This window comes from Allostigmatella hybrida, assembly GCF_020103775.1.
GTDB classification, from domain to species: domain Bacteria; phylum Myxococcota; class Myxococcia; order Myxococcales; family Myxococcaceae; genus Hyalangium; species Hyalangium aurantiaca.
On the sequence record NZ_JAHXBH010000009.1, the window covers coordinates 57502 to 115172 of the forward strand.

The window sequence follows — 57671 nt, forward strand, 5'->3', positions numbered from 1 at the left end:
TTCCTTGCCCAGCTCGTACTCGGCGATCTCGCCGCCCTGGCCCGTGTTGAGGCTGTAGGCCCGGACACGCGAGTCCTGCCGCCGCCGCAGCTCGACGTGGGTCTGCTGCGGGATGGCCATCGGCAGCACGAAGCCGCCGTTGTAGTCGGTGTGTTCGCCGATGAGATTCACCCGGCCCGGAGCGTGAACAACGGCCTCCGGGGGGTGGCCATAGAGAGCTTGGAAGGAAGAGTTCACGGCGGGTTCATCCCCTATTCGGGGGTGATTCGCAACGAATCGAACCGGGCGGATGCTCCCGGAACCCCGCCCACCGTGAGCGCCACTCGCACACCCCGGTCCCAGGGGGGAAGGTAGTCGCCCTCCAGTTCGCCGCCCACGTTCGTCCAGGTGGCGCCATCCCCGCTCACAGCGAACCGGTAGCGGTGGCCCTCCTGGGCCGTCATGCGCAGGCGGAGCTTCCCACCGGCCACGGGCGCGGTCACGGCGGTGCTGGCGTCCACCTCGTGCTTGTTGCCCTGGCGCTTCCACAACGCCACCTGGCCCGCGTGGAGCGCGATGCCCAGGGCGTTCTCCGGATCACCCGAGGCCGCCAGGCCCGCGGAGGCCTCCTGCGGCAGCCCCGTCACGTCGAGCACCGCCTCGGCCGTGTAGTGGCCGCTGTTGGTGGAGCGGGCCAGCGTCGCCCCGAGGACGTCCCCCGCCTGAGCGGCGGGAGGCGAGAGCGTCAGCACGCCTCCGGAGAGCGCGATGCCCGGAGCGCGGCTCTTCGGCCACTGCCAGCCCTGGGCGAGGGTCTCGGTGGTGAAGTCATCGAAGAAGGCGACGGGCTTGCTCAGCACCTTGCCCCCCACGCCCCGGCGCGAGTTGATGGTGGGCCACTCGTTCTCTCCCCACTCGATGACGTCCAGCACGCCCTGACGGCCGACGTAGACGGAATCCTTGGTGCTGTAAGCATGGTAGAGCAGGTAGTCGCGGCCCTCGGGCCCCGTCACCACGCTGCCGTGCCCCGGGCACTTCCAGGACTCGTTGTTCTTCACGATGGGGTTGAGGGGATCCTTCTCCCAGCCGGACAGCAGGTTCTTCGAGCGGGCCACGCCCACCCCGTAGTTGCAGGCCTTCCCGCAGCACCCGGCGCCGGCGTAGAAGAGGTAGAACCAGCCATTGCGCTTGATGAAGTGGGGACCCTCGACGAGCTGGCCCTCCCACGGCACGTCATTGAGCAGGATCTGCTTCTTCTCCCCAATGAGCTGGGTGCCATCCTCGGACAGGGGCTGGGCCCAGAACGGGGTGGGCAGGCCCTGGCTGTTACCGTCCTCCTTCCACACCAGGTAGAGCGCGTTGTTCTCGTCGCGGATCAGCGCCCCATCGATGGACCCCAGCTCCTGGCAGACGAGCGGGCCGCGATCGGTGTACGGCCCGGAGACCTGCGTGGCGGTGGCGACCGCGACACACAGGGGGCCGCCCTTCTTGCGGGCCGTGTAGAAGACGAAGTAGCGGCCGTTGTCCGTGGCGAGCTCCGGCGCCCAGTAGTTGCCCTCGGCCCAGGTGGGCTCGCTCTCGAAGAGGGGGCCTACCAGCTCCCAGTGAAGCAGGTCCGTCGAGCGCAGCAGCGGGAAGTGGGGCGCCCACTCGGAGGACGTCGTGGAGGCCCAGTACGTATCCCCCACGCGCAGGATCGAAGGATCCGCGTAATCACCGGACAGGACCGGGTTGACGATGTCCAACGCGGGCGGCGCGGGGGGCGGCGGATTCTCCGGTGGGTTCTGCGGCGGCTTGGGCTCGTCCGAGGAGCAGCTCGGGGTTGCCAGCGCGGCCAGGACGGTCAGGGAGAGCAGGGCTGCGGAAAGAAATACACCGCGAGAACGCATGAGCAGGACCAAAACCTTGCGTGAGGGAAGGGGGGCGGCAGGCTACGCAGGGCGGATCCACCGGTCAATCGAAGCGAGATGTGTCATTGATTCAACACATGCTCTGACTTGTTGCGTTAAACATTGCGCCGCAGGCCGTCATGAACGCCGTCCTTGACACGTTGCAGACGTCTGTCATGAGATGCCCGGCCACTTGCAGGGCGCCTGGTGCGGGGGAAAACCCGGGTGCCGCAAGCCGTTTCATCTCTCAAAGGGGAAGTGGAAAATGTGGAGACGTCCGTCCTCATCACGAGGCTGGAGCCGGATGGGACTGTGGCTGACGGTGTTCGCGGTGCTGAGCGCCACGGCCTGCTCGGAGGATGAAACGCCTCCCACGCAACCGCCTCCGCCGCCGCCTCCCACCGAGAACACCAAGAGTTACACCAATCCCTTACGGGCCGTGATTCCCGGCGGGGGCACGGTCGACAATTGCCCGGATCCCACCATCATCCGCGGCCAGCAAGAGGGCGACACCGCCTGGTACGTCTACTGCACCATGGACCCGCTGAACGCGCAGGACACGGACAGCGCGGGCAAACTCAAACACCACCTGATTCCCATGCTGAAGTCCACGGACCTCGTGGAGTGGACTTACGCCGGGGATGCCTTCACGGCCCCGCCGGACTGGGCTCAGCCCACCACGGATCTCTGGGCCCCTGAAGTCGAATACTTCGGAGGAAAGTATCACCTGTATTATTCGGTGACCGACTCGAAGACGGGAGGCAACGCCATCGGCGTGGCCACCAGTGACGGCCCCCTGGGCCCCTGGACCCATACGGCCCAGCCCGTCGTCGAGCCGCACGAGGCGCCCTGCTGTGGTGACGAGCGCCGCCGGTGGACCATCGATCCCGAGGTCATCACCACCGAGGACGGCGCCCGGTACATCTACTACGGCAGCTACTTCGGCGGCATCTCCGTGCGGCGGCTGTCCGAGGATGGCCTGACGTCGGATCCGTACACCCAGGTGGAAGTCACCGTCGCCAACCGCTACGAGGCCGCCACCATCATTCCCCGCGACGGGTATTACTACCTGCTGGCCTCGGCCACGGACTGCTGCGTGGGCCCGCTCACGGGCTACAGCGTCTTCGCCGGGCGCTCCCGCAGCCCCTATGGCCCCTTCGTGGACCGCGAGGGCATCCGCCTCACCGAGGCCCGCGTGGGCGGCACGCCCGTGCTGGGGCTCAATGGCAACCGCTGGGTGGGCACCGGCCACACCACCGTCCTGACGGACACGGGCGGCCAGCAGTGGATGCTGTACCACGCCGTGGACCGGGATCACCCCTACCTGGGCACGGAGCCCGGACAGGCTCGCTTCACCCAGCGCTTCCTGCTGATGGATGCGCTGGACTGGGTGGAGGGATGGCCCACCGTGCGCGGGGGCCAGTGGGCCTCCGACACGGAGCAGCCCGCGCCCGCCACCCAGGCCAACGAGGTCAGCCGCTACACGAGGGTGCCCGCGAAGGAGGCCGAGCCCGGGGCGCTCATCGCCTCGGACGAGTTCGACGCGCCCGCGTTGAGCGGCCAGTGGACCTGGATCCGCCCGCCCGCGGCGGACAGCTTCGGGTTGGAGCAGGGCAGCTTCTGGATGAACACCCAGGCCGCGGACCTCCATGGCGGCAGCAACTCGGCCGCGGTGCTCACCCAGCCCGTGCCCAGCGGGGACTACCTCGTCGAGACGAAGATGACGCTGAACCTGCCCCCGGCGAGCTGCTGCCACAACTTCGTCCAGGCGGGCCTCGTCATCCACGGGGATGACGACCACTACGTGAAGCTGGTCCACGTCTCGTTCTGGGAGACCCGGCAGATCGCCTTCGCCAAGGAGTACCCGTCCCCGGGCCCGGACCTGCCCTTCTACGGGGAGACCTCGGGCGGGCCCGCCGCCGAGACCGTCTGGTTCAGAATCGTCCGGCGCTCCCAGGGCAGCCAGGAATTGTACACCGCCTATTCCAGCATCAATGGTACGGCCTGGACCCGGGCGGGGACGTGGGCGCACCAGCTGGGGCCCAATGCCCGAATCGGGCTGGTGTCGATGTCGAATCCGGGCTTTACCGCCCGCTTTGATTACGTCCGTGTCTACGGACTGAAGGAATAAGGAGACCAACGCATGAGATGGATGATCGCGATTGCCCTCATGGCCCTGGTGGGCTGCAAGCAGCAGTCCCAGGAGACGGCCACGCCGGCCCCCGGCGGTGCCACCCCTCCCGCCGCGCAGAAGAAGCTCTCCGTGGGCTTCTCGCAGGTGGGCGCCGAGAGCGCCTGGCGCACGGCGGAGACGAAGTCCATCCGCGGCGAGGCCGAGAAGCGCGGCGTGGACCTCAAGTTCGCGGACGCCCAGGGCAAGCAGGCCAGCCAGATCCAGGCGCTCACGTCCTTCATCGCCCAGAAGGTGGACGTCATCGTCCTGGCCCCCGTCGTGGAAACGGGCTGGGAAGTGGTCCTCACCCAGGCCAAGGAGGCCAAGATTCCGGTCATCCTGGTCGACCGTGGCATCAAGGTGAGCGACGAGAGCCTCTACACCACGCTCATCGCCAGCGACTTCGTGGAGGAGGGCCGCATGGCGGCCGAGTGGCTCGCCAAGCAGACCAACGGCAAGGCCAACATCTATGAGCTCCAGGGCTCCACGGGCGCCGCCCCGGCCATCGACCGGAAGAAGGGCTTCGAGGAGGCCCTCCAGAAGTTCCCGGACATGAAGATCGTCAAGAGCCAGAGCGCTGACTTCACCCGCGCCAAGGGCAAGGAAGTCATGGAGGCCTTCATCAAGTCCGACCGCGACCAGATCCAGGCCGTCTACGCCCACAACGACGACATGGCCCTGGGCGCCATCCAGGCGCTGGACGAGGCCGGCATGAACCCGGGCAAGAACGTCACCCTCATCTCCATCGACGGGGTGAAGGGCGCCTTCGAGGCCATGGTGGCCGGCAAGCTCAACGCCACCGTGGAGTGCAACCCGCTGCTCGGGCCCCTGGTGTTCGACACCATCAACAAGGTGCGCGCGGGCGAGTCCGTGCCGAAGTTCATCAAGAGCCAGGACCAGCTCTTCGAGCAGGCGACCGCCGCGCAGGTCATCAGCACCCGTGAGTACTGAGCCCATTCTCGCCGCCAAGGATGTCGAGAAGCGCTTCCCCGGAGTTCACGCCCTCGCGGGCGTGAACTTCGAGGTGAGGGCGGGCGAGGTGCACGCCCTCATGGGGCAGAATGGCGCCGGCAAGTCGACGCTCATCAAGATCCTCACCGGAGTCTATGCCCGCGACGGTGGCACCATCACCTTCGAGGGCCGCGACTTCCGTCCCACCTCGCCGGGAGATGCCCAGCGGCAGGGCATCAGCACTACCTATCAGGAACTCAGCCTCATCCCGACGCTGACGGTCGCCGAGAACCTCTGTCTGGGCCGGGCGCCGCGCCGCTGGTACGGCATCGACTGGCGCGCCATGCGGCGCAAGGCCGAGGAGACGCTGGCGACCTTCGACCTGAAGATCGACGTCACCCAGCCGCTGGGGACGCTGTCGGCCGCCGTGCAACAGCTCGTGGCCATCGCCCGCGCGGTTCAGACGGAGGCCCGGGTCATCATCCTGGACGAGCCGACCTCGAGCCTCGACAGCCACGAGACGGAGCTGCTGCTGGGCATCATCGGCCGGCTCAAGGCCCGGGGGCTGGGCATCGTCTTCGTCACGCACTTTCTCGACCAGGTCTACCGCGTCAGCGACCGCATTACCGTGCTGCGCAACGGCACGTTCGTGGGCACGTACGAGGCCTCGCATCTCTCGCGCCTGGACCTGGTCTCCCACATGCTGGGCAAGGTCCCCGAGGAGCTGGAGCCCGCGCTTCACGAGCACCCGGAGCACCAGGGCACCCCGGTCATCACCGCCCAGGGGCTGGAGCGCCGGGGGTTCGAGGCGTTCGATCTGACGATTCACGAGGGTGAGGTGCTCGGCTTCGCGGGCCTGCTCGGCTCGGGCCGGACCGAGGCGGCCCGGCTGCTGTTCGGGGCCGACCACGCCCGGAGCGGCACGGTCAATGGCTCGGTGCCCAAGAGCCCGCGTCATGCCATCGCGCAGGGCATGGCGTTCCTGCCCGAGGACCGCAAGGCCGAGGGCATCTTCCCCGACCTGTCGGTGCGCGAGAACATCGCCATCGTCGTGCAGCGCAAGCTGGGCTTCACCGTGTCGCGCGCCCAGCAGGACGCGCTGGCCCAGGAGTTCGTGACCAAGCTGGGCATCAAGACGCCACACATCGAACAGCCCATCCGGCTGCTCAGCGGCGGCAACCAGCAGAAGGTCATCCTCGCCCGGTGGCTCGCGTACGAGCCGCGGCTGTTCATCCTGGATGAGCCCACCCGCGGCATCGACGTGGGGGCCAAGGGGGAGATCGAACGCCTCATCCACCAGCTCTCCCAGAAGGGGCTCTCGGTCCTCTTCATCTCGGCCGCGCTGGAGGAGGTGCTCCGGCTGTCGCACCGCATCGCCGTGTTCCGGGACCGGAAGAAGGTCCGGGAGCTGACGCGGACGACGCTGCCCGAGGTCATGGAAGTCATCGCCGGAGAGGAGCCCCCTCATGCGCCATAGGAACTTCTGGCCGCTGGTGGCACTGGCGGCGCTGCTGGTCTTCAACCTGATCTTCACCACGGGCTTTGCCCGCGTCGAGTTCCGGGACGGGCGGCTGTTCGGCACGCTCGTGGACATCTTCCAGAACGGTGCCCCCGTCATGCTCCTGGCCGTGGGGATGACGCTGGTCATCGCCCTGGGGGGCATCGACCTGTCCGTGGGCTCGGTGATGGCGCTGTCCGGCGCGGTCGCCGCGCTGCTGATGACCGAGCATGGGCAGTCCGTGCCGGTGGGCGTGCTCGCCGCGCTGGGCGTGGCCCTGCTCGTGGGGGCCATCAATGGCGCCCTCGTCAGCTATGCCAGCGTCCAGCCCATCATCGTCACCCTCGTCACCCTGGTGATGGGGCGGGGGCTGGCCCAGGCGCTCACCCAGGACCAGAAGATCCGCTTCGAGATTCCGGCCTTCGAGTTCATCGGCAACGGGACGGTGCTGGGCCTGCCGTTCCCGGTCCTCCTGGTGGCCGCGGTGGCCGTGGCGGTCAGCGTGCTGCTGCGGCGGACCGCCACGGGCCTCTACATCGAGGCCATGGGCGGCAACCCGCAGGCGGCGCGGCTGTGCGGCCTGCGCGTGCACGTCATCCGGCTGATGGCGTTCATGGCGTGCGCGCTGTGCGCGGGGCTCGCGGGGCTCATCGCCGCCGCGGACATCAAGGAAGCGGACGTCGCCAACGCCGGGCTCTACCTGGAGCTGGATGCCATCCTGGCCGTCGTGCTCGGGGGCACCAGCCTGACGGGAGGCCGGGCCAACCTCGTGGGCTCGCTCATCGGGGCCACCTTCATCCAGACGCTCACCATCATGCTCCAGATGCGTGGGGTCATCACCGAGCACACGCTCATCATCAAGGCCATCGTGGCGCTGACCGTGTGCTTCATGCAGACCCCCTCGTTCGAGCGCATGGTGCGGCGCTTGCGTCCCGCGGAGGGCGCGTGAGCTTCCTGCGCAAGCACATCACCGTCCTGGCGGGGCTGCTGGCCTACCTCGTGCTCTACGCCATCGCGGCGGCACGGTACGACGGCTTCCTGTCGCTGCCCGTCTTCATCAACTTCCTGTCCAACAACGCGGTGCTCGGCATCGTCGCGGTGGGCATGACGTTCGTCATCCTCTCCGGCGGAATCGATCTGTCCGTTGGGGCGGTGATGTCCTTCTCCAGCGTGCTCATTGGCGTCCTCATCATGGACCACCAGTGGAACGTGTACGCCGCGGTGGGCGCCTCGCTCGTCTGCGGTACCACGCTGGGGGCGGTGATGGGGGCCATCATCCACAGGACGGGCATCAAGCCCTTCATCGTCACGCTCGCGGGCATGTTCTTCGTGCGCGGGCTGGCGTTCATCATCCACCTGGAGTCGATCGCCATCGCGGCGCCCCAGCACACCTCCATCGCCATCATGCGTGTGGGCCCGCTGCCGGTGACGGCGGTGCTGTTCCTCACGTTCGTGGCCGTGGCCTGGTACGTCGCGGTGCTCACCCCCTTTGGCCGCAACGTCTACGCGCTGGGAGGAGGGGAGGAGGCCGCGATGCTCATGGGGCTTCCCGTGCAGCGCACCCGGATCGCCGTGTACGCGGTGAGCGGGTTCTGCGCTTCCTTCGCCGGGGCCGCGCTCACGTTCTATCTCTCCAGCGGCAGCCACCTGGAGGGCGTCGGCATGGAGCTGGATGCGATCGCCACCGTGGTCATCGGCGGCACGCTGCTGGCCGGTGGGGTGGGCTCGGTGTTTGGCACGCTCGTGGGCGTGCTGATGCTGGGCCTCATCCTCACGTCCATCACCACGTACGAGGGCATGATGAGCTCGGGGCTCACGCGCGTGGCCATCGGCGCGCTCCTGCTCTCCTTCGTGATGCTGCAGAAGCTGCTGACGCGGCGGATCGCGGGCGCGGGCCGGGCCACCTGAGCCGGACGGCGCCTCAGTCCTCTCCGGAGAGGCCGTACTCCTTGAGCTTGCGCGACAAGGTGTTGCGGCCAATCTCCAGGGCCTTGGCCGCCGCCGTGCGGTTGCCCTTCACCGCCTCCAGCACCCGGAGGATGTGGCGCCGCTCCACCTCCGCCAGGGGGAGCAGCGCGGGGCCCGCCTCCACTGCCTGAGGCCCCGCGCCCACGGAGGGCAGGGGCCGGTCCAGGGTGGGCAAGGGCAGGTGCTCTTCGAGGATCTCGCCCTCACAGAGCACCACCGCGCTCTCGATGCAGTTCTCCAGCTCGCGCACGTTGCCGGGCCAGCGGTAGCCCTTGAGCCGTTCCAGCGCCAGGGGGCTCAGCCGGGGCGGCTCCAGCCGGTGGCGCTTGGCCGCGGTGGCCACGAAGTGCCGCGCGAGCCGCTCGATGTCCTCTGCCCCGCGCTCGCGCAGGGGCGGGAGTACCAGCTCCACGACCTTGATGCGGTAGTAGAGGTCCTCGCGGAACTGGTTCTCGGCCACCATGCGCGACAGGTTCCGGTTCGTCGCCGCGACGATGCGCACGTCCACCTTGACGGTCTGCGTACCGCCCACGCGCTCGAACTCGCGGTCCTGGAGCACCCGCAGGAGCTTGCCCTGCACCGAGAGCGGCAGCTCGCCGATCTCGTCGATGAACACCGTGCCCCCGTCGGCCGCCTCGAACTTGCCCTGCACCCGGTGGTCCGCGCCGGTGAAGGCACCCTTCTCGTGGCCGAACAGCTCGTTCTCGATGAGCGTGGCGGGCAAGGCCGCGCAGTCCACCTTCACCAGGGGCTTGTCCCGGCGCGGCCCGTTGACGTGGATGGCGCGCGCGAACAGCTCCTTGCCGCAGCCGCTCTCCCCGCGCAGCAGCACCGTGGCGTCCGTGGGCGCGGCCTTCTGCACCAGCCGGTAGAGCGCCCGGAGCTGCGCGGACTCGCCGATGATGCGGTTGAAGAAGTAGCCCACCGGAGCCTGCGGCTGCTCCTTGGCGCGCTTGAGCTCCTGGTAGAGGCTGGTGGTTTGTAGGGCCGTGCTGACCTGCGAGGCGATGGCCACCAGCCGCTCGGTGTCCTCGCCGGTGAACGGTCCACTCCCGAGCCGGTTGAGCACCTGGAGCACGCCGTAGACGCTGCCCTGGGCGTCCTGCAGCGGCACCGCCAGCAGGCTCGAGGTGCGGTAGCCCGTGAGCCGGTCGATGTCGGAGAAGAACAGCCGCTCGCCCCGGGGGTCCGAGCTGCTGACGGGCGTGCCCTCCTGGGCCACGTGCCCCGCGGCCCCCTGGCCGAGCTTGACGCGGATCTGCGACACCTCGGGCAGGTGCGCGGCGCGAGAGAACAGCTCGCCGCGCGCCGGATCCAACAGCCAGAGCGTTCCCCGGTCCGCCTGCATGGTGACGGCGATGCGGTCGACCAGCGTCTGGAGGAATGCGTCGAGATCGATCTCCCGGTCCACCAGCCCGCCGACCGACAACAGCACCTGGGTGACATCCTTCGGTGGGGACATGGTGGGCAAGGGCGGAAGAACGAACGCCGTGGTTCCACCATAGCATTCGGAGGTCATCACACCCGGTCTCACGCCGTCACGGTGGAGCCCAGGACAATGCGCTTTCCCTCCCGGGCGGGCTCGCTGGCGGCGAAGTGGGAGCGCGCTTCCTCGGCCATGTTCTCCAGCACGTCGTCGTTGTGCGCCGGATCATGGTGAAACAGCATCAGCCGCCGCGCGCCCACCGCCTGGGCCACCTGCGCGGCATCCACCATGGTGGAGTGTCCCCAGCCCTTCTTGGGGATGCCTCCCGTGCCTGCGTACTCGCTGGGGGTGTATTGCGCGTCGAGGACGAGCGCATCCGCGCCCTCCAGGTAGCGGCCCACCGCCGGGGTGAGGCTGTCGCGCGACAGCTCCACGTCCGTGGCGTAGACGAAGGTGTGGCCATCGGCCTCGACGCGGTACGCCAGGCAGCCCTGGGGATGCGGCACGTCCACGGGGGTGACGCGGAACGGGCCCACTTCCACGGGGCGGCCATGCAGGGCCGAATCAAACGTCATCCGCGAGCGCATGATGGCCATGGGCACGGGGAAGTTCGGCGGCTCCATCTGCTGGGTCAGCACGCTGCGCAGGGCCTGGGCTCCGTTGGCGCCGGGCCCGTAGAGGCTCAGCTCGGTGGTGCCCAGGTAGGCGGGGGTGAAGAAGGGGAAGCCCTGCACGTGATCCCAGTGCAGGTGCGAGAAGAAGAGGGCCGCCTTCTGGGGGGCGCTCTCCCGCATCAATTGCTCGCCCAGCGTGCGGATGCCCGTTCCCGCGTCGAAGATGAGGCGGTGGCCCTGGCTGGTCACCTCCACGCAGGCGGTGTTGCCGCCGATGCGCGAGCCTGAGACCGAGATGCTGCCCCGAACGCCGAAGAACCGGATTTCCATGGTGCTCTTCCTCCCGATGGTGGCGGCTGGGTGTGGCCGCATTCACAGGCGGAAGGACAGAGCAGGGATGATGCCAACGAATAACCCCTGAAATTCACAGGGGTAGGTCCATTTCAGACAAGGGCAGTGCACCAAAACGGATCGACCTGGATCAGGGCGATCTGGCCAATCTGGATCGTCTGGGTTCGCATGGAAGACCCGTTTCCAAACGGACCTCAGGGCCCCCGGCGGAGGATGGTGTTCTGACTGCCCACGACCCACACTTCGTGCGGCCCCACGCCGCCTAGACCGTTGGGAGTTCCGACATTGGGGATGTCATTGGGGGACCAGACCGTGCCGTTGAACCATCTCACGGTATCGTCGCCGACAGCGACGTACACCGCCTTGCTGCCGTAAGCGGTCAGACCTCGGACATCGGGATTTTTGGTTCCCACCTTGGCCAGACGAGGCAATTCGGTCCAGGTGCCTTTCGCCCGCATGAGCACCACGCCTTGCTCTCCTGCCGCAAAAGCCAGTCCATCGTGAACCACATGGACGCTGCTCAGCCTGGGAATCGAGCCCGCTGGGAGGTCCTCCACGGCCCATTGGTTGCCCCCTTCGGTCGCGCGAAGGATTTTCGGAGTGTTTCCGTCGTATCCCACGGCCAGCATGTTCGAAACCTTCGTGCCATGAATGGCGCGCAGGTTGATGGTGGTGTCGGCGATCTGGATCGGCGCGCTCGGGTAGTCCCAGCGGTAGATGCGCCCCCCGCTGTCCACGGCGAAGACTTTCGTGGAGTTTCCCTCCACAAAGCCCACCAGGCCACTGATCCGCGACGTGAAGCCGGAGGTTGTCTCTCCACAGTCTGACTGTCCCGGCACATAGGCGCCGAGCGTGCCCCCTTCGGCGCCGAGGAACACACGGCCCTCCGTGGGATGCGCCCAGGCGGAAATCCAGTCTCCCTTGCAGTGCGTGTACGGCTTGATGTCGTTGTTGCCCTTCACATGGACTACTTTGTTCCCATCGCCCACAACCCACGCATGGCCTTCTCGATAGACGGCCACCGCGTTCCACCGGCTTTCTGGGTCGTCGAATGAGGAGGGAACAGCTTTCCAGGAGACCGTGCCACATCCGATCTCATCCACCTGTCCATTGCAGTTGTTGTCCACCCGGTCGCAGCGCTCCTCGGCGTTCGTGGAGGCGAAGGGTGAGTCGTCGTTATCGCAATCCTGCCGGGGGGTGACCGCTCCCTCCACGGGCGGCTTGCAATCGTCCCCCACGGACGTGCCCGCCTGACCATCCCCGTCCACATCCGTGTACCAGGTGGTGAACGGCTGCGTGCTCACGCACGCGGTCGCGATGCCTTCCGCCGTGCAGGAGAAGGTGCCCTCGCACGCATCCGCCGTGGTGCATGCGAGGCCCACCGCCCCGGGCTTCACCGCGGGGTTGGCGTCGTTGCAATCCGTTCCACCCTCGGCCGTGACCACGAAGCCGTCGTCGTCCAGGTCCGTGGCCCGCAGGTCCAGCCGCACCACCGCGATGCCCTCCTCGGGCACTTGAGCGTCCACGCTCTGGGTGGCCACGCTCTTTCTGTCCTCCACCGCACAGTCGCTTTCGGACGCGGTGGCGGTCACCACGAGGTCACGGCTCCAGTCGTCCTGCCGGTAGACGGCCACCGTCAGCTCCCGGCTGCGCGGGGGCCTGCCGTCCGCGGTCTCCGGCGCGCTGAGCACCTGCACCGTGGACCGGGAGGGGTCCGCCTTGTCGCTCGCCGTCAGGGTGAGGCAGCCCGGGCGGAACGTCGCGTAGGAGAGGTCCACGCGGACAGCCCCTTCGCGCCGGTCTTCGCTCTTGCACGCCGCGAGGGTCACAAACCACAAGCCGAACAGGAATAAACGCATGCCCAGTGCATTCCCGGGCGGTTCAGCGCCCGTCTGGAGGCCGCATTCCCATGGAAATGGGGCCCGGAGAACTCATCGTCCATAATCTGCTGAGCCGGTCACCGTCCAGCCACCTTCAAAGTCCGTGGCCCTGACCTCCTGGCTCCGCTATTTTCTGGCGCTTCGCGTCGCACCCGGGGCTGTAGACATCTCTCGTGTTCTCATGGTTATCGCGCGTTTCCTCCTGGCATCCCTCAGTTCCTGGCTCTTGATGGCCCTTCCGGAGGCCCACGCGCAGGCCCCGGAACCGGCGGTGGCCACCGAACCCCTCACCCTGGAGCGGGCCATTCAGCTGGCGGCCGAGCGGAACGAAGCTCCCCTGGCCGCCCAGCAGCGCTCGGAAGCCGCCGAGGCCCGCGTGGCCCGGGCCCGGGCCTTCTTCTTTCCGGAGTTGAGCCTGACCGGCACGTACACCCGCCGCCTCCGGGAGTCCGTCCGGCAGGTGGGCGGAGAGACCACGGTCATCCAGCGCTACAACGCGCTGGGCGCCTCGGCCACGGCCCGGATGACGCTCTTCGACGCGCGGGGCTTTCCCCTGTACCGCGCGGCCAAGCTGGAGGGGGATGCGGCCCGGCTGGATGCCCGGGAAGCCCGGCGGCTCGTGGCCTTCGAGGCGGCGGATGCCTTCCTGGCCACGCTGGGCGCCCAGCAGGTGTACGAGGCAGCGGTGCGCCGGCTGGACTTCGCGCGCCAGAGCCTCCAGGACGCGCAGGCGCGGGCCCAGGCGGGCCTGGCCAGCACCAATGACGTGACGCGCGCGGAGCTCGAGGCGGCCAGCGCCGAGGTGCAGCTCGCCTCCTCCCGGGGCGAGGCCCAGACGAGCCGCATCGAGCTGGGCTACCTGCTCGTGGCGCCCCCCATCGAAGCCCCCCTGGCCCTCCCCGAGGGGCTGCTGGCCGAGGCCGCCCGGACGCCACCGGCGCGGGCCTCCCTGGCCGAGGGCGCTGTGAACCGCCGCCTGGACATCCTCTCCGCGCAGCTCAAGGTGAAGGCCCAGGAGGCCTCCGCGAAGGAGCCCCTGGCGCGGCTGCTGCCCGTGCTGGGCGTGTCCGGCCAGTACCGCTTCACGAACGAGCAGGGGCTCGCGGGCAACAGCGGGGACGGCGCCTTGCAGGTGGACCTCACGTGGACCCTCTTCGACGGGGGCGAGCGCTACGCGGAGCGGGACGAGCGGGTGGCCCTGGCCCGGGCCGCGGCCCTGGACGCCACCGCCCTCACGCGCCGGGTGGATGTCGACATCCAGCGCGCCCAGGTGGCGCTCGACAATGCCCAGGCCTCCTTGAAGCAGAGTGAGCTGGCCGCGCAGCAAGCGCGCAAGAACGCGGAAGAGACGGGGATTCTGTACCGGCAGGGGCTCTCCACCGCGTTGACGGTGGCGGATGCCTCCCTGCGCCTCTTCGAGGCGGAGGTGGCCCAGGTCCGCACCCGCTATGCCCTGGGGCTGGCGCTGTTGGATCTCCGGGCCGCCGTGGGACTCGACCCATTCGGGAAGGAACCGTGACCGAGATGCGAGCAAGAGCACGGGTGGCCCTGGCCGCCTTGACCCTGGCCCTGGGGGCTGGGTGCGGAGCGAAGGGCGAGGAGACGCCGGGCAAGGCGGGAGGCGGTGGCGGGCGGGGTGGCGGCCGGGGGGCGATCCAGTTCCCCGTGGAAACCGCGCCCGTGGAGGCGCGCGACGTGCAGTACACCGTCTCCGCCGTGGGCGCCGTGGAGGCCTTCGAGCGCGTGCAGATCACCGCCCGGGTGGCTGGGGTGCTGGATCGCGTGGACTTCGCCGAGGGGCAGGTGGTGAAGAAGGGCCAGGTGCTCGCGGAGATCGAACCCACCCGCTACAGCCTCGCGGTGAACCAGGCCCGCGCCGCACGGGAGAAAGCCGTGGCCACCGCCGAGGAGGCCCAGGCGGGGGCCCAGCGCCGGGCCACCGTGAACGAGCAGCGTCCGGGCCTGCTGCCCGCCGAGGAGCTGGAGAGCTTCCAGACGCGGGCGCGCGCCGCGGTGGCCGAGGTGGGCGCGGCGAAGGCGGCGCTGGACAAGGCGGAGCTGGACCTGCGCGATGCCTACGTCCGGGCCCCCATGGAGGGGGTGCTGCAGACGCGCACCGTGCAGACGGGGCAGTACGTCCAGCCCGGCACGGTGCTGGCCACGCTGCTGCGCCGGGAGCCGCTGCTCTTGCGCTTCCGCGTTCCGGAAGGAGAGGCCGGGCGGCTCAAGCCTGGCATGGGGGCGCGCTTCACCGTCCGCTCGGATGGGCGGACCTATGACTCGAAGATCACCTACGTGGCAGCCTCGGCGGACGATCAGAGCCGGATGGTGGCGGTGACGGCGGAGGTGACGGGCGAGGAGTCCAAGGCCCTGCGGCCGGGGGCGTTCGCCACCGTGTCCGTGCCCGTGGACACCGCCCGGGACGCGCCCGTCATTCCCCAGGCGGCGGTGCGCCCCAGCGAGCGGGGCTTCCTGGCCTTCGTGGTGGAAGGGGACAAGGCGCGCGAGCGGGTGCTGGAGCTGGGCCTGCGCACGCCGGATGGGCTCGTCGAGGTGCGCCAGGGGCTCCGCCCGGGTGAGCAGCTGGTGGTGCGTGGCGCGGAGGCCCTGAAGGAGGGCGCGGCCGTGCGCGTGGCGCAAGGGGCCAAGCCCTCCGCCACGGGCGAATCCCGTCTCCCCGCGGAGGCGGGCGGACTCAACGGAGGCTCAGGGCGATGAACATCACCGAGGTCTGCATCCGGAAGCCCGTCCTCGCGTGGATGCTGATGGCCGCCACCATCGTCTTCGGGCTGGTGGCCGCGCAGCGCATCGGCATCAGCCAGTTTCCGGACGTGGACTTTCCCACCATCAACGTCTCGGTGACGTGGGAGGGCGCCTCGCCCGAGGCGGTGGAGAGCGATCTCATCGAGCCGCTGGAAGAGGCGGTGATGCAGGTGGAGGGCGTGAAGACCATCACCTCCACCGCGCGCCAGGGCAGCGCCTCCATCACCGTGGAGCTGGACCTGTCGCGCAACGTGGACCTGGCGCTCCAGGACGTGCAGACCAAGGTGAGCCAGGCCCAGCGCCGGATGCCCGAGGACGTGGATCCGCCCGTCACCTCCAAGACGAACCCCGAGGACCAGCCCATCATGTGGCTGGGCGTGGCGGGCCCCTACTCGCGGCAGGTGGTGAGCGACTACGCGCGCTACCGGGTCCGGGAGAAGCTGCAGACGGTGCCCGGGGTGGGCGAGGTGACGCTGGGCGGCTCGCTGGAGCGCAACGTGCGCATCTGGGCGGACTCCCAGAAGATGGATGCCCAGGGGCTCACCGTCGCCGACGTCATCGCCGCCCTGCAGCGCGAGCACGTGGAGCTGCCCGCGGGCCGCATCGAGACGGAGGGGCGCGAGGTCAACGTCCGCGTCATGGGCGAGGCGCTGGATTTGACGGCCCTGCGCAACATCGTCGTGCGCCAGCAGGACGGGGCGACGGTGTACCTGTCGGACGTGGCGCTGGTGGAGGACGGCTTCGAGGACACGCGGCGCATGTCGCGCGTCAACGGCAATACCGCCCAGGGCCTGGGCATCCGCAAGCAGCGCGGCGCCAACGCCGTGGCGGTGGCGAAGGGCGTTCACGAGGTGCTGGCGGAGCTGCGCAAGGACTTGCCCGAGGGGATGGAGATCGGCGTGAACTTCGACTCGACGAAGTTCATCGAGGAGAGCGTTCACGAGATCGAGTTCGAGCTGCTGCTGGCCTGCATCCTGACGGCGCTGGTGTGCTGGATGTTCCTGGGCTCGCTGTCGAGCACGCTCAACGTCATCCTGGCCATTCCCATGTCGCTGCTGGGCACGGTGGCGGTCATCTACTTCCTGGGCTTCACGCTCAACACCTTCACGCTCCTGGGGTTGGCGCTGGCGGTGGGCATCGTGGTGGACGACGCCATCATGGTGCTGGAGAACATCTACCGGCACGCGGAGATGGGCAAGGAGCGCGTCCGCGCGGCGCGCGAGGGCACCTCCGAGATCACCTTCGCGGCGCTGGCGGCCACGCTGGCGGTGGTGGCCATCTTCATCCCCGTCGTCTTCATGCAGGGAGTCATCGGCCGGTTCTTCCTCCAGTTCGGTGTCACCCTGTGCGTGGCGGTGCTGCTCTCCTATGTCGAGGCCATCACCCTGGCGCCCGCGCGGTGCGCGCAGCTCTTGAAGACTTCACGCGAGCACCGCGGGCGGGTCGGGCAGTGGGTGGACCGCGGCTTCGTGAAGCTCGAGGGGCTGTATGCGCGCGTGCTGGACCGGGCCCTGGCGCGGCCCCTGTGGGTGCTGGGCGGGGCGGTGGTGCTGCTGGGGGCCTCGGCGTTCGTCTTCCAGGCACTGCCCAGCGAGTTCGTCCCCTCACAGGATCAGAGCCGCTTGACGGTGCGCCTGCAGACGGCGGTGGGCAGCAATCTCCAGGAGACGGACCGGCTGTTCCAGCAGGCGGAGGCGGTGGTCAACCAGCGGCCGGAGGTCGTCCGTGTCTTCTCGACGGTGGGCGGCATGGGCGGCTCGGGGGTGAACTCAGGCCAGATGATGTTGACCCTGCTGCCGCCGGATCAGCGCATGTCCCAGGCCGAGTTCCAGCAGGTGCTGCGCAAGGAGCTCAACGCCATCCCGGGCCTGCGCGCCGTGGTGCAGGACCTGTCCCAGAGCGGCTTCACCGCGCAGCGCGGCTTTCCGGTGGAGTTCAGCGTGCGCGGCTCGGACTGGGAGCAGCTCGTGGTGGCCAGCGGGCAGATGCGCGAGACGCTCCAGGCCAGCGGCAAGGTGGTGGACGTGGACACGGACTACCAGCTCGGCATGCCGGAGCTGCGCCTCACCCCGGACCGGGCCCGCGCCGCCGACATGGGCATCTCCATCGAGTCGGTGGCCTCCACCATCAACTCCCTGGTGGGCGGGGTGCGCGTGGGCAAGTACAGCACCGGGGGCCGCCGCATCGACGTGCGGCTGCGGCTGCTGGCCGATCAGCGCGCGCGGCCCGAGGACCTGGGCGGGCTCAAGGTGCGCGCCGCCAACGGGGAGCTGGTGCCGCTCTCGGCGCTGGTCCAGCAGGAGGAGCGCCCGGCGCTCCAGGCCATCACCCGGCGGGACCGGGAGCGCGCCATCAGCATCTTCGCCAACGTGGCCCCGTCCTCGAACCAGGAGGAGGCGCTCGCGCTGGTGGAGCAGGCCGCCAAGCAGCTGCCGGCGGGCACCCGCGTGGTGCTGGGCGGCGCGAGCGTGGCCTTCCGCGAGTCCATGGGCAGCCTCCTCTTCGCGCTCTTCCTGGGGATTGGCGTGGCGTACATGGTGCTCGCCTCGCAGTTCAACTCGTTCCTCCACCCGGTGACGGTGCTCACCATCCTCCCGCTGTCGGTGGCCGGGGCCGCCTTCGCGCTGGGGCTGGCCGGCATGACGCTGAACATCTTCAGCATGATCGGCCTGCTCCTGCTGATGGGCATCGTGAAGAAGAACTCCATCATCCTCATGGACTATGCGCTTCAGCAGCGCGAGGAGGGCGCGGACGCGCTCGAGGCCATGCGGCGCGCGGGCCCCGTGCGCCTGCGGCCCATCCTGATGACGTCCCTGGCCACGATGATGGCGGCCCTCCCCGCCGCGCTGGCGCTGGGCGCCGGCAGCGAGACCCGGGCCCCCATGTCCATCGCCGTGCTCGGCGGCCTGTCCGTGTCCACCGTGCTCAGCCTGCTGGTGGTGCCCGCCTTCTACGTGGTGGCGGACCGGCTCAAGACACGGCTCGGCCGGCGCACCGGACAGGACGAGCAGCCGCCCCACGAGCCTCCCGTGCGGCCGGTCCAGCCCTCGCCCTGACGCAGGGCGGGGCAGGGGGCTTACTGGGAGGGCTGGCTCAGCACGGGCCGGATGCGCGCCTTCAGCTCATCCGGATCGGCGAGGGTGACGGTGACGCCCGGGTGGGTGCCCTCGCCGTGGGCCAGGGTGATGTGGACCACCGTGGCCTCGTGCTCGAGGGTGGCGCGGGCGAAGTCCAGGCAGAGCGACAGCAACACCCTCTCCTGGATGCGCATCACCTTGTCGGTGGCGATGAAGAGGCGGCCCTGCGCCAGCTCCCGGTCATGGAAGCACTGGAGCTGCTCGGGGCTGGAGAAGTGCAGCTCGAAGGTGGGGTTGCCCGTGTGCACCAGGTCCGCCACCACCTCACCCGGGTAGAGGAAGCGCACGCCGAAGCCGTCCTGCTCCTCGTCCCGGAGCTCCGGGGGGACCAGCCGGTGGCGCTGCACCACGGCCTCGAACATCACGAAGTTCTTCGGATCCAGGTGCACCTGGACGTGGATGCGCGTATCGAGCGGTACCAGGTGGTTCGTGACGATGAAGGCACCGCCCTTGGAGATGTCCCCGGTGAAACCGGACTCCGAGAGGTCCTCCGTACCGAAACGAACCGTGTACTGCTGCTTGAACCTCCGGTATCTCCGCTTCTCCACCATCGGGCGTCTCCTGAGAGCCTCGCCTGGATTTGCCGCACCCGGCCCGCAGTGTGCCACGAGTCGTGCCGTTCCGGCTGTATCAGCTTGCTCGGTGCTAAGAACGAAAATCAGGGGGCTTCCTGGAATCCCCCCTCGCGTTTCCGGGTTTCCCCTATCTGCCGCCCAGGCGGCCCTGCCTAGAGATTTCCTTGGATTCCAAAAACGAAAGCCGCATCGCCCTCTTCCTCGACTTCGAGAACCTCGTCACCAATACCGGCATCAGCTCCGCGGGGTTCGACCTGCAGCCCTCCATGGACCGGCTGCTGGAGAAGGGCAAGGTGGTCTTCCGCCGGGCCTACTGTGACTGGTCCCGCTTCGCGGACGCCAAGGGGCGGCTGCACGAGTACGGCGTGGAGCTGGTGGACGTGCCCCCCTCCACGCGGGCGGGCAAGAACGGGGCGGACATGCGCCTCGTCATCGACGCGCTGGAGCTGTGCTACGCGCGCGAACATATCGACACCTTCGTCATCGCCTCGGGCGACAGCGACTTCTGTCCGCTGGCGTACAAGCTGCGCGAGAACGGCCGCACCGTCATCGGTCTGGCGGTGAAGGAGTCCACCTCGCCCCTGTTCGTGAAGGCCTGTGACGAGTTCCTCTACCTGCGCCCGAAGCAGACCACGCCGCGCGGGGAGAAGGAGAAGCGCGGCGGCGAGGAGTCCGCCCGGGGCTCGCGCTCCGGCCGTCATGCGGAAGGCAAGGGGAGCAAGGCCGCCGAGAAGGAGGCCGCGGCCAAGGCCACCCCCAAGGTGCCGGACATCGCGCGCAAGGTGGTCCAGCGCCTGCTGGGCAGCGCCGCGGGCCCCATCAACCCCTCCCTCATCAAGGAGACCATCGTCCGCAAGGAGCCCGACTTCGACGAGCGCGACCATGGCTTCCCCACCTTCGCCCGCCTGCTGGAGGCCATGGAGCAGGAGGGCATCCTCAAGCGGCAGCAGCAGGGACGGCAGTGGTACGTGGTGTCTCCGGAGACGCCCGAGGCCCGGCCCAGCTCCTCGCGCCGCTCGCGAGAGGCCCGGGAGACCAAGCAGGACGAGGAGGTCGAGGACGAGGAGCTGGAGTCCTATCCGGACCCCGAGGACAGCGAGGGCTGAGGCCGGGGCGGCCTCCGGTCAGCGCGTCACGGAGGCCAGGATCTCGAAGGAGCGCAGGCGCGCCGCGTGCTCGTAGATCTGCGCGGTGGTGATGAGCTCGTCGGCCCCCGTGCGCTCGATGAAGGCCTCGACACCGCGCCTCACCGTGCCGGGGGACCCCACCACCGAGCAGGCCAGCGCGCTCTCGACGCCCATCTGCTCCAGGGGTGACCAGAGCGACTCGATGCTGTCGATGGGCGGCTGGAGGGGCCCGGGGCGGCCCCGGCGCAGGTTGATGAACTGCTGCTGGACGGAGGTCATCAGCCGCTTGGCCTCGGCATCCGTCTCCGCCGCGAAGACGTTGAGGCCCAGCATGGCGTAGGGGCGGCTGAGCTGCTCCGAGGGCTGGAAGCCGCTGCGGTACACGCGCAGCGCGTCCATCATCAGGTCCGGCGCGAAGTGGGAGGCGAACGCGAAGGGCAGTCCCAGCCGCGCGGCCAGCTCCGCGCTGAACAGGCTGGAGCCCAGCAGCCAGAGGGGCACGTTCAGCCCGGCGCCCGGCACGGCGCGGACCGCCTGATTCGGCACGGCCTCGCGGAAGTAGAACTGCAGCTCCAGCACGTCCTGAGGGAAGGAGTCCGCGGTGCCCATCATGTCCCGGCGCAGCGCCCGGCTGGTGCGTTGATCCGTGCCGGGGGCACGCCCCAGGCCGAGATCGATGCGGCCCGGGTAGAGCGAGGCCAGGGTGCCGAACTGCTCGGCCACCATGAGCGGCGCATGGTTGGGCAGCATGATGCCGCCAGAGCCCACCCGGATGCGCTGGGTGCCTCCGGCCACGTGGCCAATCACCACCGCCGTCGCGGCGCTGGCGATGCCGGGCATGTTGTGGTGCTCGGCCAGCCAGAAGCGGTTGTAGCCCCAGCGCTCGGCGTGCTGCGCCAGATCCAGCGTGTTGCGGAAGGCATCCGCGGCGGTCGCCCCCTCGATGATGGGGGCGAGATCCAGCACAGACAGAGGAATCATGGGCGACAGGCTCCTGGGGCCCACGGGAAAGACCCGTGCGCACAATCCTGTAATGGTCAGTACAGGTTTGTGGTAACACGCGGGTTCAGCACGGGCAAGCCAGCCGCACGCCCCCCGAGGGCTCGAGGCCTTCCTCGCCTGGAAGCCTAGTTCTGGCTGTCCTCGTTCTCGTCCTCATCCTCGTCATCGAAGGACAGCTGGCAGCCCGAGTCCTCGTCGAGGGCGCCCTGGACGAAGCTCTGGATGAGATCCTTGCCGTTGAAGGCCATGTTGAAGTTCACCTTCTCCCCGCCGAGCGTGGCGCCCTCGTCCATCTGGAGCGTCCCCCCGAGCGCGATGAGATCTCCCTGCACGTGCGCCTTCTTCCGCAGGCGGATGCCTCCGCCGATGGAGACGACCTTCCCCGTCACCACCGCGCCCGCCTCGATGGTGACCTTGCCCTGGATGGCCACCACGTCCTCCACCTCCGCGCCCTTGCGGATGATGATGTTCCCCTCGACGGCCACCGCGTCCTTCGCCTTCTCCCCGGCCTCCAGCACCAGGTCCGTGCCCTGAACGGCGCGGGAGCCCTCCTTGGATTGGATGGCGCACACCACGCGAGGGCTGGGGCCCTTGGGCGCTTCGGTATCCTCCGCGAAGGCGGGGAAGGCCATCAGCGCTGAGAGGGCCAGGGGGGCAAGGGACATGGGGCGCATGAACGAGGCTCCGCGAGAAGAGAGGACCTTCTGCCTACGCGGCGCCCCCACGCCCATTGCACCCGGCCTCAGAGGGCCGGCAACAGCAGCGAGAAGGTGGTGCCCCGGCCCACCTGGCTCTCCACCCGCATGGACCCCCCCATCTTCTGGATGATGGCGTGGCTGATGGACAGTCCCAGCCCGGTGCCGATTCCCGCCGGCTTGGTGGTGAAGAACGGATCGAAGATGCGCGGCAGCACCTCCGGGGGAATGCCGTGGCCCGTGTCGGAGATGTCGATGCGCACCTGCCGGCCCTCCAGCCGCGAGCGGACGCACAGCACGTGCTCCTCCGGGGAGCCCGGCCGCATGGCGTGCACGGCGTTGATGATGAGGTTGAGGAACACCTGCCCGAGCCGCCCCTCGCTGCCGAGCACCATGGGCAGGTTGCGGGCGTAGTCCTGCTTCAGCCGCGCCGTGTGCTTCAGCTCGCCCTGGGCGATGTGCAGCACGGCATCCAGGCTCCGGTGGATGTCCACGGGGTTCAGCTCATCGCCCTGGCCCGTGTGAGACAGCAGCCGCATGCCGCGGACAATGTCTCCGATGCGCAGGCTGCCCTCGATGCAGTCGGCGATGACCGAGCGGGCCTCGGCCATCCGCTCCAGCAAATCCTGCGGGAGCCCCACCAGCGCGGGCAGGTGCTGCTCCAGCTCATCCTCCCACTGCCGCAGCAGATCCAGGTTGGCGAGCATGTAGGAGATGGGGTTGTTGATTTCATGGGCGATGCCCGCCGTCAGCACCCCCATGGCCGCCAGCCGGTCGTTCTGGATACTCTGCTGCTCCAGGCGCCGCTTCTCGGTGAGATCCTGCGCGACGACGAGCTGGCGCCGGGCCTCGCCGGCCTCCTGGAGCGAGCCGATGAGCTGCACGGACAGGCGCTCGCCCTGGGCCGAAAGCAGTCCTTGTTCCTCCAGGCGCAGGGTGCCCCGGACGAGCAGCTCCGCCAGGGAATCGCGCAGCGAGGGGCGCTCGGGCTCGGGGGCCAGCGTGTCGAAGGGCACCCCCAGGAGCTGGGCGGCGGTGCGCCCCAGGAGCCGCTCCGCCACCGGGTTGAGCTCCAGCACGCACCCGCGCTCGTCGAGCACGAAGACGGCGTCCCGGGAGGCCTCCATGAGCCTCCGGACGCGCTCGGTGGCGGCCACCACCTGCGTCTCCAGCAACGCGGCGTACTGCTTGACTTGCCAGAGGGCCTGCTGGAGCGCGGACTCCTGGCGCCGGCGCTCGGTGATGTCCGCGAAGATGCCCAGGATGCTGTGGACCGCGCCGTCCGGAGCCCTCAAGGGGACCTTGCTGGTGAGCAGCCAGCGCTCCTCGCCGTGGAGCCGCTGGAAGGGCTCCTCGATGCCCACGCGGGCCCGGCCGCTCTCCATCACCACGAGATCATCCCGCCGGTAGGCGGCGGCCAGCTCCGGGAGCACGCCCATCTCGAGGTCCGTGCGGCCCAGGAGTTCCTGGGGCGACGAAATCCGGAAGCACTGCGCGAACGCGTCATTGCAGCCCCGGTACTTGCCGTCCCCATCCTTCCAGAAGACGGCGAAGGGGATGTGCGCGAGCACCTGGGTCAGCAGCTCCCAGTGGGAGAGCAGCTCGCGCTGGATGTGCTGGCGCTGCCGCATCTCGGTCTGGAGGTTCTCGTTGAGGGCGTACAGGCGCGCCTGCGCCTCCTCCATCTGGGAGGCGCGGGCCTCGGCCTCCTGGAGCTGCTCGCGCAGGCGCAGCTGCGTCTCCACCTGGCGCCGCAGGTGCTCCAGCAGCCGGAGCTGCTGGGGGCTCAGCTTGCGGGGAACGTGGTCGATGAGGCACAGCGCGCCCACCTGGCACCCGTCCGGGGTCATCAGGGGCAAGGACGCGTAGAAGCGCAGGGAAGACTCGCCCCGGACGAGCGGATGGTTCTGGGTGCGGGTGTCCTCGCGGGCATCCTCGATGAGGCAGGGCTCCCCGGAGCCCTGCGGCGGGGAGAAGCCCACGAAGCGCACGGGATCCGCCAGCGTCTCGAGGCCCACGCTGGCCTTGAGCCAGGGGCGCTCCAGGTCCGCGACGCGGATGAAGGCGATGGGGACCTCGCAAGACTCGGCGGCGAACCGGACGATGTCCTCGTACTCGGGCTCGGGAGAACGATCGAAGAGTCCGGATGGGGAGCTTGCAAGCATTCGCCTCTCACTCATGCGCTCCGGCAGCCCCCCCCGTTGGAAGCATGGCTGAAGCATGGTTTTCGACTATCGGAGAGGGGATGGAAGGGATGCAAGACGCTCTCCATTGACACGTTCATCATTGGCGGTTTCGAGCCCGTCCCCCGCACGGAACATCCAGAACAGAACGTCTCGCGCCCCGTGAGAAAAAAAGAAGCCCGCTCGCCATGGAGGCCGAGCGGGCAGGAAGCGTCACCGGGCCCAAGGGCCCGGGAGGGGGACTACATCTCCACCGCCTTGGACGTGCACCAGGTGCCGTCCGGACGGGAGCTGTCCCAGTAACAGCCCGCGTAGGTGGGGCAGTACCGCTGGGTCTTGTAGCTGTTGCACCAGCTCTCGGGCGGAGCCATCTGCTCGACCTGCTCGGAGCTGGCCGGAGCCTCGGCCTCAGTGGCGGGACCACAGCCGCTCAGCACACCCAGAAGACCAACGATCGCAACGAAGCGCATGTGTGACCTCTTCCTGGAAAAGAAGGGAAGACGCATTGTCTCATCTTCGCAGAGAACGGGAAGAGGTTTTTGGTGGTAGGGTCAAGAGGCGTGTTCCCGCTGCTCTTCCTCTTGTTGACCCAAGTTCCGGCTGTTCCAGGAGAGACGACCTTGGTCTCCTTCTGCAAGCAGGGGAGGGCCAGTGCGTGTGAGGCCCTGAAACAGGCCAACCCTCAGAAGGCAGCCGAGATTGCCCGGGACTTGGCATCACTCAAGCTTGCCGAAGACGCGAGGGAAGCTTCTGACGCTGTCGCCGAGGAGAGTGAACCCGCGCCAGAGCCTCCTGACTGCAAAGGCCAAAAACACCACGTCATTTCACGGCCCATCGCGAAAAGGCTCAAAGGCCATGCCACCCTTGACGGGGTGTATAAACCACGTGATTCCCGGTTTATCGCCAAGGCCAAGGACGATGAATCACACTGTGGCTATCAGGACTGGCATCGAAGAGTAGACAAGGAAGTCATTGACTGGCTGAATGAAAATCCAAAGGCCACGCCAGAGCAGTTCGAAAAATTTCTGCGAGCGATTTACAACCGACCAGAACTGCTCAAGAGGTTCCCCCATGGCTTCTGAAGAACAGGAGGGGACACGGTTCTTCGTCCTCGACGAGGCCACCCTGGGCCCCCATGACATGCAAGCCTACGCCGCCGAGCCTGTTCAGTACGGGGATGCCCCCAGGTGTACTCACTGCCACGAAGTGCTGGCCATGAAGACGTGGCTGCCGCCGTTCCGCGTGGAACTGGAACTGCATGGCAAGGACTTCGGCGACTTCATGAGCGGCCCCGGAAACAGCTTGCTGCTTTCTGAGCGCATGACAGAGGCCTATCTCAAACAAGAATTTACCGGGCTCGTGGGCTTTGAGCCTGTCGACGTGGTCCGCGTTCGCGGGAAGCGCAAGGGCTCCAAGCAGGGGGCTGTCCCCCGGTATCACGTTGCAACTCCCTGCTTCAGCCAGGCCGCCGTGGATGTGGCACACAGCCGTTTACGCTACAACGAGCCTGTGAGGTGCGCAGAGTGCCGCTCCGCGGGTTTGCAGTCCGTTCATGGCTTCGTACTGGAAGCAGGAACCTGGCAGGGAGAGGACGTCTTCCGTGCCCGTGGCATGCCAGGCAAGAACCTTGTTTCTGGCCGGTTCGCCACGTTCGTGGCGCACGCCTCGCTCACGAACATCCAGCTCATTCCCATCGAGGAGTACGTCCGCGATCCCCTTCGGCTGGGCCCGCCCGCAGGATCAGCTACCGGCGCTTCTTGAGCCAGCGGCTCACGCTCACCTTCCGGATCCGGCCTCCGAACAGGTACCAGGTGAACACCGCGCTGAAGAATGCCGCCGACATGGCCACGCCGATGATGCCCAGCACCGGCGTGTTTCCATACATCCATGGCTTCTGTGCGAACGCGATGAACGTGCCCACGATGAAGCCACACGCGCACAACCCCACGAACGCGATGATGGCCGAGCTGCGCAGGTTCTCGTTCAGCCGGTCGAACTGCTCGGCCCTCACCGTCACGCTGAACTTGCCCGACTCCAGGTCCAGCAGGATCTGGGACAGCTGCGTGGGCAGGTCCGTCGCCAGCGACTGGAAGCGCAGGAGCGTGCGCATCAGCCCACCCTGGAGCTGGCTCGGGTCATACCGGCCCGCCAGCAGCTCCTTCGCGTAGGGAAGGGCGACCTCCAGGATGTTCATCTCCGGGTAGAGGCTCCGGAGCATCCCCTCCATCGAGATGGAGGCCCGGCTCAACAGGGCGTACTCCTTGGGAATCCGGATCCGGTACTTCACCGCCAGATCCAGCAGGTCCCGGAGCAGTGTCTGCGCGTCCACCTCGCCCAGCGTCGTGGGCAGGTGCTGTCCCAGGATGGCCTCGATGTCGTTGCGGAACCCCGCCAGGTTCGCCCGCGCGTCCGCCACGCCCACTCGGTAGAGCAGCCGCGCCACCGAGTCGCTGTCCTTCAGCGCCACCGCCAGGCACAGCATCACCAGCGTCTCCTGCATCGGCTTGGTGAGCCGTCCCACCACCCCGAAGTCCAGCAGCGCCAGCCGGTTGCCTTCCAGCACCAGGAGATTTCCCGGGTGGGGGTCTCCGTGAAACAGGCCGTCCTCGAAGAGCTGGCGGAAGCTCCCATCCAGCAGGTGCCGGGCCAGCGTCTCCCGGTCCTCCTTCGCCAGCTGTGCATGGCTGATCTTCACCCCGGAGATGAACTCCAGCGTCAGCACCCGGCGGCTGGACAGCTCCTCGTAGACCCGGGGAATCTTCAGGTACGGCCGCTCGGTGTGGTTGGCCAGGAAGGCCCGGATGTTCGAGGCCTCGTTGATGAAGTCCAGCTCCTCGTGGATGGCCCGGTCGAACTCGTCGACGATGCCCGTGGGCGTGTACACGCCCGTCTCCTCCACCACCGCCTCCAGCAGCCGCGCCAGCGAGCGCAGCACGGTCAAATCCGAGTCGATCCGCTCGGCGATCCCCGGCCGCTGCACCTTCACCGCCACCTCTTCGCCCGACAGCGTCACCGCCCGGTGCACCTGGGCGATCGACGCGGCCGCCAGGGGCACCGGTTCAATCTTCGCGAACAGCTCGCCCACCTCGCGGCCCAGCGACTCGCGGATCTGCGCGTGCACCTGCTCCAGCGGGATGGGATCCACCTGATCCTGGAGCATCGCCAGCTCCTCGATGACCTCGGCCGGGAGCAGGTCTCCACGGGTGGAGAGGATCTGCCCCAGCTTGACGAAGGTGGGCCCCAAGTCGTTCAGCAGCATCCGGAAGCGCCTCGCCGTGGAGGCCCGCTGGGCTTCCGGGGAGACTTCCACCTTCTCCTTGCGCCCCAGCATGCGCCACAGGCCCGCACGATCGGTAAGCTCGCCAAAGCCGTGCCGGGCGGCGATGACCGCGATCTGACGCACTCGGTTGAGATCCTGGAGAATCACGCGCCGCAGACCTTCCCACGGCCGGGCCACGCCCGCAATCCAGCGAATTCCAGGGTGTTCAAACCGCTGGAGAGGACCGGTCTGTACACTCCATCAGGAGTGCTCCTACCGTCCTACATGCGTCTTGCCCAGCCTATGCTCCTGCGAGCATGAACTCCGCGAGTGTCCCCATCGTTCCCTGGCCGTTGCTTCTCCTCGGGATTTTAGCGGGAGGATGTTCAACGAAGGCGCCTTCCACCGCACGCCGTACCCCGGCTTCGAGTTCTCCAACCTACGTGGCCCAAACCACTGCCTGTTGGAACACGATGAGCTGCTGCATCCAGAAAAACCCCCTCACTCCCGCTGCAAGCTGTGGGGCATCGGCCCAGGACATCGCAGAGGCGCTCACCGGCGCCAAGGCGCTCCATCAAGCGGCGAAGATGGAAGAGGCCGCCTCAGCAGACGCCACCCGTGAGCAGGAGGATGACTTCGCCAACAACGCCCACTTGCCAGAGTGGAAGCAGGAGTGCATCCGGAACTATGTGGCCTGCCAGAATGAAACCGACTGGCAGGGCCCTTGTTACGACTGCCTCAGGCGCTGCGAGGGTCAGCAAGACTGGCCCTTCGGAATGTGCTGGCCGCTTGGCAAGAAGGAGAAGTGAGGCCGATGGAGAAGAACCTGGAGGACGATTGGTATCCCATCCGGATGCTGGACAACCGGGTCCAGCAGGGGGAGCCACTCGTCCTCACGACTGAGGTGCGCGGCCTCCTTCAACGGACCGCCCCCACGGTGGCGATCAGCGAGGCAGAAGCAGAAGCTGCCCTGGCGAGCCCAGAGCAGGCCACCGCGCTCCTCCAGGAAATGCGGCGCCGCATCACCGAGGGCTCTCGTCGGCTCTCCCGTGCGCTGAATCAGATGTACAAGCTACGGGATAGGCGGGACCTCGAGGGGGCACGTCAGCAGCTTCGAGACGTGCTCGCCGTGGAAGTCGTGCCGCACTACCGGAACATCGCCCAAGGGCAGTTGGAAAACCTCGGCGATTAGCTGGTTGCTGGGGTGGCCGCTCCCCGGGGGCCGAAGCGCAGGAGCAGGTAGCCCACCACCGCGGACAGCAGCGAGCCCAGGAGAATGCCCAGCTTGGCCTCCGTCAGCAGCTCTTCCTTCCCCACGAACGCCAGGTTCGCCACGAAGAGCGCCACCGTGAAGCCGATGCCGGCGACCACCGCCACGCCGTGGAGCTGCGACAGCGGCGCCCCTCCCGGCATTGGGGACAGCTTCGCCTTCACCGCCACCCAGGTGAACAGGAAGATGCCCAGCTGCTTGCCCACGAACAGCCCCAGGATGATGCCCAGCGGCAGCGGCCTGCCCAGGTCCGCCAGCGACATGCCCGCGAGCGAGATGCCCGAGTTGGCCAGCGCGAACAGCGGGATGATGGCGTAGCCGATGTAACCGTGCCACAGGTGGACGAAGCGGTTGAGCGGCGGCTCGATGTCCTCCAACTGCTCCTCGATGGCCAGGAGCTGGGCGCTGCGGACCGCCTCGTCCTCGGGCTCGTCCACGCACTTGGCCACGTAGGTGGCCAGCTGCCGGAGCACCTCCCGGCCCGGACGGGTGGGGCGCGCCGGGATGAACAAGCCCAGCACCACGCCCGACAGGGTGGCGTGCACCCCGCCGTGGTGCATCGTGTACCAGAGCGCCGCGCCCAGCACCGCGTAGACCAGGCCATTGCGCACATAGAAGCGGTTGCACCCGCCCAGCAGCAGGGCCACCCCGCCCGCAGCCAGCAGCCACTCGGCGTGAATGCCCGTGCCGTAGAAGAAGGCGATGACGAGGATGCCGCCGATGTCATCGAAGATGGCCAGCGCCGTGAGGAACACCACCAGCGGGTGGGACACCCGGCCTTTAAGCAGCGTCAGGCACCCGATGGAGAACGCGATGTCCGTGGCCATGGGAATCGCCCAGCCCCCGGCGGCCGGTGTCCCCGCGTTGAAGGCCAGGTACAGGGCGGCCGGTACCACCATGCCGCCCAGCGCCGCCACCAGGGGCAGCAGCGCCCGGGCCGGGGTGCGCAGCTCGCCCGCCGCCAGCTCGCGCTTGATCTCCATCCCCACCAGGAAGAAGAAGAGCGTCATCAACCCGTCGTTGACGAACTCCTGAAAGGTGAAGGCCCCCCGAAACCCGGCTATCTCCAGGGCCAGGGGCGCCTCGAACAGGGCCGTGTAGAGCGGGGCCCACGGGGAGTTGGCCCACACCATGGCCACCCCGGCGCACAGGGCCAGCAGAATCCCGCTGCTGGCCTCCAGCCGGAAGAAGGCCTGGAGGGGGGCGAGCGCGGCCTTGAAGAGGGCGGGGACGGGGGGCGGGGGACGGGGATCCATGGCGGGCGGCAGGTTGCCCTGCCGGGGGCCGGACGTGAATTGGTTTCGGCTCCAAGCAAGGCGGATTTCTCCAGGGACTGTTAGAGGAAGATCCGGGTGACGTGAGGGGTAGGACGCCGGAACGTTGATCCGGCAGGGTGGGCGTGAGACAAGGGAGACAATGGGCGTGACGCAGGCGAAGACCGTCAAGGATGTGGAGTCAGAGGCCGTGGCCACGGCCAACCCAGCGGGTATGGAGGGCGGGAGCGAGCCGGCCGGGGCTCGGGAGCTTGCCTCCCTGACCCCGATGATGCGGCAGTACCTGGAGACCAAGGCGCTCAATCCGGACGCCTTGCTCTTCTTCCGCCTGGGGGACTTCTACGAGCTGTTCTTCGAGGACGCCGTGAAGGCCTCGGAGCTCTTGCAGATCACCCTCACCGCGCGCTCCAAGAGCGGGGACCGCATCCCCATGTGTGGGGTGCCCTACCACTCGGCGCGGCGCTACATCGGCCGGCTCATCGAGCAGGGCCTCAAGGTGGCCATCTGCGACCAGATGGAGGCACCGGGCAATGGGCCCGGCATCGTCCGGCGCGAGGTGACGCGCATCATCACCCCCGGCATGGTGCTGGATGACGAAGTGCTGGAGCCCCGCGCCAGCAACTTCCTGGCCGCCGTGCACTGGGGCGAGCGGGGCTTCGGGGCCGCGCTGCTCGAGGCCTCCACCGGCGAGTTCTTCACCGTGGAGGCCCCCAGCGCGCAGGAGCTGGTGGAGGCCCTGTCCCGCGTGGAGCCCCGGGAGCTGCTGGTGCCCGAGGGGCTCACCGGCGCGGCCGAGGTGGGCTTCCTCGCCGCGCGGCTGGCCCACGCGCCCGCCGTCGCGGGGATGGACAAGGCCGCCTTCGAGCCTGCCCGGGCCACGGCCTACCTGCGCGCGCACTTCGCGGTGGCCTCACTGGAGGCCTTTGGCCTGGCCGATGCGCCGCTGGCCACGGGCGCCGCGGGCGCGGCCCTGCGCTACCTCAAGGACACCCAGAAGACGTCCGCGGCGCACGTGGACCGGCTCAGCCGCATGGAGCGCGCTGGGCACATGCTCATGGACGAGTCCTCCCGCTCCAACCTGGAGGTGCTCAAGACGCTGCGCGATGGGGCCCGGAAGGGGAGCCTCCTGGGCGTGCTCGACCGGACCGCCACCTGCATGGGCGCCCGGAAGCTGGCCCGCTGGCTGGCCGCCCCCCTGTGCGCCCTGCCGGAGATTCACGCCCGGCTGGATGCCGTGGAGGAGCTGTCCCAGCGCAGCGTGTGGCGCGAGGAGCTGACCACGCTGCTCAAGGAGGTAGCCGACCTGGAGCGGCTGTGCGGCCGGCTCTCGCTGGGCGCGGGCAACGCGCGGGACTTGCGCGCCCTGGGCGTGTCGCTGGCGCTGCTCCCCAAGCTCTCCAGCGCGCTGTCCCGGTGTACGGCCCCGCTGCTCCAGTCGCTCGCCGGGCCGCTGGGGGCCTTGCCCGAGCTGGCGGAGCTGCTGCTGCGCGCCGTCGTGGACGAGCCGCCCCTGGTCATCAAGGAGGGTGGCCTCATCCGCCAGGGCTTCCACGCGGAGCTGGATGAGATCGTCGCCCTGTCCACCTCGGGCAAGGACAAGCTGCTGGAGATCGAAGCCCGCGAGCGCAAGCGCACGGGCATCGCCTCGCTGAAGGTCCGCTACAACAAGGTCTTCGGCTACTACTTGGAGGTGACGCGCAGCAACCTGGAGCTCGTCCCCAAGGACTACATCCGCAAGCAGACCACCGTGGGCGCCGAGCGCTTCATCACCCCCGAGCTCAAGGAGTTCGAGGAGAAGGTGCTCACCGCGGAGGAGCGGCGGTGCGCGCTGGAGCTGCGCCTGTTCGAGGAGCTGCGGGCCCAGGTGGTGGCCGCGGCCCCCCGCATCCGCTCGGCGGCGGAGGCGGTGGCCACGTGTGATGCGCTGCTGTCCTTCGCGCGGTGCTCGGCGGAGTATGGCTACACGCGGCCGGTGGTGGATGACTCGGAGCTGTTCTCGCTCACCGGCGGGCGCCACCCGGTGGTGGAGCGGGTGCTGGCCGCGGGCGATGCGTTCGTCCCCAACGACGTCCGGCTGGACCCCAGCGACGCGCAGCTGCTCGTCATCACCGGCCCCAACATGGCCGGCAAGAGCACGGTGATGCGGCAGGTGGCGCTCACGGTGCTGATGGCCCAGGCGGGCTGCTTCGTCCCGGCGCGGGCGGCGCACATCGGCCTGTGCGACCGGATCTTCACGCGCGTGGGCGCGGCCGACAACCTGGCGCGCGGCCAGTCCACCTTCATGGTGGAGATGACGGAGACGAGCCACATCCTCCACCACGCCACGCGCCGCAGCCTCGTCATCCTGGATGAGATTGGCCGGGGCACCTCCACGTTCGATGGGCTCTCCATCGCCTGGGCGGTGGCCGAGCACCTGCACGACAAGATCGGCGCCCGGACGCTGTTCGCCACGCACTACCACGAGCTGGTGGACCTGGCGCGCGAGAAGCCCCGGGTGAAGAACCTGTGCGTCGCCGTGAAGGAGCAGGGCGGCAAGGTACTCTTCCTGCGCAAGCTGGTGCCGGGTGGGGCCAACCGCTCCTACGGCATCGAGGTGGCGAGGCTCGCGGGGCTTCCCCAGGAGGTGGTGGGCCGCGCGAGGGACATCCTCCAGAACCTGGAGTCCGGCGAGCTGGACGAAGCGGGACGGCCCCGCGTGGCGGTGCGCCGGGGCGCGAAGACCCCGGCGGGCCAGCTGGGGCTCTTCGCGGGCCCCGCCCCGGTGGCCCCGGCGGTTCCCGCCGCCCACCTGAAGGTGCTGGAGGCGCTGCGCGACACCGCCCTGGACATCACCACGCCCCTGGAGGCGCTCAATCTCCTGGCCCGGCTGCAGAAGGAGCTAAAGTAGGGCCGCAAGGAGCCCTCCCACCGTGCAGTTCGCCATTCCCCACGCGCCCCGTCCCGTCCGGTTCTCCCAGGTGCCGGGCGCCCTCGGGCGGCTGCTGCGAACCGTGGCCCTGGGGGTGGGGCTCATGGCGGTGCTCGGCGTAGGGGCCTCCCTCGTGGGACGCTTCTTCCTCCAGGAGCGCGCCTTCCTCGGCCGGGCCCAGCCGGTGCGTGGCCTGATCGCGGGTGTGCGGTTGCCGCCCAAGGCGGAGCGGGAGAATGCCGAGGCCACCCTGGAGGTGCTCTACAGCCACCAGGGCAAGCAGTACTCGGCGGGTGAGGTGCGCACCACCGCCGCGTATGCCGAGGGGCTGGGGCATGGGGCGGAGGTGACGCTGCTCGTGGACCCCGCGCAGCCAGACCGCCCCCGGGAGGCGGGGTTTGCCCGGTCTCGGGCCGGGGCGGTGAACCTGCTGCCCTGGGCCCTGGGGGTGGGCGCGCTGGGCGCCCTGGCCCTGTTCGTCTGGGAGCTGCGCCGCACCCTGCGCGCGGAGGTGGAGCCCCTGCGGCTGGGCGCCCTGGTGTGGCTCACCCCGGAGGGGCCGCTTCCGGAGACCCGGAAGGAAGTCGTCTTCCCGGCCACGTACTGGCGGCAGGACGTGAAACACACCGTCCAGGCCCGGGCCCGCCCGGGCCGTGCGCCCGTGCGCAACGGCGAGAAGGTGCTGGCCGCGGTGGTGCCCCGGCAGCCCCGCTGGGTTCGCGTGATTGACGAGGATCTGGCCCGGACGCTGGGGTGGATTCGCTGATCCGGCAGCCGGGGCAGGGGGGCCGAAAAGTTGCGGGTGAGGTGGGCCCATGACACACGTCTGTAGCGGTTATTGCCTGTGTCTTCGGAGGCCTTATGCGCACCCGGCTCGTTCTCTGCCTCCTGCTGCTGTCGAGCGTCGCCGCCGCGGCCAAGCGGGACGCGGCCGAAGAGGCCTATCAAGAGGCACGCACGGCCTATTACGCCCTGAAGGGGGATGCCGCCCGGCGCAAGCTGCGTCACCACTGGCTCAGCGTGGCCCGCCGCTTCGAGGCCGTGGCCAGCGAGCACCCGAAGAGCACGCGCGCGCCGGACGCCCTCTTCACCGCGGGCGAGCTGATGAACGAGCTCAGCCGCATCTCCTTCCTCGCCGAGGATCAGCACGCGGCCGTCACCGACTACTCCAAGCTGCTGGAGGCCCACCCCCGGCACCGGCTCGCCGATGACGCGGCGTTCCTGCTGGCGCGCATCTACCTGGATCGCCAGGACCAGCCCGAGGCCGCCCGCCGCGTGCTGACGGAGAGCCTCGCCGTCACCTCCAAGGGCGACCGGAGCCGTGAAATCAAGGAGCTGCTCGCCTCGCTGCCCGCGGCCAAGGCGCCGCCCGCGCGCAAGCCCTCTGCCCCCGCCGTGGCCGAGGCGACTCCTGCCCGGCACGAGCCCGCCGCGCCTTCCCTGGCGGAGGCCCTCTCCAAGGCAAGCCGCGAGGCCACGCCCGCCAAGCCCTCGCCGGAGCCCGCCCCCGTGGTCGTCGCGGTGAAGCTGTCCGAGGCCTCGGCCACCGCCGCCGTCGCGCCGCCGCCCCCGCCTGCCGCGGAGCCGCCCCCCGCGCTCGTTCTTCCTTCGCCCGCAATCGCCGTGGCGCAGCCGAAGCCCGAGGCCGAGGCCCTGCCCGCGCCCGTCACCGCCCCGGTGGATCAGCACGTGGCCGAGAGCCGCCTCAAGACGGCGGCGAAGATGTCGCGCCAGGCGCAGCTGACGCTCGTGGAGCAGCTGGGCCTCAAGGTGCGCCGGGTCGTCATCGACGCGGGGCACGGGGGCCATGACACGGGCGCCATCGGCCGGGGGAACACGCGCGAGAAGGACATCACGCTCGCCATCTCCCAGAAGCTCGCCGCCGAGCTGCGCGGGCGCGGCCTGGAGGTGATCCTCACGCGCGAGGACGACCGCTACCTCAAGCTGGAGGACCGGGCGGCCTTCGCCAACGAGGCGCGGGGCGACCTGTTCATCTCCATCCACTGCAACTCCGCCACCAACCGCAAGCTGCGCGGCGTGGAGACCTACACGTTGAACCTCTCCTCGGACCGCTACTCCATCCGGCTGGCCGCCCGGGAGAATGCCTCCACGGAGAAGGGCATCAGCGACCTGCAGTTCATCCTCGCGGACCTGGCCACCAAGGCCAACACGGGCGAGTCCACGCGCCTGGCCACCCAGGTGCAGAAGAACCTCGTGAGCCACCTGGCCAAGGACTTCCCGGGCACGAGGGACCTCGGCACCAAGGAGGCCCTCTTCTACGTGCTCCTGGGCGCGAAGATGCCGGCCATCCTCGTCGAGACGGCCTTCCTGTCCCACCCCGACGACGAGAAGCGCCTGGGCACCGCCGAGTACCAGGACACCCTGGCCAAGTCGATCGCCCAGGGCGTGGAGGACTTCCTCAACGACCGGAACCGGCTGGCGAAGATCAACTGACGGGCAGGGGAGGCCCCTCGGCGCGCCCAGGAGGCCCTGGCGCGGGCGCCATGGGCTCCGGGGGCTCCGGAGGCGCCTCGGAGAGCTCCCGGTAGATGCGGCGGCCCAGCAGCCCCCCCAGGACGAGCGAGCCCACGAGCCCCACCGCGGACACCACCGTCATCCACGTGCGGCCCTGGGCCAGTCCACTGCCGAACTGAACCATGAGGAACGTGCCCGGCAGGGTGCCCAGCAACATCCCTGCCACCGAGGGCCAGAAGCGCGCCCCCGAGGCCGCCGCAGCGATCAGCATCGGATCCGTGGGCAGCAGGGGGTTGAGGGTGGAGAGAAACGCGAATTGGAAATCGTGCTTTCGTGCAACCCGGACGAGCGCCCCATAGCGGGGGCCCGCCAGGCGGCGCAGCGGGCGCTGGCCCAGCTTCCGGGCCGGAAAGAAGAGCACCGCCGCCCCCAGGAAGCTGCCAAGCAGAGCGTACGCTGTGCCTGCCAGGGTGCCGAAGAGCATGCCCCCCACGGCGGCGAACACGTGCCCGGGCAGCAGGATGAGGGGCCGCAGCCCCAGTGCCAGCACGTACACCCAGGGGGCGGCCTTGCCCAGCGGGGCGATCCACCGCCGCAACTCCTGCTGATCCAGCGCATCTGGACCTAGCAGGCGAAGCGTGGCCAACCCGCCCAGGGAGAGCACCAGCGGGGCCAGCACCCGGAGCCACCCTTTGAACCTTTGCGACGTGAACATGCTCGGCCATTCCCCCTTGGGCGGCTGAAAGTGGGAGCGAAGGGAGGGAATCGGCAACGTGGGTTGGTGTGTTTTGGACATGAAAGCATCCTGCCGGGCAGGCATTAGCCCGGCCCGGATGCCCAGCGGGCCTCTATAACATCGCGGAACTATTGAAGTTGTAGGGCAGTGTGTCGGGTTCGAACGGCTGGCGGTGTACGGAGCTTGCTTGCATTGGGACGCTTCCATCCCAAGCTTTGAGGCACGGGGCACTAAGGCGAGGCGTCGGGCAGCATTCGAGAGGAGACGGAAAATGTCAGACAAGGACAACAAGGGCAGCATGACGGTGGCCGAGGCGGGACGGAAGGGTGGAGAGACCGTCCGCAATGAGCGCGGCCGCGAGTTCTACGAGACCATCGGCCGCAAGGGCGGTGCGACCGTGAAGGCCGAGCGGGGCCGCTCCTTCTACGAGGAGATTGGCCGCAAGGGCGGCGAGACCGTGAAGGCCGAGCGCGGCGCGAAGTTCTACGAGGAGATCGGCAAGAAGGGCGGCGATCGCGTGAAGGCCACGCGGGGGCCCAACTTCTACGAGGAGATCGGCCGCAAGGGTGGGCAGAAGGTGAAGAAGCTCATCGAAGAGGGCAAGCGCGCGGCCCGGGCGGCGATGGCCCAGCCCGAGGCTGCTGCCGCGGCGCCGGAGACCGCGAGCAGCGCCCCTGCGGCGGCGGCCCCGGTGGCCCCAGTGCCCACCGAGGGCCAGGAGCCCCAGCGCGAGTAGCGTGACGGGGAGGCGCGGACCCGCTAAGACGGGGCCGTGTTTCTCCTCATCACGATGCTCGAACAGGTGGAGCAGCTCGAGCGGGCCATCCGTCGGCTCCGGGACTTTGGTATCCCGGAGCCGTGGGTGGTGCGAGCCCGGAGCGCCGCGGCCGCGCTGTCGGCCGAGGTGCCCGTGTTCGCGGGGCTGCGCAGCCTGGCGCTTGGCGCGGATGAGGACCGGCTCGTGCTCTTGAGCCTGTTGCCTCAATCCGCCGAGGAGATTGAACGGTTGGTGAACCGGGTCCAGCTGGAGATGGACGCGGATGAGCCTCCCATGGGCCGGCTGATCGCCCTTCCGGTGATTTCCGCGCCCCCCTTCCGGCGAGAGTGACGAACACCCCCTGGGCGGTGTAAGCACGGCACCGTGCAGGCGCTGCTTGTCGTCCTCGCCATCGCGGCGCTGTCCCTGCTGGCTTCGAGCCGGACGTTTCTGGACGCCGCACGTCTGCCGGGGCTGGCCCAGTTGGCTGCCAGCGGACTGCTCTTTCTGCTGTTCGGTGCCGTGCTGGGCCCCGGCCAGGCCGGGATTCTCACCGGCCCGAACCTGGAGTCCCTGCGGCCCGTGCTGGCGCTGGGGCTGGGGACGGTGGGCGTCATCCTGGGCCTGAACCTGGATCCGCGGCTGTTGCGGCTCCTGCCGCGCGGGGTGTTCACGGCGGCCCTGGCGCACGCGGGCGTGGCGTTCCTGTTCGTGTCGGTGCCGCTGGCGGCGGTGCTGCTGCTCACCACCGGCCTGCCCCTGGCCACGGCCGTGGGCGGCGCGGCGCTCCTGGGCGCGGCGGCCAGCCTCTCCTCGGGCCATTTCGCCGTGCTGGGCTACCGCAGCGGGCGCATGGAGCGCGCGCACGGGCTGGGCGTGGCGCTGCTCACCATCCTGGACGATGGCGTGGGGCTGATGGTGCTGGCGCTGGCGCTGGTGCTGGGCGCCTCGGCCAACCCCGCGGAGGGGCTGGGGCTGGTGAGCCTGGCCATGCTGCTGGGGATGATGTGCGGGGCGCTCATCGCCTTCCTCACCTATGGGCTGAAGGATCCCGCGGAGCTGATGGCCGTCACCCTGGGCGGCGTGGCGCTCGTGGGGGGCGCGGCGGCCTACCTGCGCGTGTCCGCGCTGCTCGCGGGCGTGGCGTGTGGGGCGACGCTGGCGCTGGTGGGCGGCCGGGCCGTGGAGCAGGTGGCGCGCTCCCTGGGGCGCTTCGAGCGGCCCGCGTACCTGGTGCTGGTGTTCCTGGTGGGCTGCCACCTGCAGGGCCGGGACGTGGATGCGTGGATGCTGCTGCCTGGGTACGTGACGCTGCGCTTCGTGGGGAAGATTCTCGGGGGCGCGCTCGCGCGGCGCTACGCGGCAAACGTGCTGGAGCTGCCCCCGCGCCTGGGCTACGCGCTCATCTCCCAGGGGGGCCTGGCGTTGTGCCTGGTGGCGGAGTACCTGCTGCTGGTGCCGGGCACGCTCTCCCAGCAGGTCTTCGACATCGTCGCCGTGGGGGCGATCATCAACGAGGTGCTGGCCAGCCGGGCCTTCCGCCGGGTGCTGGAGCCTCCCGGGAAGCCGAAGGCCCCGGAGGGCGCGGCATGATCGGCGCCATCATCCGGCTGGTGCTGCTGGTGGTGTTGCTCGCGGGCATCTCCCGGGCGCAGCTGTGGCGTGAGGACTCGGGCACGCCGGTGCTGCTGGCGGCCGGGGCGCTGCTGCTGTGCGGGCTGTTCGCGGGCAAGGTGGCCAAGGGGGTGGGGCTGCCGCGGTTGACGGGCTACCTGCTGGTGGGGGTGGCCGTGGGCCCGTACGCCATGGGCTTCATCCCGGGCGAGGGCGTGAAGGGGCTGGAGCTGGTGAAGGGGCTGGCGGTGAGCCTCATCGCCCTGGTGGCCGGCACGGAGCTGCACCTGGGGCTCATCCGCCGGGTGGGCACCAAGGTGGCGGTGCTGTGCGCCACCGTGTGCGGGGTGACGTTCGCGGTGTGCTTCGCCGCCGTCTTCGCCCTGAAGCCGCTGTTGCCCTTCCTGGCGCCCATGACGGTGCCCCAGGCGCTGGCCGTCAGCGCGCTGGTGTCCACGGTGGTGGTGTCCTTCTCGCCCACGGTGACGATCGCCATCGTGCAGGAGACCGCCGCGCGGGGCTCCTTCACCGAGTTCCTCATGGCGCTGGTCATCATCGGGGACCTGTTCGTGATGGTGGCCTTCGCGCTGGCCGCGGGCGTCACCCGGGCCAGCTTCGGGGGCGGCTTCGACGTGGGGGGGCTCTTGAGCGGGGTGGGGTGGGAGCTGTTCGGCTCGGTGGCGGTGGGGGCCGTGCTGGCGCTGGGGATGCTCGTCTACATGCGGCGGGTGAACCGGGAGCTGCCCCTGTTCCTGGTGGGCATCTGCTTCGCGGCGGCCGAGGGCGGGGCACAGCTGCACCTCTCGCCCCTGCTGGTGGCGCTGGCGGCCGGGGCGCTCATCGCCAACCTGGACGAGCGCCAGAGCCGCAACATCCACCACGCCATCCAGTTCGCGGGCCTGCCGGTGTTCGCGCTCTTCTTCGCGGCGGCCGGGGCGGGGCTGAAGCTGGACACGCTGGTGACGGTGGGGCCCGCGGCGCTGCTGCTGGTGGTGCTGCGCGCGGTGGCCATCCTCCTGGCGTGCCGCCGCTTCGCCCCGGCGGAGGACCCCCGGCTGCGGCGCTACCTGTGGATGGGGCTCATCTCCCAGGCGGGCGTCACCTTCGGACTGGCGGCGCTGGTCTCCCGCACCTTCCCGGATTTTGGCCCCCAGGTGGAGGTGCTCATCGTGGCGATGATTACCACGCACGAGCTGGTGGGCCCGGTGCTCACCCGGCGCGCCCTGGAGCGCAGCGGCGAGACACGGGCAGACGAGCGCCCCAGGACAGCGTAAGGAGGTAATCTCCGGGAGCCCAGGAGGCATGTGATGGCGGCACCCATTCTCGAGGTCGATCTGGACAACCCCCAGCCGCGCCACGTGGCGCGGGCCGTGGAGGTGCTGTCCCGCGGGGGGCTCGTGGCCTACCCCACGGACACCTACTACGGCCTGGGGTGTGACTTGCTGTCGAAGAAGGCCATCGAGCGGCTGTACCAGCTCAAGGCACGGGACAAGAAGAAGCCGCTGTCCTTCCTGTGCCCGGACCTGTCGGATGTGGCCAAGTACGCGCACGTGAGCAACTTCGCCTACCGCACCATGAAGGGGCTGACGCCGGGGCCCTTCACCTTCATCCTCGAGGCCACGCGGATCGTACCGGACATGATGATGACGCGGCAGAAGCAGGTGGGCATCCGCGTGCCGGACGCCCCGCTGGCGCGCGCGCTGGCGGCGGGCCTGGGCCATCCGCTCGTCACCACCTCCGCGAGCGACGGAGAGGACGAGCCGCTCATCGACGCGCGGGGCATCAAGGAGCAGCTCGGGCACGGGTTGGACCTCATCCTCGATGGGGGGGTGACGCTGATGGAGGCCTCCACGGTGGTGTCGCTCATCGGCGACTCGATCGAGATCCTCCGCCAGGGCAAGGGGCGGCTGGACACCTAGGGAAGGGGAGTTTGTGGGGACCGAGCACTCGCACGAGGTGGCACAGGACGCTCCGAAGCGGGTCCCCGGACCCCTGGCCTTGCTGTGGCTGCTCCTGTGGCGGCCGGTGGACCTGCACTACCGGCTGCACGGCGCGGGCATCCGCACGCCGGGCGGCCGCATCGGCCAGCTCTGGCGCGAGCAGGGGGAGGGCAACCGCGCCGCGGGGGCGTACGTGCGGCGGATGTTGTTGCTACTGCTGGGCGTGTCGCCGGTGCTCACCTTCGCGCTGGGCCTGGGCCTGCATGCGCTGGGGATTCCGCTGGCGGCGGGCTGGGGCATGACGGCGGTGCTGTGCTCGGCGATGGGCCTGTTCCTGGCGCTCACCACGGGGCTGGCGGCCGGGGTGCTCATGGGGATGCTGGCGAGCCTCGCCATGCTGGTGGGCCTGCACGTGGTGGTGGCGGAGGCCTTCGGGCCCCGGATGGGGGGGCTGGCCGGGGCCATCATGGGCGGCTGCCTGGGGCTGGTGGGCGGCGTGTGCGCGGGGAGCATCGGCGGGCTCGCGCGGGGCCAGGGGCTGTCCGTCAACCGGGTGCAGGTGGGCGCCATCGTGCTGAGCCTCGTGCCGATGCTCGTGTGGGGCTCGGGCGGGGCGTGGCACGTGGGCGGGGCCGTGGCGGCCAGCTCGCTGGTCATGTACCTGGGGGCCGCGTTCCGCCTGTTCGTCTATCCCGTGGAGGTGCTGCTCCAGACGGTGGCCTTCGCGGTGGAGCGGTGGACGGGGCGGCCCACGCTGCGCTGGTCCCCGGTGCTCCACCACAACCTGGGCTACCTGCGCTACCCCTTCCTGCGGGCCCACCTGGCGCTGGCGGCGCGCACCCGTCCCAAGGAGGTGCTGGACGTGGCCAACGCCTGCCTCAAGTCGCCGGGCAACTCCATGCTGGGGTGGCCCTGGGTGCTGGCGGCCCTGGCGCAGGCGGAGGCGGCCACGGAGGCGAGGAAGCGCGCGGAGGGCGAGCGGTGAGTGGGGGGCTGGAAGGGTACCTGGACGCGTTCATCGCCTTCATCCGCGCGGAGCGGGGGCTGTCCGGCAAGACGGTGGACGCCTACGCGGCGGACCTCACGGCCTACTTCGAGGACCTGCGCGCCAGAGGCGTGCTGGATGCGGCGAAGGCGAAGCAAGAGGACGTGACGGCGCACCTGATACAGTTGGGGGCGAAGGGCCTGTCCAAGCGCAGCCAGGCGCGGCACCTGGCGGCCGTGCGCGGCTTTCACCGCTTCCTCATCGCCGAGAAGCACGCGGAGAAGGATCCGACCGAGGACCTGGACACCCCGCGCGCGGCGCGAAAGCTGCCGAGCTTCCTCACGCTGGAGGAAGTGGAGCAGCTGCTGGCCGCCCCGGACGAGCGCAACCCCACGGGCATGCGGGACAAGGCGATGCTGGAGCTGCTGTACGCCACGGGCCTGCGCGTGAGCGAGCTGTGCACGCTGGGCATCAACGACGTGCAGCTGGGCGCGGGGTATTTGATAGCGAAGGGGAAGGGGAGCAAGGAGCGCATCGTCCCGGTGGGCAGCATCGCGGCGGAGAAGGTGCAGGCCTACCTGGGCGGGCCCCGTCAGCACCTGCTGGGCAAGCGCCAATCGCGCTCGCTCTTCATCACCCCGAGGGGTGGAGCTTTCACACGGCAGGGATTCTGGAAGCTGCTGAAGCGCTATGCGCTCAAGGCGGGCATCCGCAAACCCATCTCCCCGCACAAGCTGCGCCATTCCTTCGCCACCCACCTGGTGGAACGGGGGGCGGACCTGCGCGCCGTCCAGGCCATGCTGGGCCACGCGGACCTGGCCACCACGCAGATCTACACCCACGTCAACAGCGCCCGGCTGCGCGCCGTCTACGACGAGCACCACCCGCGCAGCGAGACCGCAGCCCCCCCACGCCCCAAGCGGCGCAAGCCGGGGGCATAGGGTTGGCCGAGTGCTTTCTGCGCTGTTTCTCCGCCTTCCCCCCCGCGCCTGGGCCCGTGGAAACGGGAGGCAGCCCCCTGAGCACACTGGGGGAACCTGCGGCCCGAGAGAGTCACGATAGGCTCTGAGAAAATCGCCACCAAAAACCCCGGGGCGTTCCTACGGGGTTTGTCTTGGCAAGCAACAATCAAACAATCAACTGACACGGCTGTCAGTCTTCAAGTGGACTTGGAATCTCTTCTTCCAACTCTTTCCGATCAACGCTGGCGAGTACAAAGAATTGGCGAGTATCAACAACCTTGAGGCGCCGCGCATTACCATCAAAATACAACAGTGGTGGCTGCATGTTTTCCTGAAGCGAAGGAAGGTGGTTCAACAGATTGGTCACATCGCCGTTCCGAATCGTTGACTTATCCTCGCGATGATGAGCATTGCGGAGCAATTCCAGTAGAGTTTTCTTGTCGATCCCATCACGGAGTTGTTGAAGATCGACCTGAAGAATCACCTTGACCAAGTAGTAAGGAAGAATCAGGGAGTCGGTGTCAGTCCGAGTCCGACTCCTAGCTGCAATACCCGTTAGGCTCTGCAGAAAAGTATTTCGCTGGTCCCGCAGTTTGTCGTCGAAGGTGCTTTTGACGGCCATCATGGCAGAAAGAGTCTGCTTGGCATCCAGAGTCTCCTTGACGCCACAGTGGAGGCAGAAAATCTTCAAGAACTCTTGAAACAAACCCACGTTGCCATAGGCGCTCTCGATGAACTTATCGACAATTACTGATGTAATCTCGATGTTGAGCTTCTGGCATCCCCGTTCGACAACGGTCTTTAGATCTTGCGAAAGCCAAGGCTCGACGGGAATTTCTATAATCCTGTCTTGCAGATCATTGTTGAACTGAAGAAGGAGGTTTGCCTCGCGCCAGATTCCGAGAATAATAAAACGAATCCCGATCTCATGAAAAGTTTTGAGATCAAATGCAAGCTGTTTCTGGGTTTCGGCGGACAGATAGTGGAAGTTCTCTATTACGACATATCTTTTGAAACGCACTCGCTGCAACAGTTCGCCAATCGACTGCGCCTCGCTGAAATCGTATCCAATGAACTCGTAGCGGAATTCCAACTGCTTTGAGCGCTTCGCCTCTCCCTCCACCGAGGCGTCAGCACCACCAACAAAGGGAAGCAGTGCTTTGAATCCAGTTTTGACCCTCCCTGTCGCCCCAGTCTCCGTGCGGGAGGTTTCGACCGTTTCGATCTTGATGTCAGCACTGCGAAGAATTGAGGAGTAAATGCCCTCAATGGTTGTCCGCGGCGATGGACGCACGATTGCGCAGTCTCTGCGGTCATCAAGGTGCTTCTGTCGCAGAGCGGTCTTGCCCTGTTTGGAAGAGCCATAGACAACGATGTGATGATCCGTTTTTAGAGCATGCTCGAAAGCGCCGTCTACGTTAGCCCGCTCTACATAGCTAAGAACCGGTTCTGTTCGGATACCAAAAACTTGCTCGGCCTTCACTTTGGAAGCCACACGTATCGCCTTTCCTCTCGTACAGACTCAACCTAAGTAGTGCATTATATATACCTCTCACCATTTCCCAAGTGTGATGTCCGAGTAAACGGCCTACCGTGACAGGCCATCTGTGCGCGGAGCGCCCCCTTTGTGGGCATCGGCTACCAATCCAGCTCTGCCAGGGCCTCCAGGAGCCCCTCAGGGCCACGATTCTGACCATCCCGTAGTGTCCAGCAGGTGCTACAGACTCGCCACGGGCGCCACGCGTGGCAGTGCCAGGGTGAAAACGGTTCCCTTACCCAACTCGCTCTCCACGTTGATGTGGCCTCCGTGGGCCCGGACAATTCCATACGCCACGGAGAGTCCCAGCCCCATGCCTACCCCGGGCGCCTTGGTGGTGAAGAATGGCTCGAATAGCCGCCGCTTCGTCTCCTCGGACATGCCCGCCCCTGTGTCCCGCACCGCCACGAGCACTTGCTCGCCCTCGCGGCGCGTGGTGATGCGCACCCGTCCGCCGGGGGCAGTGGCTTGCCCCGCGTTGACCATGAGGTTCACCAGCACCTGGACGAGCTGCCTCGGATGGCCCACGACCCGGCCGACCTCGCCCAGCTCCTTCTCCACCTGGACATGGCCGAGCTGCACCTGCGCGATGCGCAGTCCCATCTCCACCTCGGCGTTGAAGTCGTAGTCCACGTGGTGGTCGAACCCGCCTCCCGAGAAGCGGCGCAGGTCCGCGACAATGGAGTTTACCCGCCGGATGCCATCCAGCGTGGACGGCAACACGTCGTCCACGTACTCGCGCATCGCCTCGGACAGCGCTTTCTCCTCCTTCAGGTCCCGGAGCATCGAGCCGACATTGCTCGTCACGAAGCTCATCGGGTTGTTGATCTCATGCGCCACACCGGCCGCGAGCAGTCCCAGGCTGGAGAGGTGCTCCTGCTTGAGCGCCCGCTCGTGCATCCGCCGCATCTCCTGGTGGGCGGTATCGAGCTGCACCATCGCCTCGCGCAACATCTCCACACGGCGCTCGGACACCAGGTAGCCGATGATGCCGATCAGGGAGAAAGCCAGCGCCATGGAAGGATCGGCCCCTGTGAGCAGCGCCACCGTGTTCACCATTCCCAAGTAGACCACCATGCGCAGCCGGACCCACCGGCCGACCCCGAAGGACCAGAACATGTTGTAGGGAACGAAGACCCAGAGCAGGGCGTGCCACCCGGTAGAGAGGCCCACCGCGCACACGCCCACCGCGTTGACGCCCATCCGCAATGCGTCCACCCCGAGAGACAAGAACCTCGCGGACAGCCAGTCGAAGATGAGGGTGTTGAACAGGGTCAGCCACAGGCCGGCACACACAACGAGGCCGACCACACGCCACTGCCCCCAGAAGGCGCAGATCAGGGACAGGTTGACTGCGCACGCACCCACCCCCGCGAACCGCTGAACGGCGCGCCGGGCCTGCTCTGAATCCGCCAGCCGGGCGGCTCCTCCCACAGCGATCAGCTCGTGTTTCATGGTGGGACGAATGGTCCTGCTCCTGTTTCCCGTGTCTATTGAACCGGAATCCAGATGGCACCCGTTGAGACGGGCGCTGCTTACAATCCATCGTTCTCCGGGGAACCATAAAAAGAGGGGCGGCCCCTCGCCGGGCCGCCCCTCCTCACTTCCGGAAACCGCTCCTTCGCCCGCGACTACTTGGTGAAGGAGAGGGGCCCGTTGGACAGCGTGCTGTTGTTGGCGCCATCCACCGCGCGCACCCGCCAGGTGTGAGCCCCGGCGGCCAGACCGCTCACCGAGGTCTGCTCCGTGCCCACGCCATACACCTGGAACTCCCAGAACGAGTAGCCAAACGTGGTGAAGCGCTTCACGCCGCGCATCCGCACGTACCGGCCCACGCCGCTCAGGCCCGTCAGGTCATCGGTGCCACCATTGCCGACGTTCTCCGTGTAGAGCGCCTTCCAGGTGGTGCCATCCAGCGAGGCCTCGATGACGTACTGGGAGCCGTACGCGGCCTCCCAGTGAATCACCACGCGCTTGAGGGAGTACACGCCGCCCAGATCCACCGTGTAGGTGGCCGCGTCCGGGTTGGTGCCCGTGTTCACGCTGGACCAGCGCGTGGCCATGTTGCCATCCACACCGTCGTTCGGGCTGCCGAACTCGGTGGAGGAGGCCACGGCGTTCTTGCCCAGCGCCAGGTTGGTGGTGATGCCCGTGTAGGCCGTCCCCGTGATGGCGGGCGTGCGGTCCACGTTGTCCACGATGAGGACGTACTTGGACACGCCGGCCCCCACGTCCGAGGTCTGCTCCCAGATGAACTGCGTGGGATTGGCAGAGGCCGTGGAGCCCGCCGCAGGCACCAGCGCCGAGAAGGCCGCCGGGGGCGTGGTGTCGCTGAGCGTGAAGCTGAACGTGGCCGAGGTGGTGGAACCGTTGGCCCAGTTGTACGCCTTCACGTACCAGGTGTGCGCGCCATTGGAGAGCGCCAGGCCCGGCACTTCGGCCGTGGTGCCCTTGGTCGTCGCCGACGGGATGAGGATGCCGTCGATGAACAGCTCGTAGCGCTGGATGCCCGTCTGCGCGTCGCTGCTCGCCGTCCACGCGAACGGAGGCCGCGTGCCGGTGATAGTGGCGCCGTTGGCGGGCGTCTGGAGCGTGAACGCCGCGGGAGGGGTGGCGTCCGTCAGCCCGAAGCCCTGGATGCCCGCGCCATACTGGAAGAGCGGATCCCCGTAGACGGGCAGGATGCGCTCACCGGCGGCGATCTTCTGCCGGATGGTGGTGCGCTGGGCCTCGGTGGCGCCCAGGTCGAACGGCAGGTCCCACTTCTCCAACTGGTTGTTCGGCACGTCGGTGCCGATCTGCGCCATGGAGCGCGGCAGCTGCCAGGGCAGCTGGCCCCGGGGCAGCACGTCGCCGAACAGCAGGTCGGCCACGGCGTAGCCGCCCATGTCGCCCGGCCGGTAGACCGCCAGCAGCGCGTTGGTCTGCGGCACCACGTTCGTCAGGATGTAGGGGCGCGGCAGGATGAGCACCGTGGTGGTGGGGATGTTCTTCGACTTGAAGCTGGTGATGACGCCGTACTGGTCTCCCCACTTCGCGTCGTGCGCGGGGCCGATCGGATCGCCCGGCAGGTAGGGCTTCTCCTTGTCCCACTCGGTGCCGTGGGTGAAGTAGCTCTCGCCCACCACCACGATGGCGGCGTTGGGCGTGACGCCTGCAGGGGCCGCGTCCTTGTACACGGTGATGCCCGCCGCCTCGGCGCGTGCCTTCAGGGCCTGGTAGATGGTGGGATCGCCGAACTCGGTGCCGTGGAAGTCCGAGCGCCAGGTGACCATGCCGGCCGGATCATCGGCGCGGGGGCCCGCGATGACGATCCGTGAACCGGCCGCCAGCCGCAGCGGCAGGGCGCCGTCGTTCTTGAGCAGCGTCAGCGACTCCTGGGCGGCGCGGCGCGCCAGGAACTTGTTCTCCGCGGTGTGCCACGCGGAGGTGCCGGCGGCGCCCTCGCGGTACGGGTCCTCGAACACGCCCAGGCGGAACTTCAGGTCCAGCACGCGGCGGACGGCCTCATCGAGGCGGGCCAGCGGAACCGCCGTCTCGAAGTTGCCCATCTGGCCGGGGTTGGCGCCGCCCATCACGTCGGAGCCCGCCTTGGCGGCGTTGATCCACGCGCTGTCGGGCAGCCAGTCCGTGCAGATGATGCCGCTGTAGCCCATGTTCTGGCGCAGGTAGTTGAGGATGCCGACGTTGTCGCCGGCACCGCCGCCCTCGGGCCCCAGCAGCGAGCTGCCGGCGTAGCCGGGCATGATGCCGGAGGTGTTGGCCTCGATGGCCGCGTGCCACGGACGCATGTGGTAGTGGATGGAGGTGCCGTCGTAGACGATGCCGCCCTCGCCACCGGCGCCCTGGCCCGGCCAGTGCTTGGTGGTGACCCACACGGAGTGGGGGTTCACCTCGGGGCCGCCCTGGAGGCCGGCGATGAGCGCGCGCGTGAGGCCGGCGGCCAGATCCGCGTCCTCGCCGCTGCCCTCCTGGATGCGGGGGTAGAGCACCTTGGTGCCCACCTCGGCGAGCGGCGACAGGGTGCCGCGGCTGCCCACGGCGATCTGCTCGCGCCGCTGCATGTCGCCCATCTCCCAGGCGTTCTGGATGTTGCGCGAGGCGGCCAGGCCCGGCTGCGTGGGCCAGCTCGTCTTGAAGCCGTGGATGGAGTCACCCGCGTCGACAATGGGGACACCCAGGCGCGTCCCGGCAGCCGTCACCTGGAAGTTGGTGATGTCCTCGGTGGACAGGGGGCCCATGGTGAAGCCCGCGCCCGGGAACTCCTTGGCGTTGAAGAACAGCTGCAGCGCCTTCTCGTGCAGCGTCAGCCGGCCCATCAAGTCATTGACACGCGTGGCGATGGGGTTGCGCCAATCCTCGTACGGCTCGATCGTGCCGTTCTTGTTCATGTCACGCGCGCCGTTGATGAGGTTCACGCCGTCGTTGGCGGTCTCGACCTTGGGCAGGTAGACGCTGAAGGTGCGCAGGTTGGAGCGGCTGGTGCTCCCGCCCGACAGTTGGGCCACGACGTACCACTTGTACGTCCACCGGTCGACGAGGTCCTGGTTGAGCGTGAAGGAGGTGCCCGTGACGTTGCCCACCTCGGTGAAGCGGTTGAGCAGGTTGCCCGGGGCCATCCAGTCATAGTCGTTGCGGGTGATGTTGACGTAGACCTTGTAGCTGGAGGCGCCGGTGACGGCGGCCCACGAGAGCGTGGGGCGACGGGTGGTGGTGATCATCGCGCCCTCGGCGGGAGCGCTCAGCGCGAACGCGCCCGTGGTGGGCGGCGGGGCCGGCCGCACGTACGGATCCGGGATGATCGGGCCGCCGGGGGGAGGCGTTGTGGTGCCCGTGGAGAACACCTCCACCTGCCACAGCGCGTCCTGCACGGCGAGCGCCGTCACCGTCTGGGCGCGCTGGGTGCCCGAGGACGTGGTGACCACCAGGCGGATGTCGGTGTTGGGCACGGAGCCCGAGTACTGGTTCTTGGACATCGTCACCGTGGTGTTGGGCGGGAAGGTGAGCGTGTAGGTGAAGACGCCCTTGTTGACCACGGACGGGGTCGCCATGCCCTCAGGGGGCGTGGGCGAGACGCTGAGGGGCGTGGGCGAGACGTTGATCTTCGCGTAGGCCACATCCGGGAACGTCAGTTTGATGGTCTGGTTGCTCGTCTGCGGCGGGGGCGTGGTGCCGCCACCGGACTTGTAGACCTCGAACGACCAGATCGAATAGCCATAGCCCGTGCCGCGCTCGCCACCGAGCATGCGCACGTAGCGCGCGGTGCCCGAGACGTTGATCTCCTCGCGGCCCGGCGCCCCGCTGGTGATGGAGGCCAGGGTGGTCCAGTTCACGTCATCCGTGGAGCCCTGGATGGAGTACGTCTTGGCGTAGGCGCCCTCCCAGTCGAGCACCACCTGGCCGATCTGCTGGGCCGAACCCAGGTCCACGCGGATCCACTGGGCATCGAGCGAGGCCGAGGACCAGCGCGTGCCGGCGTTGCCGTCCACCGCGTAGGTGGCCGCGAGGTTGGGATCGTTGTTCTCGGTGCTGGAGGCGGTGGCGGGCCGGCCCTTGGCCAGATCCCCCGTGGGGGTGGTGCCGCCGCTGCCGTAGACTTCGAACTCCCACAGGGAGTAGCCGTAGCCGATGGCGCGCTGCACGCCGAGCATGCGCACGTAGCGGGCGGTGCCGGACACGGTCAAATCGTCGAGGCCGCCGTCCCCGTTGGTGACGGTGGCCACATCCGTCCAGCTCGTCGCGTTGGTGGAGAGCTGGATCTTGTAGCTCTTGCCGTAGGCGGTCTCCCAGTTGAGCGTCACCCGGCTGATGGCCGTGGAGGCGCCCAGGTCCACGTAGATCCACTCGTTGTCGGTGAAGCCGCTGCTCCACCGCGTGCCCCCATCGCCGTCCACGGCGGAAGGACCTATGAAGACACCGTCACTTGAGGACACGGTGACGGGCTTGCCCTTGGCAAGATTGACTTGGGCTTGCGCGGCCGCTGGCGAGAGCGCCATCAGGCCCACGAGCAACAGGCCCGTGGACGCGCACGCCCACCGGCTCCAGGCGCTTCGCGCGCCCTGGATGAGATGAGGGATTGGATTCATAGAGGGAGGGGAGGGCTACGAGGGGTGGAACAGCAACGACAGACTCGACTGCGGCACGGCCCATCCCCCTCCAGCAAACCACACCAGAGAGGGACGGGCCGCGGTGAAGCACGACAGACTGCGGACGGAGACGGCTACTTCAGGTCGAGGTAGTCGACCGAGAAGATCCAGCCGTTCGCGTGGGTAACACCCGCCAGGCACAGCGTGCCCGTGCCGCTGGCGGAGATGCCGGTGGAGATGTCCGTCAGCGTGGGGCTGCTCCAGCCGCCCGTCGCCGTGGCCAGCTTGAGCGTGCCGATGACGGTGCCGTTGAACTTCAGCTGCGCCTGGCCATTGGCGTAGGGCGCGCCCACGTGCGCCGTGGCGGAGGTCCGGCCCGTCAGGGTGACGTTGCTCCAGCAGATGGTGTCGTTGCCCTCGTAGGCCACGACCTTGCCACCGCTGTCCCCGCCCGCCTCGGCGAAGCAGCCGGTCAGCGTGGCGTTCTCCGCCTCCAGGCGCACGGCCGTGGGCGTCGACGGGGTGCACTGGCCGGAGGTGTTGCAGGTGGTGCCCGAGCCGCAGGTGCCGCAGGTGCCGCCGCAGCCGTTGCTGCCGCACACCTTGCCGGAGCACTGCGGGGTGCAGGTGCTGGGGGTGCACTGGCCGGAAGCGTTGCAGGTGTTGCCCGTGGAGCAGGTGCCGCAGGTGCCGCCGCAGCCGTCACTGCCACACGTCTTGCCGGAGCAGGACGGGGTGCAGGTACCGGAGGAGGCGGTGCACTGGCCCCAGCTGCCGCAGGTGGTGCCCGAGCGGCACGAGCCGCACACGCCGCCGCACCCGTCGCTGCCGCACGTCTTGCCCGTGCACTCGGGCTGGCAGGCGTTGGTGGTGGCCGCCAGGTACATGTCATCCACCCAGATCTGCGAGCCGTTGAAGGCGGCGTTGCCCCCCGCGGTGATCTCGAACTTGTAGATGCCCGTGGCCTGCGGGGTGAAGTTCGGGCCGGTGCACGTCGTCCAACCGGTGCCCACGTTGCAGTTGAAGGTGGCGATGACGCCGTAGGGCGCCGCCGGCTGGGCGATCTTGATGGGCAGGGTGCGGGCCACGCTCGACTTCACGTCCACCTTCCACTTGTAGGTGGTGCCCGCGTTGAGCTGGAAGCCCTCCTGGCGGATCTGCACGCTGTGCGGCTGCCAGCCGCTGTTGTCGATGCGCACCCACTGCACGTAGCCGCGCGAGCCGCCCTCGTTGTTGATGTCGGTGAGGCCCTGGCCGCCGTCGAAGAACAGGTCGCTGCGGTGGTAGGTGTAGTCCTCGTTGAAGCCGCAGTTGCGGATGATGTTGTCGGCCGTGCCGTTGCCATCACCGTCCTGGCACGCGGCGCGGGGGGCCTGCGGGTAGCCGGAGTTGCGGTGGAACCAGCGCACGTAGTCCACCTCGAGCTTGGCCTTGTCGCCGTGGGCCGCCCAGTCGATGTTGATGCACGAGCTGGGGGTCTCCTGGCACTTGCCGCCCGAGCACGCCGCGCCGTTGGCGCACTGCGCGCTGGAGGTGCAGGTGCGGCTGGACCAGCCCAGGCACCCGAGCTCACCGCCCACGGCGTTGTTCAGGATGAGGTACATCGGCTGCTGGAACTCGGTGGAGCTGTCGCCGTTGGTGAAGGTGCCCACGGGCGTGCCGCCGTTGTACGGCATGTTGTCGATGTAGATCTTGAAGCCCTTCTCGTCCCAGAGGAAACCCCAGGTGTGCCACTGGTGGTAGTCGAGGGTCTTGCCCGGCCACTGGGCGCGCGCACCGCCCACGTCCCCGTCGCACTTGGCATCGCCGCCGTTGGGCCAGTCGCTGCACGCGTTGGCCTGCCAGCCACCGGGGGCCGCCGCCATCTCGCCCGCCTCGGGAATCTCACGCCACAGGGCGTTGAAGCCCATGGCCTCGTTGGTGGGGTAGAGCGCCCTGTTCTCCTTGATCTGCGTGTACTCCATGATGTCGATCTCGCCGTTCATCGGCCAGCCGACGCTGTCGTCGCGCGTGCCGTTGGCGATGGCGCCGTTGGCGCCGAGCAGCCAGATGGCCGGCCACATGCCGCTCGGCGGCGTGGCACCCGCGGGCAGATCCGCGAAGGGCATGCGCGCGCGGAACTCGATGTAGCCGTAGCGGAACTCGACCTTCTCGTCGCTCTTGATGCGGCCCGAGGTGTACTGCTGGCCGTTTGCGGGGAAGTTGGAGATGCCATCCGCCGACGCGCACTCCTCATGGTCGAACACGCCGTTGCGGTTCTGGTCGTAGACGCAGTAGCCGGTGGAGGCACAGGTGCCGTTGGTGCCGCACTGGCTGGTGGCGGTACATTGCTGCCACACGACGCAGTCCAGCGGCTCCTTGCGGGCAAGCAGCGTCAGCTTGCCGTTCTCCACACAGTAGTTCCAGTTGGTGGGATGGGTGACACATTCCCGGTTCGTATAGGCCTGCTGCTCGAAGTTGACGCCCAGGTTCTCCTTCTTCCAGTTGGCGCTGTTGAGCAGGGACTTGGGCTGGCCCTTGTTCAGGTCGCCACCGAAGTCATCCTCCCACGTGAGGGTGAACGGCTGGCCCGCGATGGTGAGCGTCCGCGAGCCGTAGGACTCAAGCGGTGCCTCACTCTGAAGCACCTCGGCCTCTTCCGGGGCCTGGGTGTCGTCCACCACGCAACTCACCGCGCCCAGCCCCAAGGCCCAAACGCTGCTTCCCAAAACCAGCCGCTTCCAGGCGGCGCTCCAGCCAGGTTTCATAATCTCAGACTCTTTTCTTGAAGGTCGGGAAACGGGAACCAGTCCGTAAGACCCGATAAAAAAGTTTATATCACTCTCCAGTTCCGGGAAATGTGAATCAACTGACGCGTTGCGGCACCGGAGGGCAGTCCGATACAAACATTCACATTGCCCTGCCGTGACTTGCCGCGTCATGTCTACAGGGCGCGCCTCAAGGGCAGGAAAACCCGCACCCTGAGTGAATTCTCCGCTCGACAATGACGCGCACCGTCATTCACTCTGGGTCCGTGTTGGTGTTTCAGTCTTCGAGGCCTCGGCGCCCGAAAACAATCGAAACGTTTTCATTCACAGACAGCCAATTCGTCCGCTCGCCCACAATCGGCAGCGCCCGGGCAGGGGATGTCTGAGTTTTCGGGGCCAGCCCGGAGGCCAGGGACTTGAGGTTGGCCCCGCAGCATCTAGGCTGGGGGCCGTGACTTCCCGCCTCCTCAGGCTTCCGGATTCCGGCCGGCTCCTGGTCGCCACCGACATCCAGGGAAACCTGCGGGATTTTCAGCGCATGGTCACGCTGCTGGAGCGCTCGCCCGAGGACAGCCTCCTCGTGTTCACCGGAGACATGGTGCACGGGCCGGACCCGGTCACGGAAGCGCACTGGCCGGACTACCTGGGCACCCCCTACAAGGACGAGTCGCCCCAGGTCATCCAGGCCTTCCTCCAGGCCCAGGCCCGCTTCCCGGGGCGCGTCCACTGCCTCATGGGCAACCACGAGCACGCCCACGTGGGGGGCCCGCGCACCGCGAAGTTCCACGCGGACGAGGCCCAGGTGCTGGAGGAGCGCATGAGCCCGGAGGAGGTGAAGGCGCTTCGCCGCCTCATCCAGGAGCTGCCCCTGGTGGCCGCGGCCCCCAACGGCGTCGTCCTGCTGCACGCGGCGCCCTCGGCGCCCCTGAAGAACCTGGCCCAGCTCGAGAACGTGAAGCTGGATGGCTACTTCGGCTGGGGCATCGAGGAGTTCTTCCGCGAGACGGTGCTGGGCCCCATGCTCTGGAGCCGCATGGCCACCGCGGAGCAGGCCCGCGCGTTCCTGGCCACGCTGGGCGGGCGCATCGCCATCTACGGCCACGACGTGGTGCGCGAGGGCTACGAGCGCATGGGCCTGGAGCAGCTGTGCGTCTCCACCAGCTTCGCGCTCCTGGACGAGCACAAGACGTACGTGCAGCTGGACCTGGGCACGGTCTACCCGGACGTCCAGATGCTGCGCGAGGGCATCGAGCTGCGGCGGCTGTACGGCTGAGCGGGCCCCCGGAAGGGCCCGCCCGCAGGCTCAGACTTCCAGCGTGGGCAGGAAGCCGTAGGGGTCCGTCTTGCGCTGCGGCCCCAGGTCATCCAGCGGCGGGGCGATGCGCAGCAGGCCCATGGCCAGCAGCCGGTGCATCGACCGGGAGGCAGCCGCCTCCCCCATGGCCGCGGTCCGCAAGGCCTGGCGAATGGTGCCGGTGCCCCGGAGCTTGGAATACAGGTAGAGATCGTCCGCCGTGAGCGAGGGCGGCAGCGGGCGGGGCAGGGGCTCGAAGTGCAGCCGCCCATCCAGCGCGAACAGCTCGTCACACGAGGCCAGCGTCAGGGAGACCTCCGCCGCACGGTACAGCGCGTGCGCCTCCTGGACCGGACCCCGCTCGAGCACCTGCGCGGCCACCTCCAGCGCGTGCTCGTACTTGCCGATCTCCATGAACCGCCGGGCCACGGAGAGCATCTCCGGCACGTCCGCGGCCTCGCCGATCTGCGAGTGCCGGTCCACGTGGGGCGAGATGGCCCCGCGCCGGTACAGGTGCAAGAGCCGCCGCGCCACGTAAATGCGGGGCTCCGCGCCCGAGGCGAGCAGCTCCGCCAGCGTGGCGCCGCCCTCCGCGCGGCTCAGCAGCGAGGACTCCTCGTCGGAGAAGCTGCCCAGCGCGTACTCGTGGAAGACGCGGAAGGTGGTGTCCATGCCGGTGAAGATCTCCCGGAACACCTTCCACTCGCGCAGCCGCTCCAGCGCGTCCCGGTGCAGGCTCGCCAGGGACAGCTTCAGCTCCACCGCCTGCTCCAGGGAGGGCATCTGCAGGGTGAACTCCACCTCGCCCGAGTCCCAGTTGTAGCAGTCGAAGAAGGCCTCGCGCGCCTTGTGCTCCAGCGCCTCCTGGAGCCGGGACAGCTCCACGAACTGCTGCCGCACCAGGAACGCCCCGTAGGGCAGCCGCGCCAGCTCCGCCGCCTCGTACGCCAGCGCCGCCCGGGGCGCATCGAGGATGTCCAGGTCCACCAGCACCTGCGCCAGGTGCTCGGCGGGCACATTGGAGCTCTCGCCCACCACGTAGCCGTCGCGGAAGAGGAAATACCGGGCCACCGCGCCACGCTCCACGCGCAGGGTGCCTTCGACCTTCCGAGCCAGGAGGGCCGGCACCGTGACGTCCATCGGGTAGTGGCTCAAGCTCCCCTTGAAGTGCTCCATTCGACCTCTCTCCCAGGCGGACGGCGGCCTGCGCGCAACACAGATGAGATTAGCGTTCCCCCTGCCGCTTCACAACCCACTGAAATTTCAGCCTTTTTTATGCAGTGGACACAAAGATCCAGTGGGAAGTGCCCCCCTGCGTTGATTGACGAACGTGGGGTGTTCTCCAGCGCACCCGGAGTCCGGGGGAAAAGGCGGTTGCAGTGTGGGCTTCGGGTATGCGAACGAGGGCCCCTCCCTTTTCCCGAAGCGGGCGGTTCACCCATGCGGATTCTCTCCGGCGTTCAATCCTCGGGACGGCTGCACATCGGCAACTACTACGGCGCCATCCGGCAGTTCATCCAACTGCAGAGCGAGGGCGAGGCGCTCTACTTCATCGCCGACCTGCACGCGCTCACCACGGTGAGGGATCCGGCCAAGGCGCGGGAGTTCACCCGCGAGGCGGCGCTCGCGTACCTGTCGCTGGGGTTGGACCCCAGCCGGGCCATCCTCTTCCGGCAGAGCGACGTGCGCGAGGTGACGGAGCTGTACTGGATTCTGGGCACGGTGGTGCCGCACGCGAACCTGGAGCGGGCCCACAGCTACAAGGACAAGACGGCCAAGGGCATCAGCGCGGACTTCGGCCTCTTCGCCTACCCGGTGCTGATGGCCGCCGACATCCTCCTGTACAGCGCGGACGCGGTGCCCGTGGGCAAGGACCAGGTGCAGCACATCGAGTTCGCGCGCGACTGGGCGGTGAAGTTCAACCTCACCTACGTGCCGGGGTACGACCCGGCCGACCCCGAGGGCAAGGAGAAGGGCCACGCGCCCGGCATCCTCAATCTGCCCGAGGCCCGGCTCCAGGAGAACACCGCCACGGTGATGGGCATCGACGGGCAGAAGATGTCCAAGTCCTACAACAACACCATCGACCTCTTCGGGGACGAGAAGGAGATCAAGAAGCGCTTCATGAGCATCAAGTCGGACTCCACCCCGGTGGAGGCCCCCAAGCCCACCGAGGGCAGCGCGCTCTACGACTTGATGAAGGTGATGCTGCCGCCAGCCGAGTTCGCTGCGGCGGATGCCACCTGGCGCGCCGGGGGCAAGGGCTATGGGGAGTACAAGAAGCTGCTCCTGGAGGCCTTCCACGCCACCTTCGGGCCCGCGCGCCAGCGCCGCGAGGAGCTGCTCAAGGACCCGGCCGAGCTGGATCGCATCCTCCAGGATGGTGCCCGGCGGGCCCGCGAGAAGGCCGCCCCCCTGATGGACCAGGTCCGCCGCGCGGTGGGTATCTCCTGAGGTTGGCCCGGGGCGGTCGAAAGTTTGACCCCTTGGGAGGCCACTGCTAAGGGGTTCAGTCCGATGTTCCCCAAGGATGACCGGTGACCGATGAGCGCCGGGAGCCGCCCGAAGAGGGCTCCGGCGACACCGAGGTGCCCCGCTCGCCCGGGGACGCCTTCCGGATTGCCCTGCCCAATTTCGAGGGTCCGCTGGACCTGCTGCTCCACCTCATCCGGGAGCACCGCCTCGACATCTTCAACATCCCCATCGCGCTGATTGTCGAGAAGTACCTGGAATACCTGGAGCGGATGCGGGAGCTGAACCTCGACATCGCCGGGGAGTTCCTGGTGATGGCCGCCACCCTGGCACACCTCAAGAGCCGCATGCTCCTGCCGCGCCAGGAGGCCGCCCCCCTGGAGGCCACCGAGGCAGCCGTGGAGGAGGCGAACGATCCGCGCGCCGAGCTGGTGCGCCGGTTGTTGGAGTACCAAAAGTACAAGGACGCGGCGGAGCAGCTCGCCCGGCAGGACCTGCTGGGCCGGGACGTGTACACGCGCAACGTGCCGGTGGAGGCGGTGCCCATCCCCGAGGAGGAGGTGGGGCTGCAGGAGTTCTCGGTCCTCAAGCTCATTGAGGCGTTGGACCGGGTGCTCGAACGGCTGGTCCCCAAGGTGCAGCACGAGGTGGTGCTGGAGCGGGTGAGCCTCTCGGATGCCTTGCTGAAGGTGGCCGAGCGGGTGCGCGCCGAGGGCCAGGTGGTGTTCCTGAGCCTGTTCACCGAGGCCAGCACGCGGCAGGAAGTCGTTGTGACGTTCCTCGCGATCCTGGAGATGGTAAAGCGGCGCCTCATCCGCGTGGTTCAAGAGGAACCGTTGAAGGACATCATCCTGACCGCCAACGGCGACGCCCTGGAGCGTCTGGTCCCCACGGAGGTGGACGAGAGTGACTACCGGTAGGAAGACGGACAAAGGACCGCCGGCAGGCCCGCCCGCTGGGACACCCGGGGGCCCCGGGCCCTTCTCCGAGGACGAGATCGCCGCCGTCACCGGGCCCGGGGGCGAGAGCGACCTGGACGAGGTGGAGGCCATCGCCATCGAGGAGGACGCCGGGCCGGACCTGGAGACGTCCTTCGAGAAGCTCGTCCAGAAGAGCCGCCGGCTGTCCGAGGACCGCATCCGCA

Annotated in this window: 45 protein-coding genes (2 of these 45 only partly in view); 27 read left to right on the top strand and 18 right to left on the bottom strand. The window is 68.4% G+C overall.

Translation table 11 applies throughout. The features are described from left to right. Both galK and KY661_RS17035 read right to left on the bottom strand, forming a co-directional pair. Window positions 1-237, bottom strand: the 5' end (the start) of a protein-coding gene (galK, locus tag KY661_RS17030; RefSeq protein ID WP_225411198.1) for a galactokinase. It extends 873 nt beyond the left edge of the window; the window shows 237 of its 1110 coding nt (coding positions 1-237); it begins with the start codon at window positions 235-237; its stop codon lies off the left edge, out of view. Between the two features lie 14 nt (window positions 238-251). Further along, on the bottom strand, window positions 252-1868 hold the full coding sequence (locus KY661_RS17035) for a family 43 glycosylhydrolase (protein ID WP_225411199.1): 1617 nt from the start codon (window positions 1866-1868) through the stop codon (window positions 252-254). 304 nt (window positions 1869-2172) lie between these two features. On the opposite strand from KY661_RS17035, the gene KY661_RS17040 reads away from it, so the two are divergent. From KY661_RS17040 to KY661_RS17060, 5 genes are read left to right on the top strand one after another with little or no spacing between them, the layout of a single operon-like run. After that, the gene (locus KY661_RS17040; protein ID WP_225411200.1) at window positions 2173-3999 is read left to right on the top strand and encodes a family 43 glycosylhydrolase; all 1827 of its coding nucleotides are present in this window, start codon (window positions 2173-2175) and stop codon (window positions 3997-3999) included. Window positions 4000-4011: 12 nt separating this feature from the next. After that, complete coding sequence (locus KY661_RS17045) at window positions 4012-4992, top strand: ABC transporter substrate-binding protein (RefSeq protein WP_177241324.1); 981 nt, start codon at window positions 4012-4014, stop codon at window positions 4990-4992. Continuing rightward, window positions 4982-6469: a sugar ABC transporter ATP-binding protein gene (locus KY661_RS17050; RefSeq protein ID WP_225411201.1), complete on the top strand. Its 1488-nt coding sequence runs from the start codon at window positions 4982-4984 to the stop codon at window positions 6467-6469. Before KY661_RS17045 ends, KY661_RS17050 begins: the two co-directional genes overlap by 11 nt. Then, window positions 6459-7439, top strand: a complete 981-nt coding sequence (locus KY661_RS17055; protein WP_225411202.1) for an ABC transporter permease — start codon at window positions 6459-6461, stop codon at window positions 7437-7439. The genes KY661_RS17050 and KY661_RS17055 overlap by 11 nt, the downstream gene beginning before the upstream one ends. Then, window positions 7436-8398 (top strand): ABC transporter permease subunit, encoded by a 963-nt coding sequence (locus KY661_RS17060; protein ID WP_225411203.1) that lies wholly within the window; start codon window positions 7436-7438, stop codon window positions 8396-8398. Before KY661_RS17055 ends, KY661_RS17060 begins: the two co-directional genes overlap by 4 nt. A gap of 13 nt (window positions 8399-8411) precedes the next feature. On the opposite strand, the gene KY661_RS17065 is transcribed toward KY661_RS17060, so the two are convergent. The 3 genes from KY661_RS17065 to KY661_RS17075 all read right to left on the bottom strand — a co-directional run bounded on the left by KY661_RS17065 (window position 8412) and on the right by KY661_RS17075 (window position 12708). After that, complete coding sequence (locus tag KY661_RS17065) at window positions 8412-9977, bottom strand: sigma-54-dependent Fis family transcriptional regulator (protein ID WP_225411204.1); 1566 nt, start codon at window positions 9975-9977, stop codon at window positions 8412-8414. Between the two features lie 11 nt (window positions 9978-9988). After that, window positions 9989-10828 carry an MBL fold metallo-hydrolase gene (locus tag KY661_RS17070; protein WP_075005375.1) on the bottom strand — a complete coding sequence of 280 codons (840 nt, stop codon included), beginning with the start codon at window positions 10826-10828 and terminating at the stop codon, window positions 9989-9991. 215 nt (window positions 10829-11043) lie between these two features. Next, entirely contained in the window at window positions 11044-12708 is a 1665-nt protein-coding gene (locus KY661_RS17075; protein WP_225411205.1) for a putative metal-binding motif-containing protein, read from the bottom strand. 250 nt (window positions 12709-12958) lie between these two features. On the opposite strand from KY661_RS17075, the gene KY661_RS17080 reads away from it, so the two are divergent. Genes KY661_RS17080 through KY661_RS17090 form a run of 3 tightly spaced genes read left to right on the top strand, consistent with a single transcriptional unit; the run spans window position 12959 to window position 18548 of the window. Beyond that, window positions 12959-14248, top strand: a complete 1290-nt coding sequence (locus tag KY661_RS17080) for a TolC family protein (protein ID WP_225411206.1) — start codon at window positions 12959-12961, stop codon at window positions 14246-14248. A 5-nt stretch (window positions 14249-14253) separates the two neighbouring features. After that, the gene (locus KY661_RS17085; RefSeq protein ID WP_225411207.1) at window positions 14254-15447 is read left to right on the top strand and encodes an efflux RND transporter periplasmic adaptor subunit; all 1194 of its coding nucleotides are present in this window, start codon (window positions 14254-14256) and stop codon (window positions 15445-15447) included. Then, complete coding sequence (locus KY661_RS17090) at window positions 15444-18548, top strand: efflux RND transporter permease subunit (protein ID WP_225411208.1); 3105 nt, start codon at window positions 15444-15446, stop codon at window positions 18546-18548. Before KY661_RS17085 ends, KY661_RS17090 begins: the two co-directional genes overlap by 4 nt. Window positions 18549-18568: 20 nt before the next feature. Here KY661_RS17090 and KY661_RS17095 read toward each other — a convergent pair whose 3' ends face one another. Further along, window positions 18569-19180, bottom strand: coding sequence for a PilZ domain-containing protein (locus tag KY661_RS17095; RefSeq protein ID WP_225411209.1), 612 nt, complete (start codon window positions 19178-19180; stop codon window positions 18569-18571). A gap of 188 nt (window positions 19181-19368) precedes the next feature. On the opposite strand from KY661_RS17095, the gene KY661_RS17100 reads away from it, so the two are divergent. Beyond that, entirely contained in the window at window positions 19369-20310 is a 942-nt protein-coding gene (locus KY661_RS17100) for an NYN domain-containing protein (protein ID WP_225411210.1), read from the top strand. A gap of 18 nt (window positions 20311-20328) precedes the next feature. Here the strand turns inward: KY661_RS17100 and KY661_RS17105 are convergent, their stop codons facing one another. The 4 genes from KY661_RS17105 to KY661_RS17120 form a co-directional block, all read right to left on the bottom strand. Beyond that, on the bottom strand, window positions 20329-21312 hold the full coding sequence (locus KY661_RS17105; protein WP_225411211.1) for an LLM class flavin-dependent oxidoreductase: 984 nt from the start codon (window positions 21310-21312) through the stop codon (window positions 20329-20331). A 146-nt stretch (window positions 21313-21458) separates the two neighbouring features. Further along, on the bottom strand, window positions 21459-22007 hold the full coding sequence (locus KY661_RS17110; protein ID WP_225411212.1) for a bactofilin family protein: 549 nt from the start codon (window positions 22005-22007) through the stop codon (window positions 21459-21461). A 68-nt stretch (window positions 22008-22075) separates the two neighbouring features. Then, on the bottom strand, window positions 22076-24193 hold the full coding sequence (locus KY661_RS17115; protein WP_225411213.1) for a PAS domain-containing protein: 2118 nt from the start codon (window positions 24191-24193) through the stop codon (window positions 22076-22078). Window positions 24194-24453: 260 nt separating this feature from the next. Further along, a complete protein-coding gene (locus tag KY661_RS17120) occupies window positions 24454-24681 on the bottom strand; it encodes a hypothetical protein (RefSeq protein WP_225411214.1) in 228 nt (75 codons plus the stop codon). A gap of 90 nt (window positions 24682-24771) precedes the next feature. On the opposite strand from KY661_RS17120, the gene KY661_RS17125 reads away from it, so the two are divergent. Together KY661_RS17125 and KY661_RS17130 are read left to right on the top strand one after the other, a co-directional pair. After that, window positions 24772-25293 (top strand): Wall-associated protein precursor, encoded by a 522-nt coding sequence (locus tag KY661_RS17125; protein WP_225411215.1) that lies wholly within the window; start codon window positions 24772-24774, stop codon window positions 25291-25293. Continuing rightward, entirely contained in the window at window positions 25283-25972 is a 690-nt protein-coding gene (locus tag KY661_RS17130) for a hypothetical protein (RefSeq protein WP_225411216.1), read from the top strand. The genes KY661_RS17125 and KY661_RS17130 overlap by 11 nt, the downstream gene beginning before the upstream one ends. On the opposite strand, the gene KY661_RS17135 is transcribed toward KY661_RS17130, so the two are convergent. Then, on the bottom strand, window positions 25956-27638 hold the full coding sequence (locus KY661_RS17135; RefSeq protein ID WP_225411332.1) for an ABC1 kinase family protein: 1683 nt from the start codon (window positions 27636-27638) through the stop codon (window positions 25956-25958). The two genes, KY661_RS17130 and KY661_RS17135, sit on opposite strands and share 17 nt — an antisense overlap. A gap of 305 nt (window positions 27639-27943) precedes the next feature. Here KY661_RS17135 and KY661_RS17140 point away from each other — a divergent pair, with 305 nt between their 5' ends. After that, on the top strand, window positions 27944-28279 hold the full coding sequence (locus tag KY661_RS17140) for a hypothetical protein (protein WP_225411217.1): 336 nt from the start codon (window positions 27944-27946) through the stop codon (window positions 28277-28279). A gap of 5 nt (window positions 28280-28284) precedes the next feature. Next, window positions 28285-28662, top strand: coding sequence for a DUSAM domain-containing protein (locus KY661_RS17145; protein ID WP_225411218.1), 378 nt, complete (start codon window positions 28285-28287; stop codon window positions 28660-28662). Here KY661_RS17145 and nhaA read toward each other — a convergent pair. Then, entirely contained in the window at window positions 28659-29996 is a 1338-nt protein-coding gene (gene nhaA / locus KY661_RS17150; protein WP_225411219.1) for a Na+/H+ antiporter NhaA, read from the bottom strand. The genes KY661_RS17145 and nhaA overlap by 4 nt on opposite strands. Before the next feature lie 160 nt (window positions 29997-30156). On the opposite strand from nhaA, the gene mutS reads away from it, so the two are divergent. From mutS to KY661_RS17165, 3 genes are all read left to right on the top strand, one after another. After that, window positions 30157-32901 carry a DNA mismatch repair protein MutS gene (gene mutS / locus KY661_RS17155; protein WP_225411220.1) on the top strand — a complete coding sequence of 915 codons (2745 nt, stop codon included), beginning with the start codon at window positions 30157-30159 and terminating at the stop codon, window positions 32899-32901. A gap of 22 nt (window positions 32902-32923) precedes the next feature. Next, window positions 32924-33688, top strand: a complete 765-nt coding sequence (locus tag KY661_RS17160; protein WP_225411221.1) for a DUF3592 domain-containing protein — start codon at window positions 32924-32926, stop codon at window positions 33686-33688. 95 nt (window positions 33689-33783) lie between these two features. Further along, entirely contained in the window at window positions 33784-35376 is a 1593-nt protein-coding gene (locus KY661_RS17165) for an N-acetylmuramoyl-L-alanine amidase (RefSeq protein ID WP_225411222.1), read from the top strand. On the opposite strand, the gene KY661_RS17170 is transcribed toward KY661_RS17165, so the two are convergent. After that, entirely contained in the window at window positions 35369-36112 is a 744-nt protein-coding gene (locus KY661_RS17170; RefSeq protein ID WP_225411223.1) for a TVP38/TMEM64 family protein, read from the bottom strand. The genes KY661_RS17165 and KY661_RS17170 overlap by 8 nt on opposite strands. A 292-nt stretch (window positions 36113-36404) precedes the next feature. Between KY661_RS17170 and KY661_RS17175 the strand changes: the two genes are divergently transcribed. The 7 genes from KY661_RS17175 to xerD are packed head-to-tail and all read left to right on the top strand — an operon-like array spanning window position 36405 to window position 42370. Then, window positions 36405-36869 (top strand): general stress protein, encoded by a 465-nt coding sequence (locus KY661_RS17175; RefSeq protein ID WP_225411224.1) that lies wholly within the window; start codon window positions 36405-36407, stop codon window positions 36867-36869. Window positions 36870-36905: 36 nt separating this feature from the next. Continuing rightward, a complete protein-coding gene (locus KY661_RS17180) occupies window positions 36906-37241 on the top strand; it encodes a hypothetical protein (RefSeq protein ID WP_075005393.1) in 336 nt (111 codons plus the stop codon). Window positions 37242-37274: 33 nt separating this feature from the next. Continuing rightward, window positions 37275-38483 carry a cation:proton antiporter gene (locus tag KY661_RS17185; protein ID WP_225411225.1) on the top strand — a complete coding sequence of 403 codons (1209 nt, stop codon included), beginning with the start codon at window positions 37275-37277 and terminating at the stop codon, window positions 38481-38483. Next, window positions 38480-39778 carry a cation:proton antiporter gene (locus tag KY661_RS17190; protein WP_225411226.1) on the top strand — a complete coding sequence of 433 codons (1299 nt, stop codon included), beginning with the start codon at window positions 38480-38482 and terminating at the stop codon, window positions 39776-39778. The genes KY661_RS17185 and KY661_RS17190 overlap by 4 nt, the downstream gene beginning before the upstream one ends. Before the next feature lie 33 nt (window positions 39779-39811). After that, entirely contained in the window at window positions 39812-40423 is a 612-nt protein-coding gene (locus KY661_RS17195) for an L-threonylcarbamoyladenylate synthase (RefSeq protein WP_093515293.1), read from the top strand. A 13-nt stretch (window positions 40424-40436) separates the two neighbouring features. After that, window positions 40437-41429, top strand: a complete 993-nt coding sequence (locus tag KY661_RS17200) for a hypothetical protein (RefSeq protein WP_225411227.1) — start codon at window positions 40437-40439, stop codon at window positions 41427-41429. A gap of 8 nt (window positions 41430-41437) precedes the next feature. After that, window positions 41438-42370 (top strand): site-specific tyrosine recombinase XerD, encoded by a 933-nt coding sequence (gene xerD, locus KY661_RS17205; protein ID WP_225411333.1) that lies wholly within the window; start codon window positions 41438-41440, stop codon window positions 42368-42370. Window positions 42371-42581: 211 nt separating this feature from the next. Here xerD and KY661_RS17210 read toward each other — a convergent pair whose 3' ends face one another. From KY661_RS17210 to KY661_RS17225, 4 genes are all read right to left on the bottom strand, one after another. Continuing rightward, window positions 42582-43886, bottom strand: coding sequence for a hypothetical protein (locus KY661_RS17210; protein ID WP_225411228.1), 1305 nt, complete (start codon window positions 43884-43886; stop codon window positions 42582-42584). A 222-nt stretch (window positions 43887-44108) separates the two neighbouring features. Beyond that, a complete protein-coding gene (locus KY661_RS17215; RefSeq protein WP_225411229.1) occupies window positions 44109-45383 on the bottom strand; it encodes a sensor histidine kinase in 1275 nt (424 codons plus the stop codon). 176 nt (window positions 45384-45559) lie between these two features. After that, on the bottom strand, window positions 45560-50014 hold the full coding sequence (locus KY661_RS17220; protein ID WP_225411230.1) for a galactose-binding domain-containing protein: 4455 nt from the start codon (window positions 50012-50014) through the stop codon (window positions 45560-45562). Window positions 50015-50148: 134 nt separating this feature from the next. Beyond that, a complete protein-coding gene (locus tag KY661_RS17225) occupies window positions 50149-52761 on the bottom strand; it encodes a carbohydrate binding domain-containing protein (protein WP_225411231.1) in 2613 nt (870 codons plus the stop codon). 451 nt (window positions 52762-53212) lie between these two features. Between KY661_RS17225 and KY661_RS17230 the strand changes: the two genes are divergently transcribed. Then, entirely contained in the window at window positions 53213-54034 is an 822-nt protein-coding gene (locus tag KY661_RS17230) for a metallophosphoesterase (RefSeq protein ID WP_225411232.1), read from the top strand. A gap of 30 nt (window positions 54035-54064) precedes the next feature. On the opposite strand, the gene KY661_RS17235 is transcribed toward KY661_RS17230, so the two are convergent. Next, window positions 54065-55231: a DUF4388 domain-containing protein gene (locus KY661_RS17235; RefSeq protein ID WP_075005402.1), complete on the bottom strand. Its 1167-nt coding sequence runs from the start codon at window positions 55229-55231 to the stop codon at window positions 54065-54067. A 264-nt stretch (window positions 55232-55495) separates the two neighbouring features. Between KY661_RS17235 and trpS the strand changes: the two genes are divergently transcribed. The 3 genes from trpS to scpB all read left to right on the top strand — a co-directional run. Next, a complete protein-coding gene (trpS, locus tag KY661_RS17240) occupies window positions 55496-56509 on the top strand; it encodes a tryptophan--tRNA ligase (protein WP_225411233.1) in 1014 nt (337 codons plus the stop codon). Between the two features lie 83 nt (window positions 56510-56592). Beyond that, window positions 56593-57447, top strand: a complete 855-nt coding sequence (locus KY661_RS17245; protein ID WP_225411234.1) for a segregation and condensation protein A — start codon at window positions 56593-56595, stop codon at window positions 57445-57447. Further along, a protein-coding gene (gene scpB / locus KY661_RS17250; protein ID WP_225411235.1) for an SMC-Scp complex subunit ScpB crosses the window boundary here: on the top strand, window positions 57434-57671 show its start. It continues 749 nt past the right edge of the window; 238 of the gene's 987 nt are visible here — the first part of the coding sequence; its start codon is at window positions 57434-57436; the stop codon falls past the right edge of the window. Before KY661_RS17245 ends, scpB begins: the two co-directional genes overlap by 14 nt.

What these genes read in the sequence shown, in the direction of transcription:
- KY661_RS17045 (WP_177241324.1), top strand. Translation starts at nt 4,012, where the DNA reads ATGAGATGGATGATCGCGATTGCCCTCATGGCCCTGGTGGGCTGCAAG.
- KY661_RS17085 (WP_225411207.1), top strand. Translation starts at nt 14,254, where the DNA reads ATGCGAGCAAGAGCACGGGTGGCCCTGGCCGCCTTGACCCTGGCCCTG.
- KY661_RS17075 (WP_225411205.1), bottom strand. Translation starts at nt 12,708, where the DNA reads ATGCGTTTATTCCTGTTCGGCTTGTGGTTTGTGACCCTCGCGGCGTGC.
- KY661_RS17040 (WP_225411200.1), top strand. Translation starts at nt 2,173, where the DNA reads ATGGGACTGTGGCTGACGGTGTTCGCGGTGCTGAGCGCCACGGCCTGC.
- KY661_RS17175 (WP_225411224.1), top strand. Translation starts at nt 36,405, where the DNA reads ATGTCAGACAAGGACAACAAGGGCAGCATGACGGTGGCCGAGGCGGGA.
- KY661_RS17105 (WP_225411211.1), bottom strand. Translation starts at nt 21,312, where the DNA reads ATGATTCCTCTGTCTGTGCTGGATCTCGCCCCCATCATCGAGGGGGCG.
- KY661_RS17225 (WP_225411231.1), bottom strand. Translation starts at nt 52,761, where the DNA reads ATGAAACCTGGCTGGAGCGCCGCCTGGAAGCGGCTGGTTTTGGGAAGC.
- KY661_RS17065 (WP_225411204.1), bottom strand. Translation starts at nt 9,977, where the DNA reads ATGACCTCCGAATGCTATGGTGGAACCACGGCGTTCGTTCTTCCGCCC.
- KY661_RS17220 (WP_225411230.1), bottom strand. Translation starts at nt 50,014, where the DNA reads ATGAATCCAATCCCTCATCTCATCCAGGGCGCGCGAAGCGCCTGGAGC.
- mutS (WP_225411220.1), top strand. Translation starts at nt 30,157, where the DNA reads ATGGGCGTGACGCAGGCGAAGACCGTCAAGGATGTGGAGTCAGAGGCC.
- KY661_RS17170 (WP_225411223.1), bottom strand. Translation starts at nt 36,112, where the DNA reads ATGTTCACGTCGCAAAGGTTCAAAGGGTGGCTCCGGGTGCTGGCCCCG.
- KY661_RS17165 (WP_225411222.1), top strand. Translation starts at nt 33,784, where the DNA reads ATGCGCACCCGGCTCGTTCTCTGCCTCCTGCTGCTGTCGAGCGTCGCC.
- KY661_RS17120 (WP_225411214.1), bottom strand. Translation starts at nt 24,681, where the DNA reads ATGCGCTTCGTTGCGATCGTTGGTCTTCTGGGTGTGCTGAGCGGCTGT.
- KY661_RS17095 (WP_225411209.1), bottom strand. Translation starts at nt 19,180, where the DNA reads ATGGTGGAGAAGCGGAGATACCGGAGGTTCAAGCAGCAGTACACGGTT.
- nhaA (WP_225411219.1), bottom strand. Translation starts at nt 29,996, where the DNA reads ATGGATCCCCGTCCCCCGCCCCCCGTCCCCGCCCTCTTCAAGGCCGCG.
- KY661_RS17215 (WP_225411229.1), bottom strand. Translation starts at nt 45,383, where the DNA reads ATGAAACACGAGCTGATCGCTGTGGGAGGAGCCGCCCGGCTGGCGGAT.
- KY661_RS17115 (WP_225411213.1), bottom strand. Translation starts at nt 24,193, where the DNA reads ATGCTTGCAAGCTCCCCATCCGGACTCTTCGATCGTTCTCCCGAGCCC.
- trpS (WP_225411233.1), top strand. Translation starts at nt 55,496, where the DNA reads ATGCGGATTCTCTCCGGCGTTCAATCCTCGGGACGGCTGCACATCGGC.
- KY661_RS17190 (WP_225411226.1), top strand. Translation starts at nt 38,480, where the DNA reads ATGATCGGCGCCATCATCCGGCTGGTGCTGCTGGTGGTGTTGCTCGCG.
- KY661_RS17090 (WP_225411208.1), top strand. Translation starts at nt 15,444, where the DNA reads ATGAACATCACCGAGGTCTGCATCCGGAAGCCCGTCCTCGCGTGGATG.
- KY661_RS17110 (WP_225411212.1), bottom strand. Translation starts at nt 22,007, where the DNA reads ATGCGCCCCATGTCCCTTGCCCCCCTGGCCCTCTCAGCGCTGATGGCC.
- KY661_RS17195 (WP_093515293.1), top strand. Translation starts at nt 39,812, where the DNA reads ATGGCGGCACCCATTCTCGAGGTCGATCTGGACAACCCCCAGCCGCGC.
- KY661_RS17055 (WP_225411202.1), top strand. Translation starts at nt 6,459, where the DNA reads ATGCGCCATAGGAACTTCTGGCCGCTGGTGGCACTGGCGGCGCTGCTG.
- KY661_RS17080 (WP_225411206.1), top strand. Translation starts at nt 12,959, where the DNA reads ATGGCCCTTCCGGAGGCCCACGCGCAGGCCCCGGAACCGGCGGTGGCC.
- KY661_RS17035 (WP_225411199.1), bottom strand. Translation starts at nt 1,868, where the DNA reads ATGCGTTCTCGCGGTGTATTTCTTTCCGCAGCCCTGCTCTCCCTGACC.
- KY661_RS17130 (WP_225411216.1), top strand. Translation starts at nt 25,283, where the DNA reads ATGGCTTCTGAAGAACAGGAGGGGACACGGTTCTTCGTCCTCGACGAG.
- KY661_RS17070 (WP_075005375.1), bottom strand. Translation starts at nt 10,828, where the DNA reads ATGGAAATCCGGTTCTTCGGCGTTCGGGGCAGCATCTCGGTCTCAGGC.
- KY661_RS17145 (WP_225411218.1), top strand. Translation starts at nt 28,285, where the DNA reads ATGGAGAAGAACCTGGAGGACGATTGGTATCCCATCCGGATGCTGGAC.
- KY661_RS17235 (WP_075005402.1), bottom strand. Translation starts at nt 55,231, where the DNA reads ATGGAGCACTTCAAGGGGAGCTTGAGCCACTACCCGATGGACGTCACG.
- KY661_RS17140 (WP_225411217.1), top strand. Translation starts at nt 27,944, where the DNA reads ATGAGCTGCTGCATCCAGAAAAACCCCCTCACTCCCGCTGCAAGCTGT.